Source organism: Arthrobacter sp. CMU6 (genome assembly GCF_059090205.1).
The window spans coordinates 1-55773 of record NZ_JBNHFL010000017.1; the positions used below are offsets into that span (position 1 = coordinate 1).

General features: G+C 66.4%; 53 protein-coding genes and 1 tRNA gene (1 of these 54 only partly in view). 32 read left to right on the forward strand and 22 right to left on the reverse strand.

What is annotated here, in order from left to right; genetic code table 11:
- Positions 1–237: 237 nt before the first annotated feature.
- From AC5RWD_RS13100 to AC5RWD_RS13110, 3 genes are all read right to left on the reverse strand, one after another.
- On the reverse strand, positions 238–1254 hold the full coding sequence (locus AC5RWD_RS13100; RefSeq protein WP_494020420.1) for an inorganic phosphate transporter: 1017 nt from the start codon (positions 1252–1254) through the stop codon (positions 238–240).
- Position 1255: 1 nt separating this feature from the next.
- Positions 1256–1873, reverse strand: coding sequence for a DUF47 domain-containing protein (locus AC5RWD_RS13105; protein ID WP_494020421.1), 618 nt, complete (start codon positions 1871–1873; stop codon positions 1256–1258).
- A 256-nt stretch (positions 1874–2129) separates the two neighbouring features.
- Complete coding sequence (locus tag AC5RWD_RS13110) at positions 2130–2789, reverse strand: hypothetical protein (protein WP_494020422.1); 660 nt, start codon at positions 2787–2789, stop codon at positions 2130–2132.
- Positions 2790–3023: 234 nt separating this feature from the next.
- Between AC5RWD_RS13110 and AC5RWD_RS13115 the strand changes: the two genes are divergently transcribed.
- Positions 3024–3096 (forward strand) — tRNA-Lys (locus tag AC5RWD_RS13115).
- Between the two features lie 69 nt (positions 3097–3165).
- Here AC5RWD_RS13115 and AC5RWD_RS13120 read toward each other — a convergent pair.
- Positions 3166–4509 (reverse strand): glutamyl-tRNA reductase, encoded by a 1344-nt coding sequence (locus AC5RWD_RS13120; RefSeq protein WP_494020519.1) that lies wholly within the window; start codon positions 4507–4509, stop codon positions 3166–3168.
- A gap of 479 nt (positions 4510–4988) precedes the next feature.
- Here AC5RWD_RS13120 and AC5RWD_RS13125 point away from each other — a divergent pair, with 479 nt between their 5' ends.
- The 10 genes from AC5RWD_RS13125 (at position 4989) to AC5RWD_RS13170 (ending at position 12982) form a co-directional block, all read left to right on the forward strand.
- The gene (locus tag AC5RWD_RS13125; protein ID WP_494020423.1) at positions 4989–5996 is read left to right on the forward strand and encodes a LacI family DNA-binding transcriptional regulator; all 1008 of its coding nucleotides are present in this window, start codon (positions 4989–4991) and stop codon (positions 5994–5996) included.
- Between the two features lie 28 nt (positions 5997–6024).
- The gene (locus AC5RWD_RS13130; RefSeq protein WP_494020424.1) at positions 6025–6582 is read left to right on the forward strand and encodes a cysteine hydrolase family protein; all 558 of its coding nucleotides are present in this window, start codon (positions 6025–6027) and stop codon (positions 6580–6582) included.
- Between the two features lie 103 nt (positions 6583–6685).
- Positions 6686–6988, forward strand: a complete 303-nt coding sequence (locus tag AC5RWD_RS13135) for an urease subunit gamma (protein WP_494020425.1) — start codon at positions 6686–6688, stop codon at positions 6986–6988.
- A gap of 6 nt (positions 6989–6994) precedes the next feature.
- The gene (locus AC5RWD_RS13140) at positions 6995–7387 is read left to right on the forward strand and encodes an urease subunit beta (RefSeq protein ID WP_494020426.1); all 393 of its coding nucleotides are present in this window, start codon (positions 6995–6997) and stop codon (positions 7385–7387) included.
- A complete protein-coding gene (ureC, locus tag AC5RWD_RS13145) occupies positions 7384–9129 on the forward strand; it encodes an urease subunit alpha (protein WP_494020427.1) in 1746 nt (581 codons plus the stop codon). The genes AC5RWD_RS13140 and ureC overlap by 4 nt, the downstream gene beginning before the upstream one ends.
- A 9-nt stretch (positions 9130–9138) precedes the next feature.
- Complete coding sequence (ureE, locus tag AC5RWD_RS13150; RefSeq protein WP_494020428.1) at positions 9139–9615, forward strand: urease accessory protein UreE; 477 nt, start codon at positions 9139–9141, stop codon at positions 9613–9615.
- A gap of 49 nt (positions 9616–9664) precedes the next feature.
- Complete coding sequence (locus AC5RWD_RS13155) at positions 9665–10336, forward strand: urease accessory protein UreF (protein WP_494020520.1); 672 nt, start codon at positions 9665–9667, stop codon at positions 10334–10336.
- 29 nt (positions 10337–10365) lie between these two features.
- On the forward strand, positions 10366–10983 hold the full coding sequence (gene ureG / locus AC5RWD_RS13160; protein WP_494020429.1) for an urease accessory protein UreG: 618 nt from the start codon (positions 10366–10368) through the stop codon (positions 10981–10983).
- A gap of 125 nt (positions 10984–11108) precedes the next feature.
- Positions 11109–11939, forward strand: a complete 831-nt coding sequence (locus AC5RWD_RS13165; RefSeq protein WP_494020430.1) for an urease accessory protein UreD — start codon at positions 11109–11111, stop codon at positions 11937–11939.
- Complete coding sequence (locus tag AC5RWD_RS13170) at positions 11939–12982, forward strand: HoxN/HupN/NixA family nickel/cobalt transporter (RefSeq protein ID WP_494020431.1); 1044 nt, start codon at positions 11939–11941, stop codon at positions 12980–12982. Before AC5RWD_RS13165 ends, AC5RWD_RS13170 begins: the two co-directional genes overlap by 1 nt.
- On the opposite strand, the gene AC5RWD_RS13175 is transcribed toward AC5RWD_RS13170, so the two are convergent.
- The gene (locus AC5RWD_RS13175; RefSeq protein WP_494020432.1) at positions 12979–13587 is read right to left on the reverse strand and encodes a TetR/AcrR family transcriptional regulator; all 609 of its coding nucleotides are present in this window, start codon (positions 13585–13587) and stop codon (positions 12979–12981) included. The two genes, AC5RWD_RS13170 and AC5RWD_RS13175, sit on opposite strands and share 4 nt — an antisense overlap.
- A 158-nt stretch (positions 13588–13745) precedes the next feature.
- Between AC5RWD_RS13175 and AC5RWD_RS13180 the strand changes: the two genes are divergently transcribed.
- Both AC5RWD_RS13180 and AC5RWD_RS13185 read left to right on the forward strand, forming a co-directional pair.
- Positions 13746–15203: an APC family permease gene (locus AC5RWD_RS13180; protein ID WP_494020433.1), complete on the forward strand. Its 1458-nt coding sequence runs from the start codon at positions 13746–13748 to the stop codon at positions 15201–15203.
- Positions 15193–16839, forward strand: a complete 1647-nt coding sequence (locus tag AC5RWD_RS13185; protein WP_494020434.1) for an amidohydrolase — start codon at positions 15193–15195, stop codon at positions 16837–16839. Before AC5RWD_RS13180 ends, AC5RWD_RS13185 begins: the two co-directional genes overlap by 11 nt.
- On the opposite strand, the gene AC5RWD_RS13190 is transcribed toward AC5RWD_RS13185, so the two are convergent.
- From AC5RWD_RS13190 to AC5RWD_RS13210, 5 genes are all read right to left on the reverse strand, one after another.
- Positions 16836–17222 carry a VOC family protein gene (locus AC5RWD_RS13190; RefSeq protein ID WP_307099230.1) on the reverse strand — a complete coding sequence of 129 codons (387 nt, stop codon included), beginning with the start codon at positions 17220–17222 and terminating at the stop codon, positions 16836–16838. The genes AC5RWD_RS13185 and AC5RWD_RS13190 overlap by 4 nt on opposite strands.
- 150 nt (positions 17223–17372) lie before the next feature.
- The gene (locus AC5RWD_RS13195; protein ID WP_494020435.1) at positions 17373–18371 is read right to left on the reverse strand and encodes a carbohydrate kinase family protein; all 999 of its coding nucleotides are present in this window, start codon (positions 18369–18371) and stop codon (positions 17373–17375) included.
- Between the two features lie 117 nt (positions 18372–18488).
- On the reverse strand, positions 18489–19283 hold the full coding sequence (locus AC5RWD_RS13200) for an ATP-binding cassette domain-containing protein (protein WP_494020436.1): 795 nt from the start codon (positions 19281–19283) through the stop codon (positions 18489–18491).
- Positions 19280–20326: an ABC transporter permease gene (locus AC5RWD_RS13205; RefSeq protein WP_102972837.1), complete on the reverse strand. Its 1047-nt coding sequence runs from the start codon at positions 20324–20326 to the stop codon at positions 19280–19282. The genes AC5RWD_RS13200 and AC5RWD_RS13205 overlap by 4 nt, the downstream gene beginning before the upstream one ends.
- A 139-nt stretch (positions 20327–20465) precedes the next feature.
- A complete protein-coding gene (locus AC5RWD_RS13210; protein ID WP_494020437.1) occupies positions 20466–21584 on the reverse strand; it encodes a substrate-binding domain-containing protein in 1119 nt (372 codons plus the stop codon).
- A gap of 164 nt (positions 21585–21748) precedes the next feature.
- Between AC5RWD_RS13210 and AC5RWD_RS13215 the strand changes: the two genes are divergently transcribed.
- On the forward strand, positions 21749–22747 hold the full coding sequence (locus AC5RWD_RS13215; RefSeq protein WP_494020438.1) for a LacI family DNA-binding transcriptional regulator: 999 nt from the start codon (positions 21749–21751) through the stop codon (positions 22745–22747).
- A gap of 106 nt (positions 22748–22853) precedes the next feature.
- Entirely contained in the window at positions 22854–23147 is a 294-nt protein-coding gene (locus AC5RWD_RS13220; protein WP_494020439.1) for a putative quinol monooxygenase, read from the forward strand.
- A gap of 130 nt (positions 23148–23277) precedes the next feature.
- On the opposite strand, the gene AC5RWD_RS13225 is transcribed toward AC5RWD_RS13220, so the two are convergent.
- Positions 23278–25920, reverse strand: coding sequence for a GH32 C-terminal domain-containing protein (locus AC5RWD_RS13225; protein WP_494020521.1), 2643 nt, complete (start codon positions 25918–25920; stop codon positions 23278–23280).
- 206 nt (positions 25921–26126) lie between these two features.
- On the opposite strand from AC5RWD_RS13225, the gene AC5RWD_RS13230 reads away from it, so the two are divergent.
- Both AC5RWD_RS13230 and malQ read left to right on the forward strand, forming a co-directional pair.
- Positions 26127–26465 (forward strand): hypothetical protein, encoded by a 339-nt coding sequence (locus AC5RWD_RS13230; RefSeq protein WP_494020440.1) that lies wholly within the window; start codon positions 26127–26129, stop codon positions 26463–26465.
- 213 nt (positions 26466–26678) lie between these two features.
- Positions 26679–28925 carry a 4-alpha-glucanotransferase gene (gene malQ / locus AC5RWD_RS13235; RefSeq protein ID WP_494020441.1) on the forward strand — a complete coding sequence of 749 codons (2247 nt, stop codon included), beginning with the start codon at positions 26679–26681 and terminating at the stop codon, positions 28923–28925.
- On the opposite strand, the gene AC5RWD_RS13240 is transcribed toward malQ, so the two are convergent.
- On the reverse strand, positions 28922–31789 hold the full coding sequence (locus tag AC5RWD_RS13240) for an alpha-amylase family glycosyl hydrolase (protein ID WP_494020442.1): 2868 nt from the start codon (positions 31787–31789) through the stop codon (positions 28922–28924). The genes malQ and AC5RWD_RS13240 overlap by 4 nt on opposite strands.
- Positions 31790–31948: 159 nt before the next feature.
- Complete coding sequence (locus AC5RWD_RS13245) at positions 31949–32992, reverse strand: lactonase family protein (protein WP_494020443.1); 1044 nt, start codon at positions 32990–32992, stop codon at positions 31949–31951.
- A gap of 241 nt (positions 32993–33233) precedes the next feature.
- Between AC5RWD_RS13245 and AC5RWD_RS13250 the strand changes: the two genes are divergently transcribed.
- Positions 33234–34043: a putative protein N(5)-glutamine methyltransferase gene (locus tag AC5RWD_RS13250; protein ID WP_494020444.1), complete on the forward strand. Its 810-nt coding sequence runs from the start codon at positions 33234–33236 to the stop codon at positions 34041–34043.
- Between the two features lie 86 nt (positions 34044–34129).
- On the opposite strand, the gene AC5RWD_RS13255 is transcribed toward AC5RWD_RS13250, so the two are convergent.
- The 4 genes from AC5RWD_RS13255 to AC5RWD_RS13270 all read right to left on the reverse strand — a co-directional run bounded on the left by AC5RWD_RS13255 (position 34130) and on the right by AC5RWD_RS13270 (position 38225).
- On the reverse strand, positions 34130–36061 hold the full coding sequence (locus AC5RWD_RS13255; protein WP_494020445.1) for an HNH endonuclease signature motif containing protein: 1932 nt from the start codon (positions 36059–36061) through the stop codon (positions 34130–34132).
- A 328-nt stretch (positions 36062–36389) separates the two neighbouring features.
- Entirely contained in the window at positions 36390–36872 is a 483-nt protein-coding gene (locus AC5RWD_RS13260; RefSeq protein WP_494020446.1) for a hypothetical protein, read from the reverse strand.
- Between the two features lie 111 nt (positions 36873–36983).
- Positions 36984–37247: a GlsB/YeaQ/YmgE family stress response membrane protein gene (locus AC5RWD_RS13265; protein ID WP_494020447.1), complete on the reverse strand. Its 264-nt coding sequence runs from the start codon at positions 37245–37247 to the stop codon at positions 36984–36986.
- Positions 37248–37394: 147 nt separating this feature from the next.
- Positions 37395–38225 (reverse strand): aldo/keto reductase, encoded by an 831-nt coding sequence (locus AC5RWD_RS13270; protein ID WP_494020448.1) that lies wholly within the window; start codon positions 38223–38225, stop codon positions 37395–37397.
- Between the two features lie 167 nt (positions 38226–38392).
- Between AC5RWD_RS13270 and AC5RWD_RS13275 the strand changes: the two genes are divergently transcribed.
- The 3 genes from AC5RWD_RS13275 (at position 38393) to AC5RWD_RS13285 (ending at position 39844) form a co-directional block, all read left to right on the forward strand.
- Complete coding sequence (locus AC5RWD_RS13275; protein ID WP_494020449.1) at positions 38393–39109, forward strand: CDP-alcohol phosphatidyltransferase family protein; 717 nt, start codon at positions 38393–38395, stop codon at positions 39107–39109.
- 152 nt (positions 39110–39261) lie between these two features.
- A complete protein-coding gene (locus AC5RWD_RS13280; RefSeq protein WP_494020450.1) occupies positions 39262–39474 on the forward strand; it encodes a hypothetical protein in 213 nt (70 codons plus the stop codon).
- Positions 39475–39652: 178 nt separating this feature from the next.
- On the forward strand, positions 39653–39844 hold the full coding sequence (locus AC5RWD_RS13285; RefSeq protein WP_494020451.1) for a hypothetical protein: 192 nt from the start codon (positions 39653–39655) through the stop codon (positions 39842–39844).
- Between the two features lie 56 nt (positions 39845–39900).
- On the opposite strand, the gene AC5RWD_RS13290 is transcribed toward AC5RWD_RS13285, so the two are convergent.
- Positions 39901–40113, reverse strand: coding sequence for a dodecin (locus tag AC5RWD_RS13290; protein ID WP_003799328.1), 213 nt, complete (start codon positions 40111–40113; stop codon positions 39901–39903).
- Positions 40114–40188: 75 nt separating this feature from the next.
- Positions 40189–40890: a FadR/GntR family transcriptional regulator gene (locus AC5RWD_RS13295; protein WP_494020452.1), complete on the reverse strand. Its 702-nt coding sequence runs from the start codon at positions 40888–40890 to the stop codon at positions 40189–40191.
- A 159-nt stretch (positions 40891–41049) separates the two neighbouring features.
- Here AC5RWD_RS13295 and AC5RWD_RS13300 point away from each other — a divergent pair, with 159 nt between their 5' ends.
- The 6 genes from AC5RWD_RS13300 (at position 41050) to AC5RWD_RS13325 (ending at position 46782) form a co-directional block, all read left to right on the forward strand.
- The gene (locus tag AC5RWD_RS13300) at positions 41050–42525 is read left to right on the forward strand and encodes a four-carbon acid sugar kinase family protein (protein ID WP_494020453.1); all 1476 of its coding nucleotides are present in this window, start codon (positions 41050–41052) and stop codon (positions 42523–42525) included.
- Positions 42526–42595: 70 nt separating this feature from the next.
- Positions 42596–43504, forward strand: a complete 909-nt coding sequence (locus AC5RWD_RS13305) for an NAD(P)-dependent oxidoreductase (RefSeq protein WP_494020454.1) — start codon at positions 42596–42598, stop codon at positions 43502–43504.
- Positions 43504–44373, forward strand: coding sequence for a class II fructose-bisphosphate aldolase (locus AC5RWD_RS13310; RefSeq protein ID WP_494020455.1), 870 nt, complete (start codon positions 43504–43506; stop codon positions 44371–44373). Before AC5RWD_RS13305 ends, AC5RWD_RS13310 begins: the two co-directional genes overlap by 1 nt.
- Positions 44374–44512: 139 nt before the next feature.
- Positions 44513–45826: an acyltransferase family protein gene (locus AC5RWD_RS13315; protein ID WP_494020456.1), complete on the forward strand. Its 1314-nt coding sequence runs from the start codon at positions 44513–44515 to the stop codon at positions 45824–45826.
- Complete coding sequence (locus tag AC5RWD_RS13320) at positions 45823–46176, forward strand: GNAT family N-acetyltransferase (RefSeq protein WP_494020457.1); 354 nt, start codon at positions 45823–45825, stop codon at positions 46174–46176. The genes AC5RWD_RS13315 and AC5RWD_RS13320 overlap by 4 nt, the downstream gene beginning before the upstream one ends.
- Before the next feature lie 297 nt (positions 46177–46473).
- Positions 46474–46782 (forward strand): hypothetical protein, encoded by a 309-nt coding sequence (locus AC5RWD_RS13325; protein ID WP_494020458.1) that lies wholly within the window; start codon positions 46474–46476, stop codon positions 46780–46782.
- Between the two features lie 74 nt (positions 46783–46856).
- Here AC5RWD_RS13325 and AC5RWD_RS13330 read toward each other — a convergent pair whose 3' ends face one another.
- Positions 46857–47234 (reverse strand): hypothetical protein, encoded by a 378-nt coding sequence (locus AC5RWD_RS13330; RefSeq protein WP_494020459.1) that lies wholly within the window; start codon positions 47232–47234, stop codon positions 46857–46859.
- Positions 47235–47537: 303 nt separating this feature from the next.
- Here AC5RWD_RS13330 and AC5RWD_RS13335 point away from each other — a divergent pair, with 303 nt between their 5' ends.
- Genes AC5RWD_RS13335 through AC5RWD_RS13355 form a run of 5 tightly spaced genes read left to right on the forward strand, consistent with a single transcriptional unit; the run spans position 47538 to position 53912 of the window.
- Positions 47538–49283, forward strand: a complete 1746-nt coding sequence (locus AC5RWD_RS13335) for a pyridoxal phosphate-dependent decarboxylase family protein (RefSeq protein WP_494020460.1) — start codon at positions 47538–47540, stop codon at positions 49281–49283.
- Positions 49280–50659 (forward strand): lysine N(6)-hydroxylase/L-ornithine N(5)-oxygenase family protein, encoded by a 1380-nt coding sequence (locus tag AC5RWD_RS13340; protein ID WP_494020461.1) that lies wholly within the window; start codon positions 49280–49282, stop codon positions 50657–50659. Before AC5RWD_RS13335 ends, AC5RWD_RS13340 begins: the two co-directional genes overlap by 4 nt.
- Positions 50656–51222 carry a GNAT family N-acetyltransferase gene (locus AC5RWD_RS13345; protein WP_494020462.1) on the forward strand — a complete coding sequence of 189 codons (567 nt, stop codon included), beginning with the start codon at positions 50656–50658 and terminating at the stop codon, positions 51220–51222. The genes AC5RWD_RS13340 and AC5RWD_RS13345 overlap by 4 nt, the downstream gene beginning before the upstream one ends.
- Positions 51219–53054, forward strand: coding sequence for an IucA/IucC family protein (locus AC5RWD_RS13350; protein ID WP_494020463.1), 1836 nt, complete (start codon positions 51219–51221; stop codon positions 53052–53054). The genes AC5RWD_RS13345 and AC5RWD_RS13350 overlap by 4 nt, the downstream gene beginning before the upstream one ends.
- Before the next feature lie 54 nt (positions 53055–53108).
- Positions 53109–53912, forward strand: coding sequence for an SDR family NAD(P)-dependent oxidoreductase (locus AC5RWD_RS13355; RefSeq protein WP_494020464.1), 804 nt, complete (start codon positions 53109–53111; stop codon positions 53910–53912).
- Here AC5RWD_RS13355 and AC5RWD_RS13360 read toward each other — a convergent pair.
- Positions 53851–54936: an FUSC family protein gene (locus tag AC5RWD_RS13360; RefSeq protein WP_494020465.1), complete on the reverse strand. Its 1086-nt coding sequence runs from the start codon at positions 54934–54936 to the stop codon at positions 53851–53853. The two genes, AC5RWD_RS13355 and AC5RWD_RS13360, sit on opposite strands and share 62 nt — an antisense overlap.
- A gap of 263 nt (positions 54937–55199) precedes the next feature.
- Positions 55200–55773 carry the end of an MFS transporter gene (locus tag AC5RWD_RS13365; protein WP_494020466.1) on the reverse strand. It continues 1037 nt past the right edge of the window, so the window shows 574 of its 1611 coding nt (coding positions 1038–1611); its start codon lies off the right edge, out of view; its stop codon occupies positions 55200–55202.

Sequence of the window (55773 nt, forward strand, 5' to 3'; positions counted from 1 at the left end):
CTCGCACGCTCGCCCGGGGACCCCTGCGGCCGTGGGCCCACCCAGCCGCACCCCAGGCTCGCACGCTCGCCCGGGGACCCCTGCGGCCGTGGGCCCAGCCAGCCGCACCCCAGGCTCGCACGCTCGGCCGGGGACCCCTGCGGCCGTGGGCCCAGCCAGCCGCACACGCGACGCGGGGTCACTTATCGCCCTTCCCGGAGGTCCGGACAGGCGGTAACTGACCCCGCGTTTGCTTTTTTACGCGCCGATGAGCGGCGACATCGCGAGCTCGAGGACGAAGGCTCCAGAGGCCGTGGCTACCGGCGTCAGGACCCACAGGGACAGGATCCGGGTCACCAGTTTGCGGTGGGTGGTGGCGAATTGCTGGTTTTCGCCCGCGCCGAGCACGGAGGACGTCACCGTGTGCGTGGTGGAAACGGGCCAGTGCAGCCCGATCGCGCCAATAAACAGCAGCAGGGCGCTGAAGCCCTGGGCCACCACACCGCGCAGCGGATCGATCCGGGTGAGCCGGTAGCCGATGGTGTGGGAGATGCGCCAGCCGCCAAACAGGGTGCCCACCGTAATCATGGCCGCGGACAGCAGCGCCACCCACAGGGGAAGCGAACCGCCGTCGGAATAGCCGGCGGCCAGCAGCGCCAGGATGAGTACAGCGCTGATCCGCTGGCCGTCCTGCAGCCCGTGGCCAAAGGCTACGGCGCCGGCAGCAATGGACTGTGCGGCCCGGAACCTCTTGTTGACCACGCTCGGCTGGGTATAGCGCGCAGCCCAGGTCACAGGAAACACCAGCAGGTAGGCGGCGACGAAGGCAATAACAGGCGAGAGGGCCAGGGGGAGGACCACCTGGAACAGGAGCGACTGGTCCACGCCGCCCACCGAGTTGCCGCCCACTACGACGCTGGCGGTACCAGCACCCGCCAGTCCACCTACCAGGGCATGCGTGGAGGAGGAAGGAATTCCGCGCCACCACAGGAAAATGCCCCAGGCGCACGCGCTGGCCAGGCCCGCGAGGATAATGGTCAGGCCGCTGTCCCCCGCCGGGAGAACAACCCAGTTCTGGCTGATGGCCACCGCCAGTCCGGCGCTTAGAAGGGAACCTATGAGGTTGAACAGGGCGGCCAGAAGGACGGCGATGGTGGGGGTCAGGGCGCGCGTGCGCACTGCCAGGGCCACGGAGGTGGACACGTCCCGGAAGCCGTTGATGAAGGCAAATGCCGCGCTAAGGAGCACCACCAGGGCGAAGATGAACAGCGTCACCTCATGATTCCTTGACGATGATGCTGCCCACCTGGGTGGCGATGCGGCGCATGTTCTTGGTGACGTCGACCAGCTGGTTGGCGATGTCGCGGTGGCGGGCGTACTGGGTGGGCTTCATGTCCTTGAGCATGTCCGCGACCCATATGCGGTGGGTCCGTTCGGCCCGTTTGGCCAGGCGCAGGACCTCAATCCAGTAATCCTCAAGGTCGTCCAGGTTGTTCAGCCTGCGCATGGCGTCCGCTGTCAGTTCGGCCTGCCTGCTGATGATCTCCAGCTGGTCGGCGGCGCGCTTGGGCAGGCGGTCCAGCTTGTAGAGCGCCACCAGTTCGGCCGCGGCGTCCAGCTTCTCAATAGCTTCGTTCAGGCTCTGCGACAGGGCGTACATGTCCTCGCGGGGGAGCGGATTCACAAAGCTGGTGCGCATGTGCGTCAGCAAGGCGAAGTGCAGCTCGGCCGACTTCGCCTCGTGGTTGTGCATGTCCTCCACCAGCCGGTGGTGTTCTGTGGCCGGCGCACCCAGGATTTCAGCCATGGTGGCACTGGCAAACACGATCTGCCGGGCCAGCTGCGAAAGAAGGTTCAGGCCTGCGGGCTCCTGGGGAAAAAGGCGCAGCTTCATGAGTACCGGTCTCCGGAGGATCGTCAGGGCGGGACACCGCGGGAGTTTTTGACTTGACGTCCGAGCCGCAGCTAGTCAGTACTTTACCGGCACCTGCGTTGGGGCATAAAAATGGTGCCGAACCGGATACGCCTCTCGGCGGTAGGCCGCTCTAGGCGGCTAAATGTTGAAGCCCGGGGGTTTCGCGGTTCGGCACCTATTTCAGTCTTCTACTTTGGCTGGAGCAAGTCAACATTGACAGATCGGGCCTGATGGGTCAGTCCAGCTCACCCAGCCGCCACGCGTTGGCGGCGTGTTCGAGGTCCTCAGCGGTCTTGACGAGCAGGTGGGAGTTCCGTGTCAGCTTGCGCGCGTGGCTCTCGTTGGAATGCTCCGCGCCGTCCGCCAGCGTGGCCTGGCCCAGCGCCACCACGCGGCAGAACGCGGCGGACCGCTCCAGCGCCACGTCGAAGTCGCCGTCGAAGGCCCCGGACAGGATGGCGTCGGCCATGGTCTTCATTTCATCGGCGCCCGGCGGCTCGGCAGCACCGGCCACCACGTTGGAGACCTGGGCGGTGTCCTTGCCCGCCTTGAAATAAACGGAGATGCGCTCGGGATCCTGCACCGTTGCCGCGCGGAGGGCATACAGCCGCCACAGCGCACCGGGCAGCGAGCGGGCCGGGCTTTCCGCCCACATTTCCGCTATCGCTTCAAGGCCCTGCTCGTCGGCCAGTTTGACCAGCCGTTTGGTGATGACGGGATCATCGCTGTCCCGCCCGTGGCGCACCAAGGCCTGGGCGGCCAGGTGCGCAGCTTCCGAGACACGCGCCGGATCGGCGCCGCCTGCGAAAGGCTCGAAATCAATGGGCGCAAAAGGCTTCGGTTTGTGGTGCCGCTCCGCCCCGCCCGGGCCGCTGGTTCCTGCTCTCTGGCTCATGGTCCCACGCTACTCCTGCAAGGAACCGGAATCGAGCGTCCCTTCCGGCGTCCGTCCGTCCTGGACCGGCCGCCGGAAACCCTGCTGTCTCCCGGCAAAGACACGTTCGACGACGGCGGCGCGGCGCCGTGCTGAAGTCGCCACCGTCTGGGGTACAGTATTAAACGTCCAGAAATGGACTGGAACTGTTTCGCGTGTGCAGGCTCTTGAAGTCCGCATTTCGGCAGGCAGTTTGGGCCTTTAGCTCAGTTGGTAGAGCATCGGACTTTTAATCCGTGGGTCGTGGGTTCGATCCCCACAGGGCCCACTCTTTTAGCGAAGAGTGGAAAGTCCCCGGCTTCCTGGCAACAGGAATCCGGGGACTTTTTATTTCCGGCTAGCTCGCTGCCGGCAGGGCGTCCTCCCGGGCAAGAAGGCCTTGACACTCCCGTGCCGGGCAGCCCGGGGGGACCTTTTCCGCTTCGACGGCCAGGCTGGTTTTCCTCCCGCTGGCCTGAGCTTCCATGCCCGCGGTCACGTCCAGCCCGAACAGCGTTTCAAGGGCAGCGGTGTATTCGTCCTGCCGGCCGGCCGCCGCCAGCTCGCGCGCCCTCGACGTGGGAACATGCAGGAGTTGCCGTACCACCCGGCGCAGGGCAAATTCCACCGCTTCGGCCGTGGCCGTGCAGCCGTGCTGGTTCTTCACCCGGGCCACTTCACCCGCCAGTACCGACTGCATGTGTTCGCGCAGCGCCACGACCGCCGGATCAAGGAGCCGCACCTGCCGGTCCTCCTCGAAGCGCAGGGCGGCCTGCCGGACGAGCTCACGGGCACGCCGGACGGCATCGGTTTGTTCACGCGGCGAGGCCAGCCGCACATGCTCCAGCGTGATGAGGTCAAGCCCTGGCAGTTCGCCTGCTTCCGGTTCGAAGTCCCGGCTGAGGGCGAGGTCGACGACGACGAGTGGTGCGGCGGCGCCCCGCCGGAAGTTGCGGAAGTCCTCGGAGCTGAGCCTGGGTCCGCGCCCGCTGCAGCCGATCACCACGTCCGCTCCGCGGACGGCAGCGGGCAGATCCTCGGTGGTCAGGCCGGTGGCGCCCCGGGCTGATGCAAAGGCTTCGGCCCGTCCGGACCAGGAAAACACGGATACTGCCGGGCATGCCCGTGCCGCCAGGAGGGCAAGGGTGGATCCGGCGTAGGCGCCGGTGCCGATGACCACCACTGACAGGCCGGATAGGTCCCGGCATCCCAGCGTTGAGAGGACCAAGTCCAGCGCAACGGACACCATGGACCGGCCGGCCTCACCCAGGGCCGTCAGCGATCCAACGTCGCGGGCGGCGCGGGAGGCTGCCTGGAAAAGCCGGACCAGTGGTCCGCTGGCAGCTCCGGTCTCCTGGGCCGAGGCAAGCGAACGGCGCAGCTGCCCGGCGATTTCCCGTTCGCCCACCACTGCCGAGTCAAGGCCGGCACCCACCGAGAAGAGGTGCTCGGTCATGGCTGCGCCGGTCAGGCAGTCCAGGGCACTGCCGAGTTCCTCGGGGGAAACACCCGAGCACGCGCTGATGAGGCCCAGCACGCGCCTCCTGGTGATGTCCGGATCCGCAGCCGGTTCGACGTCGCAATAGACCTCGAACCTGTTGCACGTGGCAAGCACAACTGCTCCCGCGACACCGTCCACGTCCGCGATAACGTCCGAAGTGATGCGGACGGGTCCCGAACCGAGCCGGGCCAGGAACTCCAGGCCGGACCCCCGGCCTTCGGCGCCTCCAACCGGTTCGGGACCCCCGCCTCCGCGCCGGGGAACGGAACCCCGGTACAGTGTGCGGGCACGATGGGAAACCACAAGAGCAAACTGCCGTTCTGACGGGGGTAATCCCTCGATGGACCCCCCTGCACCCTGCAACAATTCGGCCCCCTTCTGCCGCAACGATCCCCACCCTGTCCTGCCGCGGCCCTTGGAGGCCGCCCCGGGTGGTGACCGCCGCCGCTTAAGAGGCCACCGCTTCCGGACCGGTCCCGCCGGTGGCCGCCGCTTATGAGGACACCGCCGGTTGTCGCTGGGACCAGGCGCCGTTGCCTGGCCCCAGAGCCAAGAGACCTTGCAGACAGGGTGGGGGACCCACCTTGGGAAATTCTTGACGGGCGGGGCGGCCTGCAGTCTGCAACGATGTACCGAAAGAGAAATATCCGAGTGGACGTTTGCCGCGAAAGGGGCCCTGCATGGCCGTGACAATGAACGATGTTGCCCGCGCGGCCGGAGTTTCCCTGAAAACCGTGTCGAATGTGCTCAACAACTATGAGTTCATCAGACCGGCCACCCGGCAGAAGGTGCTGGACGCCATCGCCGAGCTTGGCTATGAGGCCAACCTGACGGCGAGGAGCCTGCGTTCCGGTAAGTCCCGCATGCTGGGCCTGGTGGTGTCCGACCTCTCCGTGCCGTACTACGCGGAGCTTGCTTCGAAGCTCATGACTGTGTCAGCCGCCAGGGACTACCGCGTCCTGGTCGAGCAGTCTGCGGGAACCAGGGCCAACGAGCTCACCGCGCTGCAAGGATCCCTGAGCCAGCTGACGGATGGCCTCTTGTTCACGCCGCTGGTGCTCGACGCGGACGCCGTGGCCGCCGCCCGCCGCGGCACCAAACCCCTGGTGATGCTCGGCGAGCACATCGACGACCCCCGGTTCGACCTCGTCACCATGAAGAATGTGGGAGCTGCCAAGGCCATGACAGCCCACCTGCTGGCGGGAGGGCGGCGTCGTATTGCGGTGATCGGTGCCTCTCCCGGGGACCGTGCCGGTTCGCCCGGGCTTCGGCTGGCCGGGTACCGCGAGGCGCTGGCTGACGCAGGGGTGGACTTTGCTCCGGCTCTGATTGTTCCCTCGGAGTGGCGCCGGGATGGTGGTGCGTCGGGGGTGGGCAGGCTCCTCGACAGCGGCCAGCCGTTCGACGCCGTCTTTGGACTGAACGACGCCCTGGCTCTGGGCGCAATGCACGAACTGCTGCTCCGCGGGGTCAGGGTGCCCGAGGACGCAGCCGTGGCCGGGTTCGACGACATCGACGAGGCGCGGTTCTCGTCTCCGTCGCTGACCACTGTTGCACCCGGCATGGACGAGATCGCCGAGCGGTCCGTGCAGCTGCTGATCAACCGGATCGAGGGGGCCGAAAAGGCCGCCGCAGGCGTGCATATGGAAGCGGATTTTCGCTTGAGGGTCCGGGCCTCTGCACCATAGATTTCTTAGTACAGGAAAGGCGGATCCCATGATTGCCCTGCTCATCATCGACATGCAGAACGCTTACTTCGAAGCGCCGCAACTGGCAGCCCAGCGGGAGCGGTTGGTCACCGCCTGCAACAGGCTGCTGGACGGGTTCACGTCCAGCGGACACAAGGCGCTGCTGGTTGGCACCGAGCACGAGCGGGACAAATCCACATGGACGCTGAGCATGCTCGACGACGACCAGGGCTTTATTTTCCGCGGCAGCAAGCAGGCCGAGGCTGTGCCCGGCCTCGCCACCGACGGCCTGCCGCAGCTGAGCAAGACGCGGGACAGCGCATTCATTGGCACCAACCTGCTGTCCCGGCTGCGGAACTGGGGTGCCGACGAAGTGGTGCTGTCCGGTGTCTCCACGCACAACTGCATCGCCCAAACCGGCGCCGACGCGTTCGCCCACAACATCCGGGTCACGTACGCGGAGGACGCCATGGCCTCAGAGGACAGCCAGGACGCAGCGGACATGCTGCGGATCCTGTCCACCACGTACCGCCAGCCGGTCCAGTCGAGCGATGAGATCCTCGCCAGGCTCAGCGGAGGCCGCTGAGGCGGCCGCTAAGGGGCCGCCTGACACTTCTGAAACGTGGCGGAAACGAATGCCGTTTAGTCTGGGTCCCACGCCGACCCCCCAGGCCATTGAAGGGATCCTCATGCATCTGCTGCCCCGTGAGCAGGAAAAGCTCATGATCGTGGTCGCCGCCGACCTCGCCCGCAGGCGGCAGGAGCGCGGGCTCAAACTCAACTACCCCGAAGCCGTGGCGATCATCAGCTATGAACTGATCGAGGGTGCCCGGGACGGCCGCACCGTGGCCGAACTCATGAGCTACGGCACCACGCTGCTCAGCCGCGACGACGTCATGGAGGGCGTGCCGGAGATGATCCACGATGTCCAGATCGAGGCCACCTTCCCTGACGGCACCAAGCTCGTCACCGTCCACAACCCCATCCGATAGGGCGCCATGATTCCCGGAGAGTACGTCCTGCGTCCTGAACCGCTGGCCATCAACGCGGGCCGGGAGGCGATCGACGCCGTCGTCCTCAACACCGGTGACCGGCCCGTGCAGGTGGGCTCGCACTACCACTTCGCGGAGGCGAACCCGGCGCTGGAATTCGACCGGGGCGCCGCCTACGGCCGGCGCCTGGACATCCCCGCCGGCACCGCGGCGCGGTTCGAACCGGGCGACCGGAAGACTGTCCGGCTGATTCGGCTGGCCGGCAGCCGTGAGGTTTTCGGCCTGAGCAACGCGGTGAACGGCAGCCTCGATGCTGACCGGGCCGCCACTGACGGGGCCGCCACTGACGGGGAGGCCACTGACCAGGACGGCGTTGACCGGGAGGGCGGACAGCAATGAGTTTCGAATTGTCCCGCAGGCAATATGCGGACCTTTACGGCCCGACGACGGGCGACGCCATCCGCTTGGCGGACACCGAGCTGTTCCTCGAGATCGAGAAGGACCTCACGAACTACGGCGAGGAAGTGGTGTTCGGCGGCGGCAAGGTCATCCGGGACGGCATGGGCCAGAACGGCCAGGCCACCCGGGACGGGGACGTCCACGGGGGAGCCGTGCCGGACACCGTCATCACCAATGTGGTGGTGCTGGACTACACCGGGATCTACAAGGCCGACGTCGCGCTGAAGGACGGCCACATTTTTCGGATCGGCAAGGCCGGAAACCCGCAGATCGCAGATGGCGTGGACATCGTCATCGGCGCCAGCACCGAAATCATTGCGGGGGAACGCAAAATCCTCACCGCCGGGGGAGTGGATACCCACATCCACTTCATCTCCGCAGACCAGGTGGCCGCTGCCCTCTGCAGCGGTGTGACCACCATGGTAGGCGGGGGGACCGGACCCGCCGAAGGCACCAAGGCCACCACCGTCACTCCCGGAAAATGGCACATCCAGCGCATGCTACAGGCCGCAGAGGGGCTTCCCGTCAACATCGGGCTGCTCGGCAAGGGGCACGCCTCCAGCGTCGAGCCGCTGGCCGAGCAGATCCGTGCCGGCGCCGTGGGCCTCAAGGTCCACGAGGACTGGGGCTCCACCACGTCCTCAATCGACACCTCACTGAAGGTGGCGGACGAGTACGACGTACAGGTGGCCATCCACACGGACACGCTGAACGAATGCGGCTTCGTGGAGGACACCATCCGCGCCATCGGCGGGCGCGTCATCCACACGTTCCACACCGAAGGCGCCGGGGGCGGCCACGCGCCGGATATCATCAAAATCGCCGGCCTGCCGAACGTGCTTCCCGCCTCCACGAACCCCACGCTGCCCTACACCCGCAACACCATCGAAGAGCACCTCGACATGCTCATGGTGTGCCACCACCTCAACCCGGACATCCCCGAGGACGTGGCCTTCGCAGACTCCCGCATCCGTGCCGAGACCATCGCGGCCGAGGACGTCCTGCAGGACCTCGGCATCTTCGCCATCACGTCGTCGGACTCGCAGGCCATGGGGCGCGTGGGGGAGGTGATCACCCGCACCTGGCAGGTTGCGGACAAGATGAAGAAGCAGCGCGGCGTCCTGAAGGACCCCACCGGTGCTGCCCATGGCACCGCGGAGAGCGACAACTTCCGCCTCAAGCGGTACGTGGCGAAGTACACCATCAACCCGGCCATCGCGCAGGGCATGGCTGATTCCGTCGGCTCCGTGGAAGAAGGCAAGTTCGCGGACCTGGTGCTGTGGGACCCCGCGTTCTTCGGCGTGAAGCCCGAGCTGGTGCTGAAGGGCGGCCAGATCGCCTACGCCCTGATGGGCGATGCCAACGCGTCCATCCCCACACCGCAGCCGCGCACCATGCGCCCCATGTTCGCCACGTTCGGCAAGGCTCTGCAGCAGTCCTCCATCACCTTCCTGTCCCAGGCCGCGATCGACGCCGGCCTGCCGGAGGAGCTGGGCCTGGCGAAGGTCATCCGGCCAGTGTCCGGGATCCGTTCGCTGTCCAAGGCCGACCTGAAGTACAACGACGCCACGCCTGAGATCCAGGTGGACCCGGAAACGTACGCGGTGACGGTGGACGGGGAGGACGTCACCTGCGAGCCATCGGACGTTCTGCCCATGGCGCAGCGGTACTTCCTCTTCTAGGAGACTCAGATGATCATCGAGAAAGTCCTCGGCAATGTGCACGAGCAACCCGCCGGGTCTTACGCGGGCCTGCACCGGGAGCAGGTGGTGCTGCCCAGCGCCCAGCTGGTCAAGCGCATCCAGCGCGTCACCACCGACCACGGCAACGAGATCGGCATCAGGCTTCCGGCAGGATCGGCCGACCTCCGGGACGGCGACGTGCTGCACCTGGCCGAAACCAACATGATCGTGGTCTCCGTGCTGCCCACCGACGTCCTGGTGATCGCCCCACGGAGCATCCACGAGATGGGCATGGTGGCGCATTCCCTCGGCAACCGGCACCTACAGGCGCAGTTCTTCGACGCGGCCTCTGAATACGGTGCCGAAGTCATGGTGTGCCAGTACGACCACACCGTCGAGGACTACCTCAAACACGTCGGAGTGCCCTACGCCCGCCAGGAACGCGTCATGCCAGTGCCTTTCCGCCATGCCGAACACACCCACTAGTTCGGATTCCGCCGGTCGAGCTTGTCGAGACCAGATTTCGACGGGCTCAATCAGCGGGGGCTACCAGCTCGCGCTTCGGCAGCTGACCGATTCCGCGCTTCCCACCGGGGCGTTCGCGCACTCGCTGGGGTTCGAGACTTACATCGACCGGGGGTTGGTCCATGACGAGGAGTCCTTCGGGGTGTGGCTGGGGGCGTTCCTTTCGCAACAGCTGACCTATTCGGATGCCCTGGCCATGCGGTTCCTGTACGACGGCGTTCCTGTGGCTGAGCTGGATGACCTGCTGACCGCGCAGCTTTTGCCGCGCCAGGTGCGGGAGGCCAGCATCAAGATGGGCACCCGGCTGCTGGAAATCGGCACCGAGGTGTTCCCGTCTCCCGAGCTCGCAGAGTACCGGGCGCTGGTGAGCGGGGGCGGGGCCGCCGGCCATCAGCCGCTGGCGTTCGCCGTCGTCGCCCGTTCCCTTGGGGTTCCGCCGGCGGAAGCGATCGCTGCCTACCTTTTCGCCACCGTTACGTCCCTGACGCAGAACGCCGTTCGCGCCATCCCGCTCGGGCAGACCGCCGGACAGCGCGTGCTCCGGAACGCGCACGACGCCGTTGCTGCCGCCGTCGGGCGGGCCGCCCGCCTGACGCCGGACGACTTTGGGGCGGTCAGCCCAGGGCTGGAGATTTCGCAGATGAGGCATGAGCGCCAGCGGGCCCGCATGTTCATGAGCTAACTGTGCTTTTGAGTTCAAAGGAGGACATCATGACTGAACCCATCAAGATCGGCATCGGCGGCCCTGTCGGCGCCGGGAAGACCCAGCTCGTGGAGCGGCTCACCCGCCACATGAGCGCGGAAATCTCCATGGCCGCCATCACCAACGACATCTACACGATCGAGGACGCCAAGATCCTCGCCGCCAACGGCATCCTGCCCGAGGACCGCATCATCGGCGTCGAAACCGGCGGCTGCCCGCACACCGCCATCCGCGAAGACACGTCGATGAACACGGCCGCCATCGAGGAGCTCAAACAGCGGCATCGGGACCTGCAGGTGATATTCGTGGAGTCCGGCGGCGACAATCTCTCCGCCACTTTCAGCCCCGAGCTCGTGGATTTCTCGGTGTACATCATCGACGTCGCGCAGGGTGAGAAAATCCCGCGGAAGGCCGGCCAGGGCATGATCAAGTCCGACCTCTTCATCATCAACAAGACAGACCTCGCCCCGCACGTCGGCGCGGACCTGTCAGTCATGGAGCGGGACTCGCGGGAGTTCAGGGGCGCCAAGCCGTTCTGCTTCACGAACCTCAAGACGGACGAAGGCCTCGAACACGTCATTGAATGGATCCGGCGCGATGTCCTGATGCTCGACCTGGCCCAATGAGCACGACGGCGGATCCGCTGGTTGAGTCTGTCGAGACCCAGGGATTTCGACAGGTTCAATCACCGGCGACGGCTCAATCACCCTCGACGGCTCAATCACCGGCGACGGCTCAATCACCGGAACCCATGGGTGAGCTTGCGTTGCGGGTCGAGCATCGTGCCGGACGGTCCGTGGCCGCGCATCAGTACCATCGGGGCGCCCTGCGGGTTTTGCGGCCGCATTATCTGGATGACAGCGGGCAGGTTTGCTACGTCGTCGTGAATCCTGGCGGGGCTTATCTGGGGGCAGACCTTTACGTTCTGGACGTGGGGGTGGATGACGGGGCTGACCTGCTCCTCACGACGCAGTCGGCGACGAAGATCTACCGGACCCCGGGATCCTTTGCCGAGCAGCGCATGAGCGTCCGGCTGGGGGAGGGTTCGCGGCTGGAGCTGGTGCCGGACCAGGTCATCGCCTACCGGGAGGCCAGTTACCGGCAGAACACCTACATCACGGTACGGCCGACGTCGAGCCTGGTGATGGCGGAGGTGATCACGCCGGGATGGTCCCCGGACGGGGCCTCCTTCCGGTACGAGGAGCTGCGGCTCCGCAACGAGATCCGCGTGGAAACGGAAGCGGGCACCCGCCTGCTCGCCTTGGACAACCTGCTGGTCCGGCCGCCGCTCGACGACGTCACCGGCACAGGCTACATGGAGGGCTACAGCCACCTGGGTTCTCTGGTGGTGGTGGACGCCCGCGTGGACCAGGCGCTCGCCGACGAACTGCACCAGCTGGCGGAGAAGTTCGACGCCTACACAGGGGTCTCGCTCAGTGCCACAATGGACGGCATCACGGCCCTGGTGCTCCGGTCCCTGTCCCACAGCACCGAAAAACTCAATACGCTACTGGGTGGCTGCAGCGGCCTTCTCCGTCAACGCTGGTACGGCCAGGCGCCCCTGAACCTCAGGAAGTACTGATGACTACCTTGACCCAGTTCGCAGCCATGTACCGCGAGCGTGAGCAGTTGCCGCTCCGGACGCGCCTGCTGGCCACCTTTGGTGCGGTGGGCGTCCTGCATCTTGCCGCCGTCGTGCTTCTGCTTGCCGGCACGGCAACGTCGGGGCAGCCGTTGGCGTTCGGACTGGTGCTCACGGCCTACCTGGCCGGCATCAAGCACAGCTACGACTGGGACCACCTCGCCGCGATCGACAATTCCACGCGGAAGTTCGTGGCCCAGCGGCAGGATCCCACCAGCGTGGGATTCGCCTTCAGCCTGGGGCACAGTTCGGTGGTGATCCTGGCCGGCGCCCTGGTGGTTTCCGGGGTGTCGCTGGTGGGCAGGTTCATGACCGAGGGCAGCACCGGAAACCTGGTGCTGGGGCTGATCGGCAGCGGGGTCTCCGGCCTTTTCCTGCTGGCCATGGGGGTCTTCAACGGATCGGCGTTTCTCGGTGCCGCCCGGTCCTACCGCAGGGTCCGCGGCGGCGGAACGGTGCTGCCAGGGGAACTGGAAGCCAAGGGCTTTGTGGCCCGCCTGATGGCCCGGCCTCTGTCCAGAGTGCGGCGGCCCCGGAACGTGTACGTGGTCGGGTTCCTGTTCGGGCTCGGTTTTGATACCGCCACCACCATCGGACTCCTGGTGATGACGACGGCGGCATCCCTGGCGGGTGTTTCGCCCGTCGCGCTGCTGGCTCTGCCGCTCGCCTTCACCGCCGCCATGACGCTGTGCGACACGACGAACGGCGTTGCCATGATGCGGATGTACAAGTCAGCGGTCCATGATCCCGTGCGCAAACTTGGCTTCAACGCCGTGGTCACGGGGCTCTCGGCACTGTCCGCGCTTTTCGTCGCCGTGATAACCCTCGGCGGCTTCTTCAACGCGGCGTTCGGGCTGAAGGACCCGCTGACCGCCTGGCTGGCCGGCGTCGATCTGGGCGATGCCGGGCTGCTGCTGGTGGGGGCCTTCCTGGCGCTGTGGGGCGTCGCCGCACTGCTCGGGCGCCCAAGGGCTATGTCCTAGCCGCCGAGTTTTGCCCGCAGGCCGCCGATCACCACGTCCAGGCCGAAATCGAAGGCATGCCCGCCACGCTCCTCTGATGGTCCGGCGTTGCCCAGAGCCCGCTTGAGCGTGGGGTAGCCCTCGGCGGGCGGGTCCCAGACAACTTCCGGCGCCGCCAGGTCCAGGGCAGCTCCGAGGGCGAAGCTGTCGATGGTGGAGATGGCCGCCACGACGTCACGCCCGCGGAACCCCGCGCTCTCCAGGGCCAGGGCCAGATCCTCGTAGAGTCCGATGACCGCCGGATCGGTGATGGACTGCAGCACCAACAGCGGGGCCAGCCGCGGATGGCGGGCAAAGGCGTTCCGGTACGCGCGGATCAGGACCCGCAGCGCGCCCTCCCACTCGCTGTGGTCCACTGGGGGATAAGGCTCCTCGGTGATGATCCGGTGGCGCAGCAGTTCCAGGATCTCGTCCCGGCCGCTCACATGGTTGTAAATGGAGGACTGGCTGACGCCGATTTTTTTCGCGAGCTTCGGGAAACTGAAGTCGCCACTCTCGTCGACCAGCTCCAGCGCGGCCGTCGTCAGGGCCTCCACGGATATCAGCGGGAGGAGCGGGCGCCCCATGGAATCTCCTGTCTGCAGCTCTGGAACATCGGAACCCAGCCTAGTCTCCGGCTCCCGTCGTGGCCGCTTTTGCGAAAGCTATTGTGCTTCGCGCCACACGCCCTCATACTAAAACGAAAGCCTTTCGTTTAGTCGGGCTTCCCAGAAAGGACGGACCAGTGCCGGATATCCAAACCAGACCTCCGGCGTCGTCTGCGGACGGCGCCCTTAAGCGCAATGCCCTGGGCACGGGCGGCATTGCCTTCCTCGTCATTTCGGCGGCAGCGCCGCTGACCGTCATGGCGGGCGTTGCCCCGGTGGCCATCAACGTCGGCGGCATCGGCGCCCCGGCCGGCTACCTCCTGGCAGGCATCGTGCTCACCCTCTTCGCCGTCGGCTTCATGGCCATGACCCGGCATGTGAAGGCTGCCGGCGGCTTCTACACGTACATTTCACTGGCCATGGGTAAGACGGCGGGACTCGCCTCGGCCATCCTGGCGATCGTCTCCTACAACTGCCTGCAGATCGGCGTCTACGGCCTTTTTGCCGTGCAGACCCACGACATGCTCAAGGTGGTCTTCGGGCTCGAGGTGCCCTGGCCGGCGATCGCCCTTGCTGCCGTTGCCGCCGTCTGGTTCCTCGGCTACCGGGGCATCGACGTCGGCGCCAAAGTGCTCGGCGTGCTCCTCGTGGCCGAGACCGGCATCCTGGCCCTGATGGGGGCGGGTATCCTCGGCAGCGGCGGAGCGCACGGAATCAGCGTGGGTTCATTCAGCCCGGAGAACGCATTCGGGCCGGGCGTCCTGGCCATCCTCGGCATCTGCTTCGCCGCCTTCATGGGCTTCGAGTCCACAGTGCTGTACCGCTCGGAGGCCCGCGACCCGGACAGGTCGGTGCCCCGCGCCACCTACGTCGCCGTCGGCTTCATGTCCGTGTTCTATGCCTTCATTGTGTGGGCCGTGGTGCAGGCCTACGGCGAAGATCGTGCCGTGGAAGCCGCGGGGGAGCTGGCGGGCGGCATGTTCTTCCAGACCATCAACCACTATGTGGGTCCCTGGGCCGAGGTGGCAATGTACATGCTGATTGTCACCAGCGTCTACGCGTCCCAGCTGGCCTTCCATAATGCGATCAACCGCTACGTCTACATGCTGGCCCGCGACGGCGTGCTGCCGGCCTTCCTGGGGCGGACCCACCCCAAGTTCCAATCGCCGCACCGGGCTGGCCAGCTGCAGACGGTCCTGGCCGCCGCCGTCATCACCATCTGTGCCGTCCTGAACGCCGATCCCTACCAGCAGCTGCTGATCTGGGTGAACACCCCGGGGATTTTCGGCATCGTCGGGCTGCAGGGCTTGGTGTCGGTGGCCGCCTTCCTCTACCTGCGCCGGAATCCCGACGCCGTTACGAACCGGTTGATGGTCCCGCTCAGTCTCGCGTCGGCCATCCTGCTCTTCGGCGTGGTGCTGCTGATCGGGATCAATATCGAACTGCTCACCTTCGCCGACGCCCTGACCAACACCATCCTCATCCTGGTGACCCCGCTTGTCTTCATCGCCGGACTCCTGGCCGCCCGCTGGGTGCGCCGCCACCGGCCGGAAACCTTCGCCCAGATTGGAAGCTTCGAAACCCATGAATCCTGATGTGACCATCCTCGCCGGCACCGTCCACACGATGGACGGCATGCCGCCAGGGAGCCCGGCGCCGCAGGCCGTTGCCGTCCGGGACGGCGTGATCGCAGCCGTCGGAAGCCGTGCCGATGCGGCCGGGTGGCCATCCGCGGACGTCATCGACTTCGGTGACGCCGTGGTGACCCCCGGCCTGGTGGACTGCCACATGCATCCTGTTTTTGGACTGGAACTGACCCGCGGCTGCGACCTGTCCGGCGCCGCGGACCTGGCTGCGGTGCGCGCACTTTTGCGTGTCGAGGCTGCCGCAACTGCGCCAGGCGAGTGGATCCGCGGTTGGGGCCTGGACCCCAATGTGTTCGGATCGGCTGCCGCCCACCGCGGGCTGATTGACGACGCGGTCTCCGGACGGCCCTGCCTCATCCGGCTGTTCGACGGGCATTCTGCACTGGCCAGTTCCAGGGCCCTCGACATCGCCGGGGTAACCGGTCCGCGCTCCTTCGACCAGGCCGCCGAGGTGGTGTGCGACGGAAGCGGCAGGCCGACGGGGCTCCTGCTGGAAGCGGCCGCCGTCGAACTCGTTGCGCGGGTGATGCCTGCCGAATCCTTCGAGGCACGGAAGGCACGGCTCGCGGAACTGCTCACGCAGTTCTCACGCTCCGGGCTGACCGGGGCACACGTGATGGACTGCAACGACGATTCGCTGGAGCTTTACCGGGCGCTCGAAGAAGAGAACGACGGCGGCCTGCCGCTGCGCCTGCGGATCTCGCCGTGGTGCATGCCCGGCTCCGGTGAGCCGGACTGGCGCCGGCTGGCCGAGCTGGTCGGCGCCGGCGGGCGGCGCTGGCAGGTGGCCGGCATCAAGCTGTTTGTCGATGGGACCGTGGACAACGGCACGGCCTGGCTGTTTGAGCCCGACGCCTATGGCGAGTCGGTGGCGCCGTTCTGGCCCCGGCCCGAGGAATATGCCGAAGCCGTCCGGTACTTCGCCGGGCGCGGCATTCCCACGGCCACGCACGCCATCGGCGACGCCGGGGTGGCCGCGGTCCTGGACGCCTTCGAGTCCCTGACTCCGGGCACAGGGACTACTCCGGCGGTGCACCGGATCGAACACCTCGAGACCGTTCCGGATGAGCTGATCGGGAGGTTCTCCCGGTCAGGCCTCATCGCCAGCATGCAGCCGACCCACTGCACGCATTATTCCCGCGCCGACCATTCGGATAACTGGTCCACCCGCCTGGGCACGGAACGGGCCAACAACGCTTGGCGGTGTGCGGATCTCCGTGCTGCCGGAACCGTCCTGGGGCTCGGCTCCGACTGGCCGATCGCGCCCTTCGAGCCGCTGCCCATCCTGGCGGACGCCCAGTTGCGACGGCGCTCGGGCCGCCCCGGTGAACAGCCGATTGTTCCCGGCCAGGCCCTCACGGCCGGCCAGGCGCTTGAAGGCTACACCTCGCACGCCGCACGGGCTGCGGGGGAATGGGCGGTTTCCGGCTCCATCACCGTGGGCAAACGCGCCGACTTCACGGTGTTTGACGTGGATCCGCTGACTGCTGCTCCGGATGACCTTGCGGCAGCCGAGATCTTGGCGACATTCGTGGACGGGCAGGCGCAGCACTCGGCGGTTGGGACCGGCAGGCAGCAGTCCTAGGAGGTGATGGGCTCGAGCCGCCTGCGCAGCAGGCAGAACTCGTTGCCTTCGGGGTCGGCCAGGACGTGCCATTGCTCGTCGCCGGTCTGCCCGACGTCAGCCGGCCGGGCGCCGAGGGCCAGCAGCCGCTCCAGCTCGGCGTCCTGGTCCCGGTCGACAGGATTGACGTCGATGTGCAGCGGGAGTTTCCCGGTCCGCGGGTCGCTGCTGGGGCTCAGGATGATGGTGGGCTGCAGGCCGCCGAACCCGGCGTCGGGCGGGCCGATCTCGATCGCACCATCCTCCCGGTCGAGCTCGACGTAGCCGAGCACCTCGCTCCAGAACCGCGCGAGCAGTTCGGGGTCGGCGCAGTTGAGGACAAGTTCGCTGATACGGCATGCCATGAGCCTCAGTGTACGGAGACCCCAGGCACGGATGCGGTAATTTCCGGACCGGCGTGTGGCGGCGCGGGACCGGGCCGGCCCGGTGCCCCGGGCTTCCGCAGGACTGGCACTGACCTGCCCCGCGGTCCCTTAGGCGACGGCGTGATTCCCCTAGGCGAGGACGGCGGACGCCGCGCTCGCGGGGACCGTGTCCTCGGGCAGGTCCGCCAAAAGTTCGGCCGCCGTCGGCGGGTTGGCTCCGGGACGGCGCACGGTTATCGCGGCAGCTTTGGAGGCGGTGCGTCCCAGCGTTTCTAGCACGGCCGGCGCCAGGCCATCGGTTCCCCGCGCCAGCAGTCCGTAGATCAGTGCCGCCATGTAGGAATCGCCGGCTCCGATGGTGTCGGCCACGGCGGACCGGACTGCCGGCACCACCAGCTGCAGGTCGGCAGTGGCCAGCAGCGAGCCCTCGGACCCGCGCGTGACCACCGCCAGCCCCGCGCCGAGCTGGAGGATCCGTGCCGCGGTCTCCTCCAGCTGCAGGTCCGGGTACAGCCATCGGGCGTCCTCGTCGCTCAGTTTGACCACGTCGGTGAGCGGGACCAGCTCCTCGAAGATGGTCCGGGCCTCAGCCTGGCTGCCGAGGAGTGCCGGGCGGATGTTGGGATCGTAGGTGACCACGCATTCGCGGTGCGACTGCTCCAGGAGGGTCCTGACTGCTGCCGCGCCCGGAGCCAGGAAGGTCGCGATCGAGCCGGTGTGGAGCACTTTGGGGAGGGACGGCGGGGCCACGGGCGGCAAGTCCCAGCGGATGTCGAAGTCGTAGCTGGCGGAGCCGTCTGCGGCCAGCGTCGCGGTGGCGCTGGCCGTCCTGCCCGCCGTCCTGGAGCCGGGCAGGAGCACGACGCCGGCGCGGTGCAGGTGCGCCTCGATCGCCCGGCCGCGGTCGTCGTCGCCGATTGAGGTGAGGAGCGCGGTCCGGATGCCGAGCAGGCCCAGCCCGTAGGCAACGTTCGACGGCGATCCGCCCGGATGCTCGACGGTACCTTCCGCGGAGGCGACGACGTCCACCAGCGCTTCACCGATGACGATGACTTCCGGCGTTGCTGCGCGGGTTGCTGAGTCAGCAGTTCCTGCGTTGGCGGTTCCGGGGTTGGAGGTTGGGATCACGGTGGGCCTTTCAGAGAGCCGTCCGCGGGCCGAAGCCGGCCCGCGGACGGAGGTGGTGACGTGCTGGTTCTGGGTGGCGCTGGTTGGTGAGGCTGGGTTTGGGGTGGCGCTGCCGGGTCAGGCTGTGGCGGCACCCGTCATGATGGCCACGGCGTCGGTCATGCTGTGCGACTGCGGCGTGATGGTGGCCGCGCACTTTCCGAGCCGCTGGATGTGGATCCGGTCGGCGACGTCGAAGACGTGCGGCATGTTGTGGCTGATCAGGATCACGGGCAGTCCGCGGTCGCGAAGGTCCCGGACCAGCTGCAGGACCTGGTTCGACTCCCGCACGCCAAGTGCCGCCGTCGGCTCGTCCAGGACAACCACCTTGGAGCCGAACGCCGCGGCGCGGGCCACGGCCACCGCCTGGCGCTGGCCCCCGGACAGGTTCTCCACCGGGACTGTCACGTCCTGGAGCGTCGAGATGCCCAGCCGGGTCAGTTCCTCCTTGGCCTTGCGGCGCATCCCCTTGGTGTCAAGGACGCGGAAGAGCTTGCCCAGCGGGCCGGGAAGCCGTTCCTCACGTCCCAGGAACAGGTTGGAGGCGACGTCCAGCGCCGGTGACACCGCGAGGTTCTGGTAGACGGTTTCGATCCCGTGGGTGCGTGCGTCCTGCGGCCGCTTGAAGTGCACGGTCTGGCCCGAGACCTTCAGTTCGCCGGAGTCCGGTACCTCGGCGCCGGTGAGGCACTTGATGAGCGTGGATTTTCCTGCGCCGTTGTCGCCGATGATCGCCAGGACTTCGCCCGGGTACAGGTCCAGGCTTACGCCGTCCAGGCCCACGACTCGTCCGAATGTCTTGACGAGGTTCCTGGCCTGCAGGATCGGCTGGCGGACTTCGGTCTTGGCCGGCTGGAATTCTGTGGCGGTCATGATTTCACCTTTCGAATCCACTGGTCGATCGACACAGCGAGGATGATGAGGACGCCGACGGCGAGGGTCTGGTAGAGCACGTCGAGGCCGGCCAGGGACAGGCCGTTGCGGAACACGCCGACGATCAGTGCGCCGAGAAGGGAGCCCCAGATGGAGCCGCGGCCGCCGAAGAGGCTGGTTCCGCCGATGACGACGGCGGTGATGGAGTCGAGGTTCAGGTCCACGCCGGCGTTGGGGCTGGCTGCGTTCGTGCGCCCGATCTGGATCCACGCGCCGATGGCCAGCACGGCCCCGGCTGCGAGGTAAACGCTCATCAGAACCCGGTTCACCGGGATGCCGGCCAGGCGGGCGGCTTCCTTGTCATCGCCCACCGCGTAGACGTGCCGGCCCCAGGCGGTCTTTCCGAGGATGAACGCGACCGCAATGTAGAGCAGGAGCATCATGACCACGCCAGTGGAGATCCGCACGGGTCCGACCGGGAATGTGCTGCCCATCCATGTCAGCAGGCCGGGCATGGCCGAGCCGCGAACTGTGGAGCCGCCGGAGTAGAGAAGCGTTACGGCAATGAAGATGTTCAGCGTTCCCAGCGTGACGATGAACGGGGGGAGCCGGAACCTGGTGACCAGGAAACCGTTCAGCGCACCGGCTGCCAGGCCCACGATGAGGCCGAGGAGGAGAGCGAGCGGAGCGGGTGTGCCGCTGCCGACGGCCAGCTGTGCCACCACCATGGATGCGAGGATCATGACGGCGCCCACCGAGAGATCGATTCCGGCGGTGAGGATGATCAGGGTCTGGGCGATCGCGAGGGTTCCCACCACCGAGACCTGCTGGGTGATCAGGGACAGGTTCTCGACGCGCAGGAACCTCTCATTGAGGAGCCCGAAGACCACCACCGCAACAAGCAGGACAATGGCCGGGCTGAGCGCGGGATAGCGGTGGAGGATGTTGCGGATTCGGCTGAGCGGGGTCTGACGGTCGAGGAATTCCTCGGCCGGGTCTGCATGCCCTGCGGCGGGCGGTCCGGCGGTCTGTTGCTGGGTCACTGTTGCTCCTGAACTTCAAGGTCCTGGTGGGGCTGGTTCGAGTGGGCTGCTGCGGCGGCTGCTGCTTCTGCAGTTAATTCTCCTGCTGTGAACCGCGGGAGAGTACTGAATCTTCAGCGCTCTCCCGCGGTGCGGGGGGTTACTTGCCCCAGCAGATCTTGGAGGCCTCGGACGTGGTGATGCTCTTGACGCCGTCGACGGCCTTATCCGTGACGAGCTCGACGCCGGTGTTGTAGAAGTCCAGTCCTGGTGAGTTGGCCGGCTTCTTGCCGGTCTTGGCCAGCTCAACGATGGCCTTGACGCCCAGTTCCGCCATCTTCACCGGGTATTGCTGGGCAGTGGCGCCGATCACGCCGGCCTTCACGTTGTTGACGCCCGAGCAGCCGCCGTCCACCGAGACCACCAGCACGTCCTTTTCCTTGCCGGCAGACTTCAGTGCCTCGAAGGCGCCAGCCGCAGCTGGTTCGTTGATCGTGTAGACCACATTGACGTTCGGGTTCTTGGCGAGCAGGGTCTCCATCGCGGTCCGGCCGCCGTCTTCAGCGCCCTGGCTTGCCTGGCTGCCCACGATTTCGTAGTCGCCGCCCTTGCCTCCGGTGTATTTGCCGGTCTTGGCCTCGTCACCGTTCTTCTTCTTGTCCGCGGTGTCGATGCCGAGGCCGGTGAGGAAGCCCTGGTCCCGGTTGTAGTCCACCGAGACGACCTTGTCATCGAAAAGGTCCAGTAACGCGATGGTGGCCTTCTTCCCGCCAAGCTGCGCGGCGGTCCACTTGCCGATCAGTTCACCGGCGGCGAAGTTGTCGGTGGCGAAGGTGATGTCGGCCGCGTCAGCGGGGTCCGGCGGGGTGTCCAGGGCAATGACGAACAGTCCGGCGTCCTTGGCCTTTTTCAGCGCATCGACGACTGAAGGGCCGTTGGGCGTGATGAGGATGCCCTTGTCGCCTTTGGAGATTGCGTTTTCAATCGCCTGGATCTGCGTCTCTTCGTCGCCGTCAGCCTTGCCTGCTGCGAGCTTGAGGTCCACGCCGTCGGTTTCGGCGGCCTTCTTGGCGCCGTCCTGCATGGAAACGAAGAACGGGTTAGAGGTGGTCTTGACGATCAGGGACACACCGACCTTCTCGGCCGAAGAGCTTCCGGCTGACGAGGTGCTTGGCGAACTCCCGCCGCAAGCGGTGAGGCTGAGCGTGCCGAGGGTCAGGACTGCACCGATGGCAAGCAGGCGGTGGGTGACTGTCCGCGGGGCTTTGGAACTCAACATTGAATCTCCTGGTTTCATGGCACTTCTGGTGCCTGACAACGATGTCATGCATCATGTAATCAAGATCACAAGGTACAGTCAAGAGAAATCGGATGATGAAGGACCAATTTATGACAACGATGTCTAATCGTTACCAGCCTGATACGGCAAAGAACCGGCCTACGATGCGCCACGTAGCGGCACTGGCCGGCGTCGGCATCAAGACCGTCTCCCGGGTGATGAACGATGAACCGGGAGTGTCAGAGGCGACCCGCCAGCGCGTTCTCGGCGCTTCGCAGCAGCTCAATTACCAGTTGGATATGGCAGCGGGAAGCCTTCGCAGGGCCGGCCGCCGGACCCTTTCCATCGGTCTCCTGCTGCCAAGCGTGTCCAATCCCTTCAGCGGTGAGATTCATCGCGCCCTGGAGGACTCCCTGGCCGCCCGGGGCATTGCGGTCTTCGCCGCCAGCCTCGACGATGACCCCGAAAGGGAGAAAGCCCTGGTTGCCGCCTTCCTGGGCAGACGCGTGGACGGCCTGGTCCTCACGCCCATTGCAAAAAGCCAGTCCTACGTCATCCCGGAGCACTCACGCGACCTGCCCATGGTCTTCATCGACCGTGAACCCGTGGGCATCGAGGCAGACGCAGTGGTGACGGATAACGCGGTCGGATCAGCCATGGCCGCCAGCCACCTGATCGCACAGGGCCACACGAAGCTCGCCTATCTCGGTGACCGCACAGATATCCAGACCGCCCGCGAACGCCGTCGCGGCTTCATCGAAGAAGTCGGCAGGGCGGGCATCGCGACCTCCTCGGTTCCGGTGCTCGAAGGCCTCCACGACGAGGATTCGGCGAGGCGGGCCGCCCTTCGGTTGCTGACATCGGAGGACCCGCCCACGGCCATCTTCTCCAGCCAGAACCTCGTCACGTTCGGCGTTATGCGGGCGCTGAAAGAGCTTGGCGCCAGCAAGCGCGTTGCCCTCGTCGGCTTCGACGACTTCACCCTGGCCGACATGATGGAGCCAGGGGTTACCGTGATTGCCCAGCATCCCGACCGGATCGGAAAGCTGGCCGCCGAACGCCTGCTGGCCCGGATCGACGGCGACCAGAGCGCGGCGCAGACCTACGTCGTCCCCTCCGAGCTCATTACCCGCGGGTCCGGCGAGCTGCGTCCGCCTAAATGAACCGCCCACCGGAATGAACCGCCTACAGGAGTGAACCACCCGCGGGAATGACCGACCGTTCAGCCCAGTTCCGGACCCTCTCAACACCCACCCCGACAGGAGAATCATGACCAAGACGCTCTACGCCGAATTCACCGTCAAGCCCGGCAGCGAAGCACGGGTTGCCGAAATGATGCGCGAACTCACCGAGCAGGTGCGCAACGAGCCCGGCAATCAGCTGTTCCTGCCGTACACCCGGGAACGCAACCCCCGGGAGTACTTCGTTTTCGAGGTGTATCGCGACGATGCAGCATTCCAGGAGCACATCACGGCGGACTACGGCGCCCGGTTCAACGGGGAGCTCGCGGACCATATCGAGGAGGACGGGTCGGTGCTGACCTGGCTGCAGCCGGTCCATTAAACCCGGCCAGTTCGCCAGTTCGCCAGTCGCGCAACGCGAAGGTGACCGCGCGCAGGGACGGGGAGGGCCGGTGTCCGCACATTCTGCGGACACCGGCCTTCCGTGCGCCTGTCTTCGACGACGCCTGTGCTTACCTCCTGTTCTTGGTGGGCACTTGCGCCGTCTGGAACATGGACCGGCTGAGCGGCGTGACAGACAGCGACTTCAGCCGTGCGGTGCCGCCTTCGGCGAAGAGCGCCACCTGGTCGGCTCCCTGTTCAGGGAAGACCTGGTCCGTGATGGTCCGCAGGCCGTTCTGGGCGAACACCTCCACGGAGGACCGGTCCACATAGATGCGCAGCGTCACGTTGCCGCTGGCGTCCACGGTCACGGGGGCGGAATCCACCGAAACGAAGAGCGGGTGGAAGTCAGTGCTGCCGGAGTTGCTCCGGTCGACGTACAGCTCTCCGGCTGCCTTGTCGTACCCGATGACCGTCGACTTGTTGCCGTTTCCCAGCACGGTGATCCCGGCCTTGGACGCTGATCCGGGGGAGAACGTCATGTCGATCCGCTGCACGTCGCCCGAGCCCGCAGCCGGCAGTGCGTGGGTGCCGGCGGGAATGTTCCGGGCCCGCTTTTCGGTGTAGCTTTCCTTGGTACCCAGGCCATCAACCTGCTGGACTGCCTTTTGCGTCAGCCGCGGGCCGCCGGCCGTCTGCGTCAGGGCCACTTCGCGGGGGAGGGACATGGCGCTGCGCCACGGTGAGGTTGGAATGCTGTTGGCGTAGTCCCAATTGTTCATCCAGCCGAGCATGATGCGCTTGTCCTGGGGCATGTTGTTGAAGGACACGGACGCGTAGTAGTCCCGGCCGTAGTCCAGCCAGTCGTAGGTCTGGACGCGCGGCGTGGCCGGCCGCGGCGAGGCGATGAACTCATCTGCCAGGATGTGGCCCCAGCCGAACCGGTTGTTGTCCACCACCCGGATGCTCGCCTGCCGCCCCCTGAACTCGGAAACGTTCCACGACGCCCAGTCCAGGACCTCGCTGTTAGCCCCGGTGGCCGTCCTGACCACCTTGCCGTCCACCACGAGGTTGACGGTGGTTTCATCCGAACGGGGCACGGCGGCCTGGTCCGTCAGCATGATGTGGTCCAGGGTGAGGTGTCCCCAGCCCCCGGTGGCCTGGTCCACGATCCGGAGCTGTGCCTGCTGCCCGGCGAAGTCGGACACGTCCCAGCCCTTCCAGTTCAAGGCTCCGGCGTCATCGCCGGCGAGGCTGCGGACCACGTTGCCGTTCACCAGCAGCTGGGCTTCCAGCGTCTGCCCGGAGCCTGCCGTGCGGTGTCCGCCGCCCACCAGCATGCTCATGAAGTTCCGGTTTACCGTGAACGACGGCGATGTCAGGATTCCCTGCCTGTCATCGCCGGGCGCGCCTCCCGTGTCGAAGGTATTGATCCGTTTGGCGCCGATATAGAAGTCGCCGCCGGAGGTTGCCGGCTGGAACGCCGGTGCCAGATCCCCGGTGCCTGTCCACCCGGCGTCCGCCAGCGTGGAGCCGTCCGGTACCTCAAAGCCGTTGAACAACAGGTCCCCGGGCGGTGGGGTGTTGTCCAGCTTGTCAGAGACCCGCGGATGCTGTCCGCCGCCCACCAGGAAGTTGAGGTAATCGCTGTCCACGGTGAACTGCGGCGAGGTCATCGAGCCCAGCGGCCAGTCGCCGTCGGTGAATGAATTGATCAGGCCGGCGCCAGCAAATCCGGTGACGGCGTTCTGCCCCGTGAGGGTCCCGGCCGCGGGCGCCCCGGCGAACGGGCCGTCCTTCGGGTTGCCCGGTTCGTTGTTCACCGTCCAGCCGTTGTACGTGCCGTCGTTGAAGCCTGCCAGGGGAGTGCCCGCGGGCAGTGCGTCAACGGCCTTCGTCGTCTCCGAGGTGAACGTGGTGCCGTCAAAATGGCCCACGAAATATTGCCCTGCCGAGCCTCCGGCCACGCCCCCCGGGTTGATGTTGACCACCATCACCCACTTGACGTTCGCGGGGTCGCCGTCAACGGCGAGCGGGAACAGGTCCGGGCATTCCCAGAGCCCGCCCGTGGCGTTCGCCGGGCCGAACTCGCTGAGCTGCGTCCAGTCCTTGAGGTTGCCGGACTTGTACAGCACCACCTTGTGCTCGGTGGCCTCGACGGCGGCCATTACCCAGTAGCCGCCTCCGCCGGGGGAGTCGTACCAAAACACCTTTGGGTCGCGGAAGTTCGCCGAGTTGCGGTTGAGTACCGGGTTGCCGCTGTACTTGGTCCATGTCCGGCCCTCATCCAGGCTGTATGCCAGGGATTGGGCCTGCAGCCCCTTGTACGGCGAGGCATCCTTGTAGGCGCTGGTGAAGATTGCCACGAGCGGCGGATTCGTGGCCGTGCCCAGCCCGGAGCTGTTGTTCTTGTCCACCACCACGCTGCCGGAGAAGATGTCCTGCTGGTCGTCGGTAGCGATGGCCAGGGGCTGCTCCTGCCAGTGCACCAGGTCTGTTGACGTGGCGTGTCCCCACGACATGTTGCCCCACTGGTTCCCGGACGGATTGTGCTGGTAGTAGAGGTGGTAGACGCCCTTGTAGAACACCATCCCGTTGGGATCATTCATCCAGTTCTGCTGCGGCGTGTAGTGGTAGGCCGGCCGAAACTGCTCGTCGCCGGCAGTGCCCGCCGCCGTTGCCGTCCCTGCTCCGGCGAGTACCGTGGCCAGGCTGAAGCCGGCCACGGTCAGAGCGGTGCATAGCTGTAGTCTGCCGAATTTTCTCTGCTGCATAGTGCTGGTGTCGCCCTTCATCGCGCGTGCCTTTACCCACCTTAACGCGGGTAGACAACGTTGTCAGTGACTGGAACGCTAGGGGATGTCCGCAAGACAAGTCAACGGATCCGACGGCGGCAAATTGACATGCTGTTCGTGGAGCTGTTCTGCGGACACCGTTGTCAGGCGGGGTTCGCCGGAGGTGCCATTGTTAGGGTGGGATCATGAAACGCAGCCTCCTTGCCATGTCCATGCTCCCTGTCCTCGTCCTGCTCTCGGCCTGCGCCCAGGCCGAGGAAGCAGCCCAGAATGCAGCGAGCTCGGCGGTGTCCCAGGTTGCCAACACTGCGGCCGAACAGGTGAAAGGCCAGATCTGCACCCTGATCGAGGACGGCCTGGTGAGCGCCTCGGACAAGGCTGCGCTCGCAGGTCTTGTTGCCGGCGCCGAAACGGCCGGCGTGCCCGCGGAAATCACCGGTCCCCTGAAGGCGATCGCCGAGGCCGGCGACAAGGTTCCCAGCGATTCTGTCCGTGAGCTTCAGAAGGCCTGCGCTGCCGCCTGAGGCTCGGCCGCCGAAAGGCCATCAGCCAGTCGGACCGTCACCCGGCCGATCATAAGCGGGCACGACTTCCAGGGGCTTGGTCCCCGGCCGGCCCCGGTCGGTGAGCGCGGCCTGCAATAATCGGAACCAGCAGTTGCGGGGGCGCTGAACACGACCGGCCGCAACGGGCAGCAGTGTTAGTTCCGGGCCGATTACAGCAGACGAGGCGGACATATGAAGGCTCCCAGCCAGCAGCACGCGACTTCCCCTGAAACACCTTTCCCTGCAAACTCTTCTCCTGAACCTTCTTCTTCTGAAACGCCGCTGGGCAATGAGGCGCCAGCAGCCAACAGCGCAGTCAATCCCGAGCTGCTGCGGTGGCTGGCGGAGGCCTACGGCGTCGGAACGACCTACCAGGGGTGGGACGGGAAACCGCATGAGGTCGCTGCCGATACCCTGATCCGCGTCCTGGCCGCGTTGGGCGTTCACGCCCATACCGATCAGCTCATCGAACACGAACTGGCCGAGGCGGAACTGGCGCCGTGGCGCCGGATGCTGCCGCCCGCCGTCGTGATTCAGGAGGGGACACCGGGGCAGGTGTTCGTCCATGTCCCGCACGGTTCGGCCGTCCGCCTGTGGGCCACCACCGAGGACGGACGCGAGCTGGAGGCCGTCCAGGAAGACGTTTGGGTGGAGCCCCGGGAAGTGGACGGCATTCTGACCGGCCGGGCCACCTTCGCCGTGCCGCAGAATACCGGCCTGGGATGGCACACGCTGCGTGCCGAGGCGGCCGGGGTGGTTGCCCATGCCACTCTGGTGGTGACCCCCGACCGGCTGTCCACGGCAGCCGACCTTGAGCAGCGCCGGGGCTGGGGGCTCGCGACGCAGTTGTACTCCGTCCGTTCCAAGCGGTCCTGGGGTGTGGGCGACTTTGCCGACCTCGCCGAGCTTGCAGCGGTTGCCGGCGCACGCGGGGCCGACTACGTGCTCGTGAATCCCCTTCACGCCGCCGATCCGGTGCCGCCCCTGGAACCGTCGCCGTATTCACCGTCGACCCGCCGGTTCTTCAACCCGCTGTACCTGCGGATCGAGGCCATCCCGGAACTGGCCTACCTGAAGCCGAAGAAGCAGTCGCTCGTCCACGCCCTGATGAAGCAGGCGAGGAAGCTGAACAAGGACGCCACGCGGCTTGACCGGGACAAGGTCTACTCCGCCAAGCTGGCAGTGCTGGAGCTGATCTTTGGCATTCCCCGTTCGCCGTCGCGGCAGCTCGCGTTCGAGGACTACTGCCGCCGGGCCGGCACCGGCCTGGATGACTTTGCCCTCTGGTGCGCCATCCGTGAGGACCTCGACGCCGATGACCCGTTCTGGACCGACCCTGCGGCCGCGCTCGGCTCGCCTTTGGCGGAGGAGCTCAGGGGAGAACTGGCGGAACGGATCGAGTTCCACCGCTGGCTGCAGTGGCTCTGCGACGAGCAGCTTGAATCCGCCCAGCAGACCGCCCGCAACGCCGGCATGCGCCTGGGCGTGGTGAACGACCTCGCCGTCGGCGTGGACCTCCAGAGTTCCGACGCCTGGACGCTGCGCGGCGTCCTCGCACCCGGCGTCAGCGTCGGCGCGCCGCCGGACATGTACAACCAGCTGGGTCAGGACTGGCACCAGCCGCCGTGGCACCCCACCCGCCTCGCCGAGGCCGGCTACAAGCCGTTCCGGGAGATGCTCGCCACGGTGCTGCGGCATTCGGGAGGCATCCGGGTGGACCATATCCTCGGTTTCTTCCGGCTCTGGTGGGTGCCTGAGGGGAACTCGCCGGTGGACGGCGCCTACGTCCGGTTCGACCACGACGCCATGATCGGCATCCTCGCCCTGGAGGCTCACCGTGCCGGCGCCGTTGTGATCGGCGAGGACCTGGGCACGTTCGAGCCGTGGGTCCGGGACTACCTGGCCGCGCGGGGCATCCTGGGCACCTCGATCCTGTGGTTTGAGAACGACGGCGACGCCCCGCTGCCGCCCGAGCGGTACCGGCTGCAGGCGCTCTCCAGCGTGAACACGCACGACCTCCCGCCCACGGCCGGCTACCTCGCCGGCGACCACGTGACGCTGCGGAACGCGTTAGGGCTGCTTGAGCGTTCCGCCGAGGAGGAGCGCCTGGATCACAATGCCAAGCTGGAGAAAATGATGGATCTGCTCCGGCAGCGGGGCCTCCTTTCATCCAGCGACGCCGGCTCCGAACAGGAACGCATCGAGGCGTTGCACCGGCTGCTCGCGCAGACCCCGTCAGTCCTTCTCGGGGTGGCGCTCGTGGACGCTGTCGGCGAACGCAGGGTACAGAACCAGCCCGGCACCACGTCCGCGCAGTACCCAAACTGGCAGGTGCCGCTGGCCAACTCCGACGGAGACCCCGTGCTGATCGACGACCTCGAGGGCGACGACAGGTTCAACTCCCTGCTCGCCGCCGTCGAGGAGGCCATGCGGGCCTAGCCGGCTGTGATCACGTGCGTGGTGTGGTCATACCGGAAGGTGACCGGGCCGCCGTCGTGGTTCAGCACGATGTTGGAACCGTTCGGGGCGCCATCCTGGCCGTAGTTTTCATCCCAGGAGCCGTTGATGGCCGCCTTGAATTCGTACTGCCCGCCTGGAAGGTCAGCAGTTAACTTCCACAAGCGGTCGGCCGGATCAAAGGCCATGAAGGCCGCCCCGCACGCTGGCTGCCAATCGTCCGGGCAGCCCATCTCGCTGTTCAGGCTGCCCGCCACAGTGACGGAGTCGGGCTGCGGCGCGGCGCCCACCACCACCGTCCGGACGTTGCTCACCACACTCGATCCGTCGAGGCTTGCCCGGTAGCGCACCTCCGTGCCGTCGGCGAGGTCCAGTGCAGCCAGATCGTCCGCCACCGAGTAGGCCGGCGACGAGTCATCTTCCGAGCCGATGGCGGTCCACGGCCCGCCCGCGATGCTGCGCTCAAAGCGCACCACGTGGCTGGCCTTCTCCGGGTCCGCCGTGGCAACCAGATCCACGTTCCCCTGGACGGTGCTGCCCTCGGCCGGCTGCTGGATTGTCAGCATCGGGTCCGGCACCACAGCGGAGCGGGGAGCGCTGACCGACGTGCGGCCTGCGTTGTTCAGGACGGCCGCCCTGTACTCCACCGCAGTGCCGGGGTTCAGTCCCGAGACATCGTGGAAGACACGGTAGGGGGCGGTGTCATCTGTGCCAACGCGCTCCCAGTGGCCGCCCGGCGTCCTGGCCTCAAAGGTGACCTCGTAGAACGAATTGCCGCCGACGTCGGCCGTCACCTGGATGCGGCCATTGTCCCCGGCGGACGTGGCGGTAGCCGCAGCGGAAACGGGCGCCTGCAGTGCAACCGCGGGCGCCGCCTTCTCGCGGGGGATCCGGCCGGAGGACTGGTACACGACGGCGGACAGCGGCGGCACCGTGACGGCTAGTTTGCCGTCGGCTGAGGTCTTGGAGTTTTCGGTTGCGTCGCCGTAGATGAGGCTGTATTTGCGCTTGGGAATGTAGGTGGGAACAGTGGCGGTCTGAGGCTCCTCACTGTTGTTCAGCGCTACCACGTACTCGCGCTGGTCCCCGGCATCCGTGCGGGAAAAAGCGTAAATGCCGGGCCCGTCCGAGGCGTAGCGGTGCTGATGGGCGCCGTCGCGCAGGGCGGGGTGCTCCTTGGTCAGCTGCGCGAGTTCGCGGATCTTGGCGTAGAGGGGATGCCCGGTGTTGAAGTTGTTGGCGGCGTGGGTGCTGTCCGTACCGAGCAGGTCGTCGTCGAGGTAGTCGGGCACCTTGCTGGCGAATAGCGTCTGGCGGGCGTCCTGGTCCCCGCCGGGCCCGGTGAAGCCCTGCTCGTCGCCGTAATAGATCACGGGGTTTCCGCGCGAAAAGTACATCAGCTCGTGGGCGAGTTCATCGCGGGCCACGCGTTCGGCGTCGTCCGCGTCCGGGTTGTCCGTGCTGATGAAGCTGCCGATCCGGCCCATATCGTGGTTCCCGAGGAAGGTGGGCAGCTGGTAGACGTTGGAGTCCGTGTCGGTGTACCAGTCGTCGGCGGCGAAGAAGGCTTCAAGTTGCGTCGCGTCCTGGCTTTTCGAGGCGAAATTGCGCGCCGCATCCTGGAACGGGAAGTCGAGGACCGCCTGCATTTTGTTGCGCGTGGTGAACTGGGATGTGAAGCTCTTGGACGTGTCGAAGACCTCGCCGAACATGAAGAACTCGTCCTTGCCGTGCTCCTTGGCGTAGGCCAGGACTTCTGGCCCGAACTGCTGCCAGAATTCGTCGTTGACGTGCTTCATCGTGTCGATGCGGAACCCGTCCACGCCGAAGTCCCGGATCCACGTTTCGTAGATGTCCGTCATGCCCGCCACGACCGTCGGGTGTTCGGTGAACAGGTCGTCCAGGCCGAAGAAGTCTCCGTAGAACGAGTTTTCGCCGGCGAAGGTGGTGTCGCCGCGGTTGTGGTAGAGCGCCGGGTTGTTGAGCCAGGCCGGAACCTTGAGGTTCTGTTCCGACGGATCAAGCACCGGCGTGTACGGGAAGGAGGTCTCGGCGTCGAGCGCGGGAAAGTCCGTGCGGCCGGCGAAGTCCCGGTCATCGAAGACCTCACCTGAGGCGGTGCGGTAAGGCTCCTTGTCCTTGGAAACGTAGCCGGTGCGGGCGCCCTCTTTGTAGCCGATCACGTCCGCTGTGTGGTTGGTGATGATGTCGAAGTACACCTTCATCCCACGCGAGTGTGCCTCATCGATCAGCGCTTTCAGCTCGGCGTTGGTGCCCAGGTGCGGATCGATCTGGGTGAAGTCCGTGACCCAGTAGCCGTGGTAGCCGGCGGAATTGTCCTCGGGCTGGACCGCCTTGTTCTTGAAGCTCGGTGTCAGCCAGATCGCGGTGGTTCCGAGCCCCTGGATGTAGTCGATCTTGTCCAGCAGGCCGTTCAGGTCCCCGCCGTTGTAAAAGCCTTTGCGGGTGGGGTTGAAGCCGGAGACCATCGGATCCGGTCCCAGGCCGCCGTCGTCGTTGCCGGTGTCGCCGTTGCTGAACCTGTCGGCCATGACGAAGTAGAAGTTCTCGTCGGTGACGGGAGTGCGGAGGGAATGAGGCGCTTTATCCGAGTGCGACGGCGGGGCCGGGGTTTTGTTGGTGGCTGCCGCTTGGGTTGGTGCCGGGGCTGGCGGGGCTGTTGGGGTTGCTGCCTGCGCGGGCAGGGCCGATGCCGCCAGCAGGAGCGCGGCGGATGCTGCCAGCAGGAGCGCGGCGGATGCTGCCAGACTTGCGCTGGCGGGCTTGGTGGGCTTGATGGGCTTGCCGGTGCGGCGCGGGGCATGCAGGCGAGGGACGGTGAACATGTTGGACCTTCCGCGAAGCAACGTTGCTTGTCCGGGTGTGGAAGCCCGGAATCCGTTAGGGTGCCGACTCGTCCAAGGCAGAACAGATCACCGCAACAGCGCCTGTGACGGAGCCATAGTGGTAATGACTAATCCTGTATTGGCTTTGTCGATTGCGGTTTAGCTTGCCACAATCAGGGCCGTCGGGGAACCCGCGACGAGACGCTGAAGAGGGCCTGCCGGAAGCCCGGTTTGCGCGTTCAACTGGAAGGTCGTGATGTCATGGGACCGCTCGTGGGCCACGTGAAGCCATCCTCCACGGACCAGGTGGTGGCGGGGCCAATCGCCGCCGCTGGCAAAGTCGCCGACCGGGACCAGCAGACGGCCCTCTGCCGAAGGTGTCACCTCGAGCACGCTGATGCGGTTGGACCCCCGGACACCTACATAGGCGAAGCGCCCGTCCGCCGACAAGGCGATTTCGGCCGCAGAGTCACCGTCCTTGGCGCCGTCGGACGTGGCGGGACCCTGGCCGGCGAGCTCGAACTCCGCCGATTCCGTGGCCGCCCGGGCTGCGAAAACCTCGATCGAGTACTCGGAGACCACAAACACCGTTCCATCGGGGTGCTGCACCAGGTGGCGGGGACCGCTGTCCTTCGGAAGCACCACCTCATGGTCCAGCACCAGGCCTGTCCGGGGAACGTGGTTCCAGACGCGGAGGAGGTCGTGGCCGAGATCGGTGGTCATGATCCGGCCGTCAGCGAGTACCAGGCTGGCGTGGGCGCGGCTGGGGCGGTCGTCCCGGTGCGGGTCGCTGGATGGCGCCGCCGGAAAGCGGCTGGCGATGCCGCCGTCGTCCGTCAGTTCGTACAGCAACACCTGGCCGTCGCCCCAGCAGGCGACAACCAGGAATTTGCCCTGCGGATCGACGGTGACGTGGCAGGCAGCTTCGCCGGCCGCCCAGGGCTCGCCAAAGGCTTCGAGGCCGAACTCTCCCCGTCGCCGGTATGCCTGGACTGTTCTGGCGTTCTCACCGACGGCGTAAACCACCGGCAGTTGCCGGTGCACGGCAACGAACGACGGCGAGTCCGCCTTTGCCGCCGTACCGCGCCAGGTGAGCGTCCCATCAGCGTTGGCCGACACGGCCCCGATCCCGGCACCATGGCCGCCGCTGTCCGCGGTGTAGGAGCCGGTCCAGATGAGCGTGTGGTTTTCGCCGTGGGTCATCGCTCCATCCTGCCAATAATTGCCGGATTCGGCGTCCGATAGCATGGATTATTGCAGAGCCAATTTGACTGCTGGGCACGAAATAAAAGTGCCAGCGCAGGGTCAGATTCAAGTACTACCGGGAGGTGAGAACAATTCACGCAATGCCAGCCTGGGTTCTCCCTGCTCGCCGCGTTACGGACCGCCAAGGTTAGTAGGACGGATGCATGGAGCGCCCATCATTCAATCGAAGGACGCATCCATGCCTGTTCACTCACCCCTTACCCGCCCCACCGTCATCAGAAGGCTGCGCGCCGCCGGCTGCGTCTTTGCCGAGGACGAAGCGGACCTCCTCTTTTCCGCAGGCCTGGCCCCCAATGAGCTGCTCAACGCTGTGCAGCGGCGGACCGACGGGTTCCCGCTCGAGCACATCCTTGGCTGGGCCGAGTTTTGCGGCTCGCGGATCAAGGTCGAGGCCGGCGTTTTTGTTCCGCGCCGCCGGACGGAACTGCTGGTCCGCGAGGCTGCCGCTCTCCTTGCCGCCACGTCCGCGGAGCCATCGTCGACCCCTCCGGTTGTTGTAGACCTGTGCTGCGGCTCCGGGGCTGTGGGAGCCGCGTTGGCGGCACTGATGCCCGGCATTGAGGTGCACGCTTCCGACGTCGACCCCGCTGCGGTGCGGTGCGCCCGCCTCAACCTACTGTCGGTGGGCGGTGTGGTCCATGAAGGTGACCTTTACTCGGCGCTGCCTGCCCGGCTCAGGGGCAATGTTGAGATCTTGGTCGTGAATGCGCCGTATGTGCCCACGGCTTCAATTAGCAGCATGCCTCCTGAAGCCCGCGTGCACGAGCCACGGGTGTCGCTCGACGGAGGGCCAGACGGGCTCGACATCCAGCGCCGCGTCATCGCGGAAGCCGCGGCCTGGCTCAGGCCGGGTGGACACCTTCTCATCGAAACGAGCCGGCTGCAGGCTCCCGTTACTGCAGCGGCCATGGTCACTGGGGGACTGACCCCACGGCTCGCCACGTCAGCCGATCTCGACGCGACAGCCGTGGCCGGGAAGCTGCTGTAGGCCGCGCAGCGGACTAGTAGGTCGCAAAGCCGACGCGGGGAGCGGCTGCAACTCCCGAGCATTGCGGCGAAGCCACAACTGCTGGTTCATGTTTTGTGGTGGTGGTTTTGTCTGGGTTGTCGGCGGGGGTCGATGTGGGGTGGCGGAATGAACCAGGGGGTGCCGTTTTTGACGTGGATTTTCCACTGTTCTTTGTGGATCAGGTGGTGGTGGTGGGTGCAGAGGAGGGCGCCGTTGTCGGTGCTGGTTGTCCCGCCTTGTGACCAGTAGGTGATGTGGTGGGCTTCGCACCAGGAGGCGGGGATGGTGCAGTTGGGGAAGGCGCAGCCTTGGTCGCGGGCGGAGAGGGCTTTGCGGATGTGGGGCGGGAAGACCCGTGTGGTGCGGCCGATGTCGAGGATGCGTCCTTCGGTGCCGAGGAGGATGGGGATGATGTCGGCGTCGCAGGCGATTTTGCGGATGGTGGAGGCGGTGATGGGGCCGGTGTAGGTGAAGGTTCCGCTGCCGGTTTGTGTGCCGGGCAGCGCGGTGCCTGGGAAGTTGGTGCCCGGGAACGTGTTGCTGGGACCGGTGCCCGGAACGGTATCAGCTCCGGAGGGAGGCCAGGTGTCGCCGGTGCCTGTCCGGGGCCGGGGTTCGCTGGTTGGCCGGGTGTTGTTTGTTGGTCGGGTGGCGGGGTTGTTGGTGGTTCGGGTTTTGTTGTAGCGGGGGCCTTGGTTGGCGGTGGTTTGGATGCTGTTGAGGAGGTCCTGGTAGGAGATGGTGACCATGACTTGGGGGCGGAGTCCGCCGGTGGTGGGCAGGGTGCCGGCGGCGAGGGCCGCTTTGCAGCCGCCCACGAGGCCGTCGAGGCGTTGTTGGGCGAGGGTGCGGCGGTCCAGGTCAGGTTCCCGGGCGGAGGCGTTGAAGACCGCGTCGAGGTCCGCTGCGGCCGCGCTGCCATTTCCACTGTTGGGTGTGGTGGCGCGGGGGTTGGTGGCGGTGTTCATGATGGTGGTGAGGACTTCGAATTGGTCGGTGGTGGCGTGGACTTCGAGGTGGTGCAGGCCGCCGCGTTTGTGGTGGAGGAAGACGCCTTGGCGGTGGCGGAGGGTTTCTTCGCTGGGTTCGGTGCCGTCCTGGTCCAGGGCATCGATCCAGCGGTGGGCGATGCGGGTGAGGAAGTCGTGGTCGTTTTCGATCGCGGTGTGGGTGAGGTTGTGTTCCATTTGGGCGATCGCGGCGGGGTCGGGGATGTGGCGGACTTTGTCCAGGGCGGTGGTGATGATGGTTCCGGCGCGGGAGGAGATGATTCCGGCGGTGAGGGCGGCGGCGGTTTCTTCGTGGGCCGGTGGCATGGGCCGGCCGGCGAGTCCGGTGCGCGGCAGGGTGGCGTTGGCCAGGGCGAGGCGGCGGCGGGCTTCGGAGGTGCTGATCCGTAGCCGGGTGCGGAGGAACTCGGCGGTGTTCCGGGACCCGTCATCGGCCGGGGACCAGGCCACCGCACCCGCCGGCACACCAGCTGTGGAGGATTCAGCGTCGGCTGTGGCGGGTTCGGGTTCGGTGGTCCAGCCGGTGGTCCAGCCGGCCGCGCGGCTGGCCGTTTCGGCGGCGTTGATGGCCTCGGCCCGCGTCCGATCCACGGCCGCGGCGGCCAGCAGCTGGAGGTGCTCGATGCGGCGGGAGACTTTCTCGGCGAGATCAGCAAAGTCTGCCGCCTGGCCGAAGTTGGCTGCGGCCAGTTCCTCCTGCGCCGCGGTGGTTGCGGAGTCCAGCAACGCCAGGACCGTCTCTAAGTCAGGGGTTGCCAGCGCTGTGGAAGCCAGCCCAGTAGTGGCGAAGCCGGCGGCAGCACCGCCGTCCGATCCGTCCTTAACAACCGCGTCCTTAACAACCGCGTCCTGGACAACGGCGGCAGAACGGAAACCGGCACCGGGAACGCTGCGCAACCCGCGGCCCCGCAGCAAAGCAGCCGCACTCAGGCCGGAGACGTCCGTCCCGGCTGCGGTATTCGCTCGCTGTTCCCCAATGGCTTCCACAGGAAAACTATCTCAACGGGGTCTGACATTTTTTGAAGTGACCGGGGGCACATGCGCGAAAACGCCGGCGGCAGCACCGCCGTCGGACGAAGATGTCCGCAACGGCGGTGCCTGATCCGGCAGGAGCCGGACGCCCGGAAGCGGGGACACTACGAAGCCCGCGGCCGCGCAGCCGGGCAGCACGCAGGCCGGGCAGTTTTGCCCGGCCTGACATACCGTCTGCGTTTTCCCCGATGGCTTCCATGGGAAAACATTGTCAGAGGGATCTGACATTTTTAGTTCTTGCCCGCACCGCCCGGGATGCAGGCCCAAGCAGCCAACTCTGGAGCTACTGCTTGTCCGGATTGACGTTGGTGGCGGCCCCGGTGGGAGTGGCCCCGCCCTCATCCGACCAGTCCTGACCCGTGCTGTCGTTGCGCGCCGGATCGGACTCCACATCGGAGGTTCCGAGGTTGACCGTCTCCGGATGTGTGCTGTGGGCGGGCACGTGCCCGCTGTCTGTGGATGTACCGGCTGCGGATGCAGCGCCGGCTGAAGCGGTGCCGCCGTCACCCGACTTCGGAGCATCGCGGTGCATGGCCGAACCAAGTACTGTTCCTGCCCGGCGCGCGGCTTCGGCCAACTGGTCACCGACCTCAGGGGCCTTTTCCTTGACGGCTTCGGTTGCTGCCGTGACTTTGTCCTGGACCGGCTTGCTGTCCCAGATGCCGGCGGCCCTTGCTTTGAGTTTGTCGTACGCTGCCCGGCCGGACCTGGATCCGAGCACGTAGCCTGCAGCGATTCCGGCGCCGAAGAGAAGTTTGGATTTCATGATGATCTCCTACTCTTGAGGGGATTTGTACGATTTGATGGGCCCGATTGGGCCTGGTGTAGGGAACCGGCCCCGGGAGGTTTCCCGGAGCCGGTTCCGGCACTGCCCTGTCTAGCGGGCCGTACGCTTGGTGATCATGCCGTAGACCAGCAGCACGATAAGTGCGCCACCGATCGCCAGCAGCCAGGTGGACAGCGAGAAGAACTCGTTGAGCTGTACCCCAAAGAGTGCGCTGCCGATAAAGCCGCCAAGAAGTGCGCCAACCACGCCGAGGAGAAGCGTGATGAAAATGCCGCCGCCCTGCCGGCCGGGGAGGATGGCCTTAGCAATGGCTCCAGCAATGAGGCCAAGAATCAGAAATGCGAGAAAACCCATCTTTTATCGTTCCTTCTTCCGCTAAAGGAGTTACCCGGATTGCCGGATACGCTTCGTCCTTCTCCCTAATACTAAACATGCTTACTATTTTTTCTCCAGTCGCCTTCGGGTCAGGAGCGGCTGGCACCGCACCCTCGGGCCGGTGAGTCAGTGGCCTTGGACGTCGGAATTTACGCCCGCCTCGGGGCCTTCATCGAGGGTGCTGATGGCGGTCAGGTCCTCCTCGTCCAAGGCGAAATCGAAGACCTCGATGTTCTCCTTCATTCGCTGGGGATCTGCGGATTTGGGGATGGCCACCAGCCCCTGCTGGACGTGCCAGCGCAACACCACCTGGCTCACCGTCCGGCCGTGTTTGCCGGCGATCCGGGCCAGAACGGGCGCGGACAGCAGGCCTGACCCTGCGCCCAGCGGGCTGTACGATTCGGTGGCGATCCCGTGCCGCTCGTTGTAGGCGCAATCCGCTGAGCGGGTCACGGACGGGTTGAGCTGGATCTGGTTCACGGCCGGCACAACGTCGGTCTCCCACATGAGCTGTTCCAGATGGGCCGGCTTGAAGTTGGACACGCCGATCGACCGGGCCTTCCCTTCGCCCTGCAGCCGCTCAAAGGTCTTCCACGTGGAGATGAAATCTCCGCGGCGGGGGAGCGGCCAGTGGATCAGCAGCAAGTCCACATAGTCCAGATTCAGACGCTTCAGTGAGCCTTCAAGGCCAGCCACGGCCAGGTCCTCGCCCTGGAATTCGCCGTCCAGCTTGGTGGTGATGAAGAATTCCGCCCGGTCCAGGCCGCTGGCTCGGATGCCGGATCCGACGCCGGCCTCGTTCCCGTACCGCACGGCGGTATCGATATGCCGGTACCCGGCTTCCGCGGCCCGTACGACGGCGTCACTCACCTCCCGGTCGTTCAGAGGCCAGGTGCCAAGGCCGATCTGAGGTATCCGGTTGCCGTCGTTCAGCTCGATGACTGGTGCGAGTGCCATGCGGAAGAGTCTTTCCCATCGGGGCCGGTTTGCCCAGACCCCGTTTGCCGGCTTGAGTCACGTCTCGGCTATCTTCCGAGGTCAGCCGGGGAATGCTTAGGGGCCGCCTGTTGTTACGATGAGCGCAAGGGAGGCATATGCAGGTCTTGCTCGGTAGGCGTGCTCTGGTGGACGTAGCCGTCGCCATAGCTGGTTTTCTTGTGTCCGGGAGTTGGATCCTGACCGCTACCGGCGCCGAAGCAGCGTACTTCCTCGCCGCCATAGGTGCAGGACTGGCCGTGGTGGGAAATGCTGCGGCTTCAATCTTCAATCGCAAGCCTCGGGTGACCACCGCCGCGGACCGCGTTACCCTGGTTCGCGCAGCCTTGGTTGCATGCTGTGCGGCGGCGACGGTTCCGGCGTTGTTTGGCGGAACCGGGCCCGGCATGCCGGTGGTGGCACTGGGTGCGGCGGCTTTTATTCTTGACGCGGTGGACGGAGCCGTGGCGCGGAGATTCGTCTGCGTGAGCCCGGCGGGAGGCCGGCTGGACGTTCAGACCGACGCAGCACTGGTCCTCGTGCTGTCATGCGCAGCAGTTCCTGTCGTCGGTGCCTGGGTGCTGGCGATCGGGCTCATGTGGTACGCATTTGTTGCCGCCGGGTGGTTCAGGCCTGAGCTGAAACGAACGCTGCCCGTCAAGAAGTTGCGCAAGGTGATCGGCGCCTTCCAGCCCTTCGCCTTGCTGCTGGCGCTCACGCCGGGCATGCCCGGCGGCATCGGCATGGCTGCCGGTGTCGTGGCGCTCGTGGCGCTGGTGGCCTCGTTTGGCCGGGACGTCGTCGAACTGGAGCAAGGGCGCCGCAAGTGGACCGGCCGCCGCCCCAGCAGCGAACTGGTGAACTGACGGCCCTGCTCAACTGGCAACGCCGGCGCTGCACGCACGACCACGCAGACGCAGGAGGTGCTGCTCTGGACTAACCACGGCGGCGCTGGTAATCCTTGAAGTGGCCCGGCCGGACATAAATGCTGGCCCTCCAACAGCTAAGGATCCAGACCATGAGCGAAACGCCCGCCGATCCCGAGCAGAACCAGACGGACCAGCCTGAGGATGATGGTTCACGCGGGGGATTCCCCTTCGACCCCAACCAGGACCCGCCCCTGGAGGAACCCGCAGTTCCGCCCCAGGACAGTCCGGGGCCACCCACGGGCCCCGACGGCGAACCTGATGAGCCCGCTCTGGAGGATCCCCAGCGACCGCCTACCCGCTAGCCACTGGCTCGGCATTTCCGCCCGGCGGTAGCTCATTCCGAAACTCCGGCGTGGCCTGTGCTGATGCCCAGCCGGAGGGCGGGATTCTATCCATTCGTCCATTGGGCCGGTCTGGTGCGTTTCCTAGCCTTGGAGGAGAACTTCTCTCAGCCCTCCGACCCAAGGATGACCTTCAACGATGAAACGCATCGCACTGCTTCGGGAACGCCAGACACCGTCCGCTTCGACCGGAACCCACTGCCCGGCGTCGGGAATGTGGGCACCCGCCGACGCGCCGGACGAGGCGCACGCCTTCTTTGAAGGACAGGTATTTCCCGCGTTCCGCGGGCTGCCCACGGTGTGGCGCCGGAGTGCTGCCGGTCAGGATTAGCAAATGATGCGGCGCCGGCTGATTACAGCCGGCGCCGCATTACTTGGTCGTGACGATCAGTCCCGCTCCAGGCGGAATCCGAGCTTGAGGGTGACCTGCCAGTCCGCCACCTGGCCGTTTTCGAGATGGCCGCGGATTTCCTTGACCTCGAACCAGTCCAGGTTCCGCAGGGTCTTTGCGGCGTCGGAAATGCCGTTGCGGACAGCCGCGTCGACGCCTTCGGTCGAGGTCCCGACAATTTCAGAAATGCTGTAGGTGTTATTAGACATCTTCGCTCCTCGTGATCGCCATCGATACCCGGCTGCGGGCCGTTCCTGCAGAGTATCGGACGAGGCGCCCGGGGACTAGGCTTCGAGCACGTAGCTTCGAAGGTCCTCGAGGGTCTGCTGCATGTGGGCGTCCATGGCCTTGCGTGCCTGCTGCGGATCCCGGGCAGCCAGCGCCTCGAAAATGTTCTGGTGGTGCCCGATCGCATGCTCCTGGATGTCAGGCACCTTCGAGGTTTCGGTCCGCCCCTTTTCGAGAACGCGGTGCAGCGGTTCGAAGAGGACTGCCACGAAGACGTTCTCGGACGCGTGCAGGATTTGGTCGTGGAAAGCCAGGTCGGCCGCGACAAAGCTCGCCACGTCATTGTCCTGGTGCGCCTTCTGCATCTCCGCCACGCAGTCCCGAAGGCCTTCGAGTTCGGCGTCGGTGATGCGCTGGGCCGCCAGCTCGCAGGCGCCTGTTTCCAGCATCCGGCGCAACTCGATCAGCTGGACCGCGGCGGCCGACCCGTTCTGGCCCTCGGAGGCGGCGCGCAGCACTGCTTCGAGTGACGACCAGCGGTTCAGCGGGTTGACGAACGTGCCGCGGCCCCGTTCCACGCTGAGGATACGCTGCGCCTCAAGGGTCTTCATCGCCTCACGCACCGTCATGCGGCTGACGTCGTGCCGGGCGCTGAGTTCCAGTTCTCCCGGCACGCTGCTGCCCGGCGGAAACTCGCCGGCGATGATGCGGTCAAGGAGTTCGTCGGCGACGACGCCCACCAATGATTTGCGTGCCATTTCTTCCATTCAGCGTGTGCGGCCTTTTGCGGCCGGGGAATCTCTGCCAAAAGTGTACTTGCGCACGTGGTGTGCGTTATGCCACACTAGCATCAAACACCAGATGTCTGACATCTGACAATTCATCCGCAAGACAGTTTCGACACAACGGAGTGCACAGTGCCCCTCGAATCCGACGTCCTGGCCGCCTTTCCCGCCGAGCTCCACATCCCTGCCCGCCAGGTCGCAGACGCTGTAGCAGCCACGGCCGCCACGTCCCCGCGCGTCCTCGTGGTGCTCGACGACGATCCCACCGGCACGCAGTCAGTGGCGGATCTCCCTGTGCTCACCCGCTGGGAAGTCGAGGACTTCCAGTGGGCTCTCCATCAGGGTAAGCCAGCCGTGTACGTGCTGACGAACACCCGCAGCCTCGATCCCGCGGAGGCGGCCGCACGTAACGAAGAGGTGGTCCGCAACGCCCTGGCCGCCGCCCGTGATGACGAGGGTGGGATACACCTCGGCTTTGTGAGCCGCAGCGACTCGACCCTCCGTGGCCACTTCCCCCTGGAACCGGACGTCATCGCCGCCACGGTGGCGGCCGAGAGCGGAGAAGCCACCGACGGCGTCGTGATGGTTCCCGCCTTTCCCGACGCCGGCCGCATCACCATTGGCGGTGTCCACTACACCCGCGGACCGGAGGCCGGCCAGCTGACCCCCGTCGCCGAGACCGAATTCGCCAAGGACGCCACCTTCGGCTTCGCCAACTCCGAGATGGCCAAGTACGTGGAAGAGAAGTCGCAGGGGCGGTTCGCCGCAGACTCCGTGATCGTGCTGGACCTGAACATCATCCGCGCCGGTTCCGCCACCGGGGATGCCGAGGTATCGGCCAAGGCAATTGCTGACGCCATCGAGCCGGCCACGCAGTCCACGCCCATCGTGGTGGACATTGTCACGGAAAACGACATGCGCGCGCTGGCGCTGGGACTGGAGGAGGCCGAGCGCCGCGGCAAGACGCTGCTCTACCGGGTTGGCCCTCCGTTCATGCGCGCCCGGATCGGCCAGGACATTCGGCAAGAGCTCAGCGGCGAGGAAGCCTACGCCGGCAACACCCCTTCGGAAGCCGGCGGCCTGATCGTGGTCGGCTCGCATGTGGGCGTGACCACCAGGCAGCTCAAGGTGCTCACCGACCGTCACGGCAGTGCCCGCATTGTGGAGATCGACGTCGAAAAGCTCCTGGGCGAGGATGCGGCCGCCTACCTTGACCAGACGGTGGACGCCGTTGTGGAAGCACTGCGCGCCGGGGACGTCATCGTCCACACGAGCCGCCTGCTCATCAAGACCGATGACCCGGCCGAAAGCCTGCGGATCGCGCGCACCGTGTCCGCCGCCGTCGTTGCCGTGGTGAACCGGACGCTGAAGACCTTCCCGCCGCGGTTCGTCATCGCCAAGGGCGGCATCACGTCCTCGGACGTTGCCGCGCACGGGCTGGAGATCCGGCACGCGATCGTCCGCGGGCCGATGCTGCCCGGCATTGTGAGCCTGTGGGAGCCGGTCGACGGCCCGGCCAAGGGGATCCCCTACATCGTTTTTGCCGGCAACGTCGGTGATGACGAGTCGCTCGCCCAGGTCACCAGCAAGCTCAGCAACACGTTCTAGTCCCCACCGGGGCCCTCGCCGCCGGGGTCCCCGGCTTCCCGCAACAAAGCCACTTTCCCTGGAGAACACCATGTCCTCGAATTACACAGTCACCGTCCTCGGCCTGGGCGCCATGGGCCTGCCCATGGCCACCCGCCTCGCCAGCCAGCTGACCGTCCACGGGTTCGACATCGCCGAACCGCGCCTGCGCCTCGCCGAAGAATCCGGTGTGAAGACCTTCGCTTCCGCACGCGACGCCGCCCAGGATACTGACGCCCTGCTGCTCGCCGTGCGCAACAGCGAACAGCTCGACGACGTCCTGTTCGGCGGGAACGGCGTGGCCTCGGTGCTGAAGCCGGGCGCCGTCGTGATCCTGACCAGCACTGTCGGCACCGAAGCCATTCCCTCGACCGTCGCCCGCCTGGCTGAGTTCGGCGTCGGGCTCGTGGACGCCCCGCTGTCCGGCGGCCCGAAGCGTGCAGGCGAGGGCGACCTGCTGATCGTCGTCGGAGCCGAACCCAAGTCACTGGCATCGGCGCGTCCGGTCCTGGAGCTGCTCGCCTCCACCCTGACCGTGGTGGGCGACAAGCCAGGTGACGGCCAGGCTCTGAAGACCGTCAACCAGCTGCTGTGCGGCATCCACATCGCGGCTGCCGCTGAGGCAATGGCGCTCGCCGACGCCCTGGGCCTGGACCAGGCGAAGACCCTGGCCGCCCTGGAGGCAGGCGCCGCGGGCTCCTTCATGCTGTCCAACCGCGGACCGCGCATCCTGGAGGCCTACACGGACGAGGGCGCCGAGGTGCTCAGCCGCCTGGACATCTTCGTCAAGGACATGGGCATCGTAGGCAAGGCCACGCGCAGTGCCGGTCTGGCCACCCCCGTGGCCGCCGCAGCCGAGCAGCTGTACCTGCTGGGCCAGGCCCACGGGCTGGCCGCCGCTGACGACTCCGCCGTCATCAAGGTGGTCGCCCCCACCAAGCGCACCGTCGGGGAAGGCTGATGCGGGCACAACTCGATGAGCTGGTGGTATCCGCCCTCAAGCGGGGGTCGGCCGTGCCGGCGTTTACCTGCTACGACTTCACCACGGCCCTGGCGGTGGTGAGCGCCGCCGAGGAAACAAAGCGCGGCATCATCCTGCTGGTGGCGCCCAAGACCGCCGCAACAGCCAACGGACTGAGGCTCATCTCCGCGCTCCGGGGCCTGGCCGACGCCGCCTCCGTGCCCGTTGCCGTGCAGTTGGACCACGCTACGGACCTGGATGTCATCACCGCCGCCGTCGCTGCGGGGGCGGACTCCGTCCTGGCAGACGGCTCGGCACTTCCGTACGAAGACAACATTGCGCTGGTTTGTGCCGTGCGTTCGGCGCTCCAGGGGCACGGTCATTCGGGCGTGGTCCTGGAGGCTGAACTCGGCGGCCTCGCCGGCGACGAGGACAAGGCCTTCGGAGCGGAGACCGAGGGGGCAGGCAACGAGGTTGCCGGCCTGACCGACTCCGCCCAGGTGGAAGACTTCGTGGCACGGACGGGCGCGCAGCTGCTCGCCGTGGCCGTGGGCAACGTCCACGGGAAGTACAAGGGCGAGCCGCGGCTGCGCTGGGACGTCCTGCAGGACATTGCCGTGCGCACGCACATCCCGCTGGTGCTTCATGGTGCCTCGGGTATTCCGGCGAATGAACTGGCCAAAGCGCCTGCCATGAACGTGGGCAAGGTCAACTTCAACACCGAACTCCGCACCGGCGTCCTCGCCACGCTTGAGGAAGAGCTTCCTGCGCACCGGGCCGACGGTGAGAACCTGCAGGGGCTCCTGGCCCGGTGGAACGGCGCCGCGAAGGGCTTCGGCACGAGCACGCTCGCAATCCTCAGCCGCTGACGCTGGTCTCTGTATCCCGGGGTCGCGGGCCGTTCAGCAGCCAGTAAGCCTACAAAACCTGCAGGACGCCACATGCGGGGCAAGTTGGCGCACAATGGAAACTACAACGACGTAAGCGAGTTCCAGTGGTGGGGGCGCCATGAAGGATTCCCCGGAGCCGGCGGCGGCAACGGAAACAGCCGCGACCGCCCGCGACCAGGCCATCGATCTCGCGCGCTTTATCTGCCTTGCCCTTGTGGTGGTGGGTCACTGCATGATGACCAGCCCGGTACTGCACCCCGACGGCACTGTCACCACCGAAAACACCCTGGCCGAGCAGGACTGGTTCGAGCCGGTCATCTGGGTCTTCATGGTGATGCCGCTGTTCTTTGTGGCCGGGGGCATCACGGGGGCGCAGTCCTGGCGGCGCATGCGGGCGCGCGGCGGCAGCGGCTTTGAGTTCGTCCAGTCCCGGCTGCTGCGCCTGGTCCGCCCGGCCGCAGCCCTGCTCGCGGCAATGTTCGTTGGCCTCTGGGGTGCGCTGCTGGCCGGTGTGGATTCGCAGGTGGTGCAGCTGCTGGCCAGCGGGGCGGGGATGCCGCTGTGGTTCCTCGCGGCCTATCTGGCCGCCCAGTTAAACATTCCGCTCCTGGTGCGACTGCACCGGCGTGCCCCGTGGCTGACGCTCCTGGGGCTGCTGGCGCTCGTGGTGACCGTGGACTGCTTCCGTGGCGCCTTCCCGACGCTCGCATACGTCAACATGGTGTTCGTGTGGTGCGCGGTGCAGCAGCTCGGGTTCTTTATGGCGGACGGCTGGCTGGACCGGTGGAGCAGGACGCAACTGATGGGGCTGATCGCCGCCAGCAACCTGCTGATGCTGGTCCTGGTGGTGCTGGGCCTCTACCGGGACAACATGCTGGTGAACCTGAATCCGCCCAACCTCAGCCTGGTTCTGCTGGGTATCTCGCAGGCGGCGGCCCTGCAGCTCACCCGGCCGTTGTTGAACGCTCTCGCAGCCGTGCGCTGGATCCGCGCAGTGGTGGGCATTGCCGGGCGCCACGCGATGACGGTCTACCTCTGGCACCTGCCGCTGCTGGCCGCCATGACCGGGCTGCTGCTGCTGACGGACTTTCCCAAACCCGCCTCGGGCACCGTCGGATGGTGGTGGTCGCGCCCGCTCGTTTTCCTCGGCGTGGTCCTCCTCCTGCTGCCGGCGGTGTTCCTGTTCGGCCGGCTTGAGGAACGGCCGACGCCGGCCATGCACTCACGAGGCCGGGCACCGGCCGCCGTGGTGACCGCCGTCGTCGTCGTTTTTGTGCCGGTGGCTGACGCCGCCGTCAACGGCCTGACGCTGGGACTCCTTGGCGGCGGTGCCGCCTGCTTTGCAATGGCAGTGCTGCTGCTGGGGCGCGTTCCCGCCCGCGGTACTCGACCATTGCCAGCACAGCCATTAAGTGCCAATGTCGAACCATGACGGAGAACACGGCAGCCACTGAGGACCATTTCACCCCGGACGTCACCACGTTGCGGAACGATGCGCTCCACCGCTACGAACTGCACGTGGGCGGGAAGCTGGCGGTGGAGGTCAGGTTCGAAGACAAGCCCGGGCACGTGGATTTCATCCACACCCAGACGTCCGAGCAGTTCCAGGGCCAGGGCCTGGCCAAGGTGCTCATCCACTTCGCCCTCGACGATGTTGTGGCCGCGGGTAAACGGATCATTCCGCACTGCCCGTTTACCGCCCGCTACCTGCGCAAACACGAGGTGTACACGCAGTGCATCGACTGGCCCGAGGCGGCCGCGCCAAACCTTCTCGGCACCTGAAGCGCGCCTCCGGGCCGGCTCCCGGAGCCGAACCGCGGCTGAGCTGAGCCGCCGCGCGCCGGGCAGCGGCACTTGTGAGACGCGATACTTGTGGCCGGGGAGACATTTCCGTACGATCGGGCAGGGCTATGCAGTTGGCCTTAGGACTCTCTATCTGGGGATCTCTTTGAATCAAGAACTGCGTGTGCCGGTGCGGGCTGATTGTCCCCGGAACGTCACTCCGGACTTCCGTGAACCCTCCTGCCTGAACGCGTCGGGGGCGATGTGATGGCTGACGGGGCATTGACTGACCCAACGATGAGCGACGAGACCATGACTGATGCTGCGGCAGGTGCCATGACGGACGGGGAAGCGCGCAGCCATCTGGAGGGTTGCCTGAACGAGGCTGTGGACCCGGCAGCATCCCTCGCTGCCATGCCGGACGCGGAATTGGCCCGGCTGGCGGACGGGCTGTACCGGCATTTGGATACGCCAAGCCCTGCCTTCGGAGCCCGCTTCTGGTACATCCAGGTCACAAATGAACTCAGCCGGCGCCGCCTCCGTGCGGCCCGCCCGGCTGGCGCGGTTTCGGATGATCCGGCCCCAAGCGAGGTCTCTGCCCGGTAGCTGCGCTGTCGGGCGCGGGTGCCCAAGTGTCCGTTCGCGCCGGGGTGCTTAAGTGTCCGTTCTCGCTAGGGGGATTACGACGGCGGGGCCTGCTTTGCGTGGTTCCGTTGCCATTGCGCTGCGTGCCAGAAAAGCAGCCCGAGCGCTCCCACGAGGCCGGCGAACAGTATCTGCGGCGCGAACGTGATCCACATGTAGCCCACGGGCATGACCTGAGGTTCGGTTCCCGAGTTCAGTGATTCCTGTGCGAGCGTGAAGACACCGAAAGGTGAGACCAGCAGAAGTGCCACGAGCACCCACAGCGCAACAATGAATGGGTTCACGGTCAGCCGGCGCCGCTGCCCGAAGTCCGCCTCGTACGGTGCGTAGCCTGGTTGCAACGGTCCCGCGGTTGGCTGCCCCTGCGAATCCACTTCCCGAAAATTTATAGGATCATGCTCACTGGCGGACATGTCCCCCTTCTTCCTGCTGTGGTCGACGCCTGTGCAGAAACTCTACTCCGCAGAAACCTTACTCCGCCCGTCCCAACGTGTCTCGATTGGGCGTCCCTGCCCGTCCAGGGTGGGCAGTATGTGCATTTCTGGTACGCCGGGAAAGTCAATGACCCCGGATAACGCCTGAATTACCTGACTTTCCACGGCTCGAACGAATTACATCATAGAAGTTTGACTAAAAGGCTCGCCTAAGTAAGGCTATCCTTGCTTGGTGCCCGCTGCTGGTACCTGGCGCACATCACGCCGAAAAAAGGATGACCTATGACGCTGCTGCCCGACGTGGACGAACCACGCGTGGACTTCGAAGACGGAACCGGGCTTTGTGCCCGCAACTCGTCTGACTTGAACCCGTCTGCCGAGCATTTGGCTCCCGTGAACCCGTCCGCCGGGGACCATTCCGCCCAAAACCCTTCAGCGCAGGACCCTTCCGCCCAAAACCCTTCAGCGCACGACCCGTCCGGTCTGGACTTCGGGTCCGGCGTGGAACTAGCCCTCGCCGCCAGCAACCAGCTGTTCAACGCCCGCAATGCTCCCCGCTATGTGGCCCAGGTGCTGCAGGGCGTGAACGCCGTGGCCACCAAACTTGAGCGCACCTCGCAGCCGTTCACCGGCGTCGGCCCGGCCGAGATGAAGCGCCGCGTGGAGGCAGTGGACCTGGAACGGCCGCTCCCGGACACCGCGGCTGCACTGGATGAACTCCAGCACACCTACCTGCGCGACGCCGTGTACTTCCACGACGCAAAGTACGCCGCTCACCTGAACTGCCCCGTGGTCATTCCCGCACTCGTGGGGGAGGCGGTGCTCTCGGCCGTGAACTCGTCGATGGACACGTGGGACCAGAGCGCAGGTGCGACGATGATCGAGCGGCGCCTCATCGACTGGACCGCCGGGCGGCTTGGCCTGGGTAACACGGCCGACGGCGTGTTCACGTCCGGCGGCAGCCAGTCCAACCTGCAGGCGCTGCTCATCGCCCGCAACCACGCGGTGGCCAGGCTGCGCCAGGATCCGGCCAACGAGGGGCTGCGTCTGCCGCTCCTGCTGGAGAAGCTGCGGATCTTCACCTCAGCGGACAGCCACTTCAGCATTCAGAAGTCGGCCTCCATGCTGGGGCTGGGGTTCGACGCCGTTGTGTCCGTCGCCTGCGCAGCAGACCACCGGATGGATTCGGCCGCCCTGGCCAGCGCCCTGGCCACGGCCCACAGCGAGGGCCTGGTTCCCATGGCAGTTGTGGGTACGGCCGGGACCACTGACTTCGGCGCCGTTGATCCGCTGGCCGACCTGGCTGCCCTCGCCGGAGCCTACGGCGCATGGTTCCATGTTGATGCCGCGTACGGCGGCGGGCTCATGGTGTCCAACCGCCACCGCCATCTCCTGGACGGGATCCGGCTGGCGGACTCGGTCACGGTGGACTTCCACAAGACCTTCTTCCAGCCGGTCAGTTCCAGCGCGCTGCTGGTGCGCGAGGGCGCAATGCTGCGCCACGTCACGTACTACGCCGACTACCTGAACCCGGAAACTGCTGCGCGGGCCGAGATCCCCAACCAGGTGGACAAGAGCATCCAGACCACACGCCGGTTCGACGCCCTGAAGCTGTGGCTGACGCTCCGGATCATGGGGGCCAACGCCGTGGGCGCACTGCTCGACGAGGCGATTGACCTGGCTGCCCGCGTGGGTTCGGTCCTCGCGGCGGACGATGACTTCGAACTCGCGGCCGAGCCCCAGCTGAGCACACTCGTGTTCCGGTACCGGCCGCTCACCGCAGACGGGACACGGCTGTCCGAGGATGCGGCCGATGAGCTGAACCCGGCCATCCGCTCGGCCGTGTTCGCGTCCGGCCAGGCCGTCGTTGCGGGCACGAAGGTCGCCGGACGGCACTACCTGAAGTTCACGCTCCTCAATGCCGAGGCAACGCTGGAGGATATAGGCGAGATCATCGCCCTGCTTCGAAGCTCGGGCCAAAACCTGCTCGCCGCCGGCCAGGCGGCACGGACGGAGGCACACGCATGAGCACGGCATCTTTCAGTACCTCAGGTGCAGGCCACGTTTACGATTTCGCCGGCATCGGCGTCGGGCCCTTCAACCTTGGGCTCGCCGCGCTGAGCGAACCGATCGAGGGCCTGGACGGAGTGTTCCTCGAACGCCGGGAAACCTTCGACTGGCACCCAGGCATGATGCTCGAGCCGGCCCACCTGCAGGTGCCGTTCATGGCGGACCTCGTGACCCTGGCAGATCCGGCGTCACCCTACTCCTTCCTGAACTTCCTCAAGCAGACCGGCCGGCTCTACCGCTTCTACATTCGCGAAAACTTCTACCCGCTGCGGGCCGAGTACAACCAGTACTGCCAGTGGGTATCCGGCCAACTGCCGTCGGTCCGGTTTGGCGCAGACGTCACCGGCGTGACGTACGACGCCGGCGTGTACACGCTTACGGTCGATGGCCCGGCGGGGCCGGAGCTGCTCCGTGCGCGCCGGCTGGTGCTCGGTACCGGAACATCGCCGTATATTCCGGAAGCATGCCGCGGCATCCTGGCGGCCGGGGGACCGGTCCTCCACAACGCAGATTACCTGGCACGGAAAAGCGAACTCCAGCAGCGGCGGAGCATCACCATCGTCGGCAGCGGACAGAGCGCGGCGGAGATCTACTACGAACTGCTTCAGGACATCGACGTGTATGGCTACCGGCTCAATTGGGTCACCCGGTCGGGCAGGTTCTTCCCGCTGGAGTACACCAAGCTCACCCTGGAGATGACCTCGCCGGAGTACGTTGACTATTTCCACGGGCTTCCGCAGGAGCGCCGCGACTCACTCATCAGGAGCCAGAAGAACCTCTACAAGGGCATCAACTCCGAGCTCATCGACGCGATCTACGACCTCCTGTACACCAAGAGCCTCTCCGGCCTGGTGGACACCCGGCTGTTGACCCATTCCACAGTGACCGGGGCCAGCTGGAATGCCGCCACCGGGTCCCACACCCTGGCGCTGTCCCACGGGGAGCAGGGCGCCGACTATTCGCTGGAGACGGAAGCGGTGGTCCTGGCCACCGGATACGCCTACCGGGAGCCGGCATTCCTAGTCGGTGTGAAGGAGCGGATTGCCCGGGACAGCGCCGGAAGGTTCGCCGTCCAGCGGAACTACAGCACCGGCGTCGAACCCGGCGAAATCTTCGTGCAGAACGCCGAACTCCACACTCACGGCTTCGTCACGCCGGACCTCGGCATGGCCGCCTACCGGAATTCCTGCATCCTCCGGGAGATCCTGGGCCGCGAGGTCTATCCGGTGGAGCGCAGCATCGCCTTCCAGGAGTTCGGCGCGCCGCCAGCGGATGTGCCGGAGGATGCCGCTGTGCCGGCTGGAGTAACTGCGCAGGCGGAGGTGCCCGCATGAGCTTCACCTTCCGCTGCCTTGACGCCCAAGAGGACGCCCCGCTCCTCCACAGCTGGGTCACCCGCCCGTACGCCTCCTTCTGGGGGATGCTGAATGCGTCTGTCGAGGACGTCCTGGCGGAGTACGCCAAAATCCAGTCCAGCGGGCACCACCACGCGCTGCTGGGGATCGACGACGGCGTCCCGGCCTTCCTGATGGAGGAGTACCTGCCGTCGTCGTCGCCGCTCAACAGCGTCTACGCCGTCCAGCCCGGCGATATCGGCATGCACCTGCTGGTGGCCCCGCCGCAGGGGATGCCGCGTCCGGGGTTCACTGCTGACGTCATGGAGTCGGTCCTGGACCGGCTCTTCCAAAAGCCCGGCGTGGAGCGCGTGGTGGTGGAGCCCGATGCCCGCAACACCAAGATCCACGTCCTTAACGCTCGGCTGGGCTTTGAGCCTGCAGGCGAGGTGACCCTGCCGGACAAACAGGCCCTCCTGAGCTTCTGTACGCGCGAGTCATTCCACTCCGCGCGCGCCGCCCGCAATTCCCTCCCGAAACTCAACGCAGGAGCATCACTGTGACCACCCTTGAATTTGAATCCGTCCGCACCGCAGGCCCTGCGGCTCCGCACCTCACGCCGGAACGCTGGGCCGCTGCCAACCGGCACCTGGTCCGCAAGGCGCTCGCCGAGTTCTCGCACGAGCGGATCCTCGTCCCGGAACCGATCGGAACCGGCGCCGGCCGGTACCGGGTACGGAGCGACGACGGCGCCGTTGAGTACCGCTTCTCCGCACGGATCCTGGAGCTGGACCACTGGTCCGTCGATGCAGGCTCCATCACCTGCAACCGCGACGGGCAGGACGCCCCGCTGGATGCGCTCCGGTTCATCACCGAATTCTCCGGCACCCTGGGCATCCGCCAGGAAATGCTCCCCGTCTACCTCGAGGAGATCAGCAGCACGCTCGCCAGCCATGCGTTCAAGCAGTGGATGCGCCAGCCGTCGTCTGCCGAACTGGCAGCCGGCGTGACCCGCGGAGCGGATGCAGCCATGGACTTTCAGGCGATTGAGCGCAGCATGACCGAGGGGCATCCGTGCTTTGTGGCCAACAACGGGCGGCTGGGCTTCGGAATCGGCGACCACCGTGCCTTTGCCCCGGAGGCAGGAGCCCCGGTGCAGCTGGAATGGATCGCGGTGCACCGCAGCAAGGCGGTCTTCACGTCCAGCGAAGGGCTCGGGTACGCCGCCCACCTGGAAGCCGAACTGGGGGCACGCACCATGGCCTACTTTGACGCCGAGCTCGGTTCCCTTGGCCTGGACCCTGCCCAGTACTTCCTGATGCCGGTGCATCCGTGGCAATGGGAGAACAAGCTGACGGTCACGTTCGCGGCCGAAATCGCCCAGCAGCACATCGTCCACCTCGGAGCCGGGGCCGACAGCTATCAGGCCCAGCAGTCCATCCGCACGTTTTTCAACACCACCGCACCGGAGAAAACGTACGTCAAGACTGCCATGTCGGTGCTCAACATGGGGTTCATGCGCGGGCTGTCGCCGCAGTACATGAAGGCGACGCCGGCGATCAATGACTGGCTTCAGGACCTGATCGCCGGTGACGAGGCACTGCAGGGCCGAGGGCTTGCCATGATCCGCGAAGTGGCGGCCATCGGCTACCACAACGGCTATTACGAGGCAGCCGCCGCGAAGGGCTCGCCGTACCGCAAGATGCTGTCTGCCCTCTGGCGGGAGAGCCCGCTGCCGTTGCTCAGGGGCGGCCAGCAGCTCGCCACCATGGCCTCGCTCCTGCACGTCGACGCCGCGGGCAAACCCATGGTGTCCGCGCTGATCGAGCAGTCGGGGATGGAGCCGGCCGCGTGGCTGCGGCAGTACTTCGAGGCGTACCTCGTCCCGCTGGTGCACTGCCTCTACCGCTACGAGCTGGCGTTCATGCCCCACGGCGAGAACGTGATCCTCGTCCTCGAGAACGGCGTGCCGGTCCGCGCCGTCATGAAGGACATCGCGGAGGAGATCGTGGTGATGGGGGACAGGCTTGACTTGCCCGAAGCCGTGTCCCGGGTCAAGGCGGACATTCCCGACGGTGACAAGGTCCTGTCCATCTTCACCGATGTATTTGACTGCATCTTCCGCTTTCTCGCCGCCCTCCTGGAGGAAGACGGCGTGCTCAGCGGCGAGGAGTTCTGGCGCACCGCGGCGGCAGCGGTCCGCGGCTACCAGGCGGAGCAGCCGGAACTCGCGGACCAGTTTGCCCGCCACGATTTGTTCGCCCCGGACTTCGAGCTGTCCTGCCTGAACCGGCTGCAGCTGCGCAACAACCAACAGATGCTGGACCTGGCCGACCCGTCCGGGGGCCTGCAGAAGGCGGGACGGCTCGCGAATCCGCTGGCCAAATTCGCCTGAACTCCGCCATCACGCAAGGCTGATCCATCGGTGCTGCGGGGCTAGGCTGTTGGCATGACGCCGAACACCGCCAGACCCACAGCCCTCGTCACCGGCGCCACCGCGGGACTAGGCGCCGAATTTGCCCGCCAGCTTGCCGAAAAGGGCAACAACCTGGTGCTCGTGGCGCGCGATACGGCCCGGCTCCAGGCCACAGCGGACGAGCTGCAGCGGCGGTACGGAACCACGGCTGAGGTGCTGACCGCGGACCTGACCGACGACGGCGGCGTGGCCGCCGTCGTCGGACGCCTTTCGGACCCCTCACGGCCGGTGGACCTGCTGGTGAACAACGCCGGAATCGGGCTGCTGCACAATTTCGACGAGAATCCCATCGATGACGAGCGGAAGCACCTGAAGCTGCACGTGCAGACGGCCATGGAGCTCTGCCATGCCGCCCTTCAGGGCATGCTGGCCCGCGGTTCCGGCCGCATTATCAACGTGGCCAGCGTGGCGGCTTTCCTGCCCCGCGGTTCCTATTCGGCGGCGAAGGCCTGGCTAGTCAGCTTCAGCCGCTGGGCGAACCTTGCCTACTCACCCCGCGGCGTGACGGTGACAGCGGTCTGCCCCGGGTTTGTCCACACCGAGTTCCATGACCGGATGGGGATGGACAAGTCCGTGGCCCCGGGCTGGACATGGCTGCGGCCGGGGCGCGTGGTCCGGGAAGCGCTGGCGGACAATGAGCGCGGGAAGGCTGTGTCCATCCCGACCAAGCGCTACAAGGTGCTGGCCGCCGTTGTCCGGGTGGTGCCGGACAGGTTTACGGCCGGGCCGCCGCGCCGCCCGCAGGAGCCGGGCGCCGGCTCCGGCGCGAGCGGATAAGCACCACCACGAGGATTCCGACGCCGGCCCCCACCACGGTTTCGACGGCGCGTTCGATGATGAGCAGCTGCGGGTCCGCCGGCGCCGCCAGCTGGGTCATGAGCAGGATCACCGGCGTGAACCAGACCATCGCCAGCCCGTAGTGCCGGGTCATGAACAGCTCGGTGCCGAACTGGAAGACAATCACCAGCAGCGCCAGCACCGCGGCCTCCGCTCCCGGAAATAAGTGCAGTGGAGCCCATGGCTCCGGCATAAGGACGACGGCGACCAGCACCAGCCCGAGGAACGTCCCCATGATTCTGTGGATGCCGCGGTGGACGCTGCTGGGCAGGTCCGCGCCGGCGAGGGGAACCGCAGCGGCCGCCATCGCCCAGTGCGGGTGGCCGCTTCCGGTCAGGACGCCGATGGTGCCGGCGGCGCCCACGGCCAGCACGTAGCGGGAAGCATGCAGGGCTGAGCTTCGGCGCATTGCTCCCCGCAGCCGGGCGGACGGCCGTCCCGCGCCGGGGCGCCAGGCCCTGCCACGGACCCAGCCGCCGAATCCCACGAGCAGGGAGAAGGCGGCGGACCCGCCGGCGATAAGCAACGCAACGTACCACGGTACGGCGGTGGGAACGGATGCGCAGGCGCCCAGGGCAAGGATTCCGAAGAAGGGGCCGTTGGGCCGGAGACGGACCTTGTCCGAATAGACGGAACCGGCGCCGGCCAGCAGGGCTTCGACGCCAACGAGCCACCATGAGTGCAGGCCGTTGACCGAGAGGAACACGCCCACGGTCACACCCGAAAGCAGGACCAGTGCTGCCTGGAGCTGGTGTTTGAGCCTGAGCTGGTGCGGCTCCGAGCGGCCGTACATGCCGGTGAGCGCGCCGAACACGGCGTAAATGGTGAGCTCCGGCCGGCCGGCGAGCAACAGGACGAGGGAGGGGACGGCCACGCTGATGGCCACACGCCATGCGGAAAGGTGGTCGTTGTTGGCGGGGCCCAGGCTGTGGAGCTGCCGCAGGTGGTGCACTACAGACTGCACCGGCACGACCCCCTTCACCCTTCGAAGGTAGCACCGCCGCAAAGATCTCACCGCGGGCTGCGTCACAAAGTGAGGCAGGCAACAGGGAGGTTTTACGGGGCTAGGGCGAATCGACCGGCAGCGGGAAGGCCGGCCCGGGTTGCCCTGGGGGCAGCGCGAAGGCCCGCCCGGGTTGCCCCGTGTAAAGGGAAAACCCGGACGGGCCTTCAGCGTCTTCAGCCTTCAGTCGTGTCAGCCTTCGGCGCCGACAGCCTGCAGCAGGATCAGGCGCGGGCGGGCACCTTTTTCAGTTCGTCGTCGAGGTCCTTACCCAGGCCCCTGTTGAGTTCATCGACGGTCTCGAACGGCAGTTCATCCAGGTCGATCAGCGGGTTCTCGTCCTGGGTCGCCACCAGTTCACGGGCCTCCGCCGGGGTGTCCACGCTGGGCATGGAGCCGGGCAGCGGGCGCTGGGCGGATTCCTTGAGGAAGTAGATGGCCACGGCACCAACGGCCGAGGTGGCCATCAGGTAGTAGGCAGGCATCATGTCGTTGCCGGTGGCATTGATGAGGGCATCCACGATGAACGGCGTGGTGCCGCCGAAGATTGCCACCGAGAAGTTGTAGGCAATGCCCATGGCGCCGTAGCGGCTGGCGGTGGGGAACTGCGCGGGCAGCGCCGAGGCGAGGTTCGCAACGTAGAAGGTCACCGGGAACGCCACCAGCGACAGGCCGGCCAGGGTTGACCAGATGCTGCCGATGCCGATCAGCATGAACGCCGGGGCAGCCAGGACCACGGTGCTGACAGCACCTATCCAGAGCACCGGGCGGCGGCCGATGCGGTCGGAGAGCTTGCCT

Bases quoted from the DNA above. Each gene is read 5' to 3' on its own strand.
- AC5RWD_RS13250 (WP_494020444.1), top strand. From the start codon at position 33,234: ATGCCTGTTCACTCACCCCTTACCCGCCCCACCGTCATCAGAAGGCTG.
- AC5RWD_RS13355 (WP_494020464.1), top strand. From the start codon at position 53,109: ATGACGCCGAACACCGCCAGACCCACAGCCCTCGTCACCGGCGCCACC.
- AC5RWD_RS13140 (WP_494020426.1), top strand. From the start codon at position 6,995: ATGATTCCCGGAGAGTACGTCCTGCGTCCTGAACCGCTGGCCATCAAC.
- AC5RWD_RS13310 (WP_494020455.1), top strand. From the start codon at position 43,504: ATGCGGGCACAACTCGATGAGCTGGTGGTATCCGCCCTCAAGCGGGGG.
- AC5RWD_RS13280 (WP_494020450.1), top strand. From the start codon at position 39,262: ATGAGCGAAACGCCCGCCGATCCCGAGCAGAACCAGACGGACCAGCCT.
- AC5RWD_RS13245 (WP_494020443.1), bottom strand. From the start codon at position 32,992: ATGACCCACGGCGAAAACCACACGCTCATCTGGACCGGCTCCTACACC.
- AC5RWD_RS13305 (WP_494020454.1), top strand. From the start codon at position 42,596: ATGTCCTCGAATTACACAGTCACCGTCCTCGGCCTGGGCGCCATGGGC.
- malQ (WP_494020441.1), top strand. From the start codon at position 26,679: ATGAAGGCTCCCAGCCAGCAGCACGCGACTTCCCCTGAAACACCTTTC.
- AC5RWD_RS13290 (WP_003799328.1), bottom strand. From the start codon at position 40,113: ATGTCTAATAACACCTACAGCATTTCTGAAATTGTCGGGACCTCGACC.
- AC5RWD_RS13345 (WP_494020462.1), top strand. From the start codon at position 50,656: ATGAGCTTCACCTTCCGCTGCCTTGACGCCCAAGAGGACGCCCCGCTC.
- AC5RWD_RS13225 (WP_494020521.1), bottom strand. From the start codon at position 25,920: ATGCAGCAGAGAAAATTCGGCAGACTACAGCTATGCACCGCTCTGACC.
- AC5RWD_RS13135 (WP_494020425.1), top strand. From the start codon at position 6,686: ATGCATCTGCTGCCCCGTGAGCAGGAAAAGCTCATGATCGTGGTCGCC.
- AC5RWD_RS13315 (WP_494020456.1), top strand. From the start codon at position 44,513: ATGAAGGATTCCCCGGAGCCGGCGGCGGCAACGGAAACAGCCGCGACC.
- AC5RWD_RS13185 (WP_494020434.1), top strand. From the start codon at position 15,193: ATGAATCCTGATGTGACCATCCTCGCCGGCACCGTCCACACGATGGAC.
- AC5RWD_RS13320 (WP_494020457.1), top strand. From the start codon at position 45,823: ATGACGGAGAACACGGCAGCCACTGAGGACCATTTCACCCCGGACGTC.
- AC5RWD_RS13165 (WP_494020430.1), top strand. From the start codon at position 11,109: ATGGGTGAGCTTGCGTTGCGGGTCGAGCATCGTGCCGGACGGTCCGTG.
- AC5RWD_RS13270 (WP_494020448.1), bottom strand. From the start codon at position 38,225: ATGGCACTCGCACCAGTCATCGAGCTGAACGACGGCAACCGGATACCT.
- AC5RWD_RS13265 (WP_494020447.1), bottom strand. From the start codon at position 37,247: ATGGGTTTTCTCGCATTTCTGATTCTTGGCCTCATTGCTGGAGCCATT.
- AC5RWD_RS13110 (WP_494020422.1), bottom strand. From the start codon at position 2,789: ATGAGCCAGAGAGCAGGAACCAGCGGCCCGGGCGGGGCGGAGCGGCAC.
- AC5RWD_RS13210 (WP_494020437.1), bottom strand. From the start codon at position 21,584: ATGTTGAGTTCCAAAGCCCCGCGGACAGTCACCCACCGCCTGCTTGCC.
- ureE (WP_494020428.1), top strand. From the start codon at position 9,139: ATGATCATCGAGAAAGTCCTCGGCAATGTGCACGAGCAACCCGCCGGG.
- AC5RWD_RS13230 (WP_494020440.1), top strand. From the start codon at position 26,127: ATGAAACGCAGCCTCCTTGCCATGTCCATGCTCCCTGTCCTCGTCCTG.
- AC5RWD_RS13330 (WP_494020459.1), bottom strand. From the start codon at position 47,234: ATGTCCGCCAGTGAGCATGATCCTATAAATTTTCGGGAAGTGGATTCG.
- AC5RWD_RS13260 (WP_494020446.1), bottom strand. From the start codon at position 36,872: ATGAAATCCAAACTTCTCTTCGGCGCCGGAATCGCTGCAGGCTACGTG.
- AC5RWD_RS13240 (WP_494020442.1), bottom strand. From the start codon at position 31,789: ATGTTCACCGTCCCTCGCCTGCATGCCCCGCGCCGCACCGGCAAGCCC.
- AC5RWD_RS13200 (WP_494020436.1), bottom strand. From the start codon at position 19,283: ATGACCGCCACAGAATTCCAGCCGGCCAAGACCGAAGTCCGCCAGCCG.
- AC5RWD_RS13335 (WP_494020460.1), top strand. From the start codon at position 47,538: ATGACGCTGCTGCCCGACGTGGACGAACCACGCGTGGACTTCGAAGAC.
- AC5RWD_RS13340 (WP_494020461.1), top strand. From the start codon at position 49,280: ATGAGCACGGCATCTTTCAGTACCTCAGGTGCAGGCCACGTTTACGAT.
- AC5RWD_RS13220 (WP_494020439.1), top strand. From the start codon at position 22,854: ATGACCAAGACGCTCTACGCCGAATTCACCGTCAAGCCCGGCAGCGAA.
- AC5RWD_RS13170 (WP_494020431.1), top strand. From the start codon at position 11,939: ATGACTACCTTGACCCAGTTCGCAGCCATGTACCGCGAGCGTGAGCAG.
- AC5RWD_RS13125 (WP_494020423.1), top strand. From the start codon at position 4,989: ATGGCCGTGACAATGAACGATGTTGCCCGCGCGGCCGGAGTTTCCCTG.
- ureC (WP_494020427.1), top strand. From the start codon at position 7,384: ATGAGTTTCGAATTGTCCCGCAGGCAATATGCGGACCTTTACGGCCCG.
- AC5RWD_RS13325 (WP_494020458.1), top strand. From the start codon at position 46,474: ATGAGCGACGAGACCATGACTGATGCTGCGGCAGGTGCCATGACGGAC.
- AC5RWD_RS13215 (WP_494020438.1), top strand. From the start codon at position 21,749: ATGCGCCACGTAGCGGCACTGGCCGGCGTCGGCATCAAGACCGTCTCC.
- AC5RWD_RS13190 (WP_307099230.1), bottom strand. From the start codon at position 17,222: ATGGCATGCCGTATCAGCGAACTTGTCCTCAACTGCGCCGACCCCGAA.
- AC5RWD_RS13295 (WP_494020452.1), bottom strand. From the start codon at position 40,890: ATGGCACGCAAATCATTGGTGGGCGTCGTCGCCGACGAACTCCTTGAC.
- AC5RWD_RS13285 (WP_494020451.1), top strand. From the start codon at position 39,653: ATGAAACGCATCGCACTGCTTCGGGAACGCCAGACACCGTCCGCTTCG.
- AC5RWD_RS13130 (WP_494020424.1), top strand. From the start codon at position 6,025: ATGATTGCCCTGCTCATCATCGACATGCAGAACGCTTACTTCGAAGCG.
- AC5RWD_RS13105 (WP_494020421.1), bottom strand. From the start codon at position 1,873: ATGAAGCTGCGCCTTTTTCCCCAGGAGCCCGCAGGCCTGAACCTTCTT.
- AC5RWD_RS13175 (WP_494020432.1), bottom strand. From the start codon at position 13,587: ATGGGGCGCCCGCTCCTCCCGCTGATATCCGTGGAGGCCCTGACGACG.
- ureG (WP_494020429.1), top strand. From the start codon at position 10,366: ATGACTGAACCCATCAAGATCGGCATCGGCGGCCCTGTCGGCGCCGGG.